Origin of the sequence: Streptomyces durocortorensis (assembly GCF_016901035.1) — a bacterium.
Classification (GTDB): domain Bacteria; phylum Actinomycetota; class Actinomycetes; order Streptomycetales; family Streptomycetaceae; genus Streptomyces; species Streptomyces durocortorensis.
The window spans coordinates 55,289-108,151 of record NZ_JAFEUF010000002.1; the positions used below are offsets into that span (position 1 = coordinate 55,289).

Annotated in this window: 53 protein-coding genes and 5 tRNA genes; 11 read left to right on the forward strand and 47 right to left on the reverse strand. The window is 71.1% G+C overall.

Annotation, left to right across the window (positions count from 1 at the left end; all coding sequences use genetic code 11):
- Positions 1-40: 40 nt before the first annotated feature.
- The 14 genes from JS521_RS00845 to JS521_RS00910 all read right to left on the reverse strand — a co-directional run bounded on the left by JS521_RS00845 (position 41) and on the right by JS521_RS00910 (position 10,001).
- Entirely contained in the window at positions 41-1,663 is a 1,623-nt protein-coding gene (locus JS521_RS00845; protein ID WP_205080783.1) for a YifB family Mg chelatase-like AAA ATPase, read from the reverse strand.
- Positions 1,663-2,022: a YraN family protein gene (locus JS521_RS00850; RefSeq protein ID WP_205080784.1), complete on the reverse strand. Its 360-nt coding sequence runs from the start codon at positions 2,020-2,022 to the stop codon at positions 1,663-1,665. The genes JS521_RS00845 and JS521_RS00850 overlap by 1 nt, the downstream gene beginning before the upstream one ends.
- A gap of 131 nt (positions 2,023-2,153) precedes the next feature.
- Positions 2,154-2,462, reverse strand: a complete 309-nt coding sequence (locus tag JS521_RS00855) for a DUF2469 domain-containing protein (RefSeq protein ID WP_003965949.1) — start codon at positions 2,460-2,462, stop codon at positions 2,154-2,156.
- Between the two features lie 64 nt (positions 2,463-2,526).
- Positions 2,527-3,015, reverse strand: a complete 489-nt coding sequence (locus JS521_RS00860) for an NUDIX hydrolase (RefSeq protein ID WP_205080785.1) — start codon at positions 3,013-3,015, stop codon at positions 2,527-2,529.
- A complete protein-coding gene (lepB, locus tag JS521_RS00865) occupies positions 3,012-3,767 on the reverse strand; it encodes a signal peptidase I (RefSeq protein WP_205080786.1) in 756 nt (251 codons plus the stop codon). The genes JS521_RS00860 and lepB (JS521_RS00865) overlap by 4 nt, the downstream gene beginning before the upstream one ends.
- 50 nt (positions 3,768-3,817) lie before the next feature.
- Entirely contained in the window at positions 3,818-4,714 is an 897-nt protein-coding gene (gene lepB, locus JS521_RS00870) for a signal peptidase I (RefSeq protein ID WP_205080831.1), read from the reverse strand.
- A complete protein-coding gene (lepB, locus tag JS521_RS00875; protein WP_205080787.1) occupies positions 4,617-5,693 on the reverse strand; it encodes a signal peptidase I in 1,077 nt (358 codons plus the stop codon). The genes lepB (JS521_RS00870) and lepB (JS521_RS00875) overlap by 98 nt, the downstream gene beginning before the upstream one ends.
- A complete protein-coding gene (gene lepB / locus JS521_RS00880; RefSeq protein WP_205080788.1) occupies positions 5,686-6,456 on the reverse strand; it encodes a signal peptidase I in 771 nt (256 codons plus the stop codon). Before lepB (JS521_RS00880) ends, lepB (JS521_RS00875) begins: the two co-directional genes overlap by 8 nt.
- Before the next feature lie 66 nt (positions 6,457-6,522).
- Positions 6,523-6,873, reverse strand: coding sequence for a 50S ribosomal protein L19 (rplS, locus tag JS521_RS00885; protein ID WP_010061961.1), 351 nt, complete (start codon positions 6,871-6,873; stop codon positions 6,523-6,525).
- Between the two features lie 131 nt (positions 6,874-7,004).
- Positions 7,005-7,826: a tRNA (guanosine(37)-N1)-methyltransferase TrmD gene (trmD, locus tag JS521_RS00890; RefSeq protein ID WP_118904748.1), complete on the reverse strand. Its 822-nt coding sequence runs from the start codon at positions 7,824-7,826 to the stop codon at positions 7,005-7,007.
- A complete protein-coding gene (gene rimM, locus JS521_RS00895) occupies positions 7,826-8,452 on the reverse strand; it encodes a ribosome maturation factor RimM (protein ID WP_205080789.1) in 627 nt (208 codons plus the stop codon). The genes trmD and rimM overlap by 1 nt, the downstream gene beginning before the upstream one ends.
- 118 nt (positions 8,453-8,570) lie before the next feature.
- Positions 8,571-8,810, reverse strand: coding sequence for an RNA-binding protein (locus JS521_RS00900; protein ID WP_003965959.1), 240 nt, complete (start codon positions 8,808-8,810; stop codon positions 8,571-8,573).
- A gap of 2 nt (positions 8,811-8,812) precedes the next feature.
- On the reverse strand, positions 8,813-9,253 hold the full coding sequence (gene rpsP / locus JS521_RS00905; RefSeq protein ID WP_205080790.1) for a 30S ribosomal protein S16: 441 nt from the start codon (positions 9,251-9,253) through the stop codon (positions 8,813-8,815).
- A 157-nt stretch (positions 9,254-9,410) separates the two neighbouring features.
- A complete protein-coding gene (locus JS521_RS00910; RefSeq protein ID WP_030587823.1) occupies positions 9,411-10,001 on the reverse strand; it encodes a hypothetical protein in 591 nt (196 codons plus the stop codon).
- A gap of 452 nt (positions 10,002-10,453) precedes the next feature.
- Here JS521_RS00910 and JS521_RS00915 point away from each other — a divergent pair, with 452 nt between their 5' ends.
- The gene (locus JS521_RS00915) at positions 10,454-11,341 is read left to right on the forward strand and encodes a methyltransferase domain-containing protein (RefSeq protein WP_205080791.1); all 888 of its coding nucleotides are present in this window, start codon (positions 10,454-10,456) and stop codon (positions 11,339-11,341) included.
- Positions 11,342-11,416: 75 nt separating this feature from the next.
- Here the strand turns inward: JS521_RS00915 and ffh are convergent, their stop codons facing one another.
- From ffh to nsdA, 5 genes are all read right to left on the reverse strand, one after another.
- Positions 11,417-12,964: a signal recognition particle protein gene (ffh, locus tag JS521_RS00920; protein ID WP_205080792.1), complete on the reverse strand. Its 1,548-nt coding sequence runs from the start codon at positions 12,962-12,964 to the stop codon at positions 11,417-11,419.
- A 132-nt stretch (positions 12,965-13,096) separates the two neighbouring features.
- Positions 13,097-15,556 (reverse strand): [protein-PII] uridylyltransferase, encoded by a 2,460-nt coding sequence (locus tag JS521_RS00925; protein WP_205080793.1) that lies wholly within the window; start codon positions 15,554-15,556, stop codon positions 13,097-13,099.
- 29 nt (positions 15,557-15,585) lie between these two features.
- Positions 15,586-15,924 (reverse strand): P-II family nitrogen regulator, encoded by a 339-nt coding sequence (locus JS521_RS00930; protein WP_006127894.1) that lies wholly within the window; start codon positions 15,922-15,924, stop codon positions 15,586-15,588.
- A complete protein-coding gene (locus tag JS521_RS00935) occupies positions 15,921-17,273 on the reverse strand; it encodes an ammonium transporter (RefSeq protein WP_205080794.1) in 1,353 nt (450 codons plus the stop codon). Before JS521_RS00935 ends, JS521_RS00930 begins: the two co-directional genes overlap by 4 nt.
- 369 nt (positions 17,274-17,642) lie before the next feature.
- A complete protein-coding gene (gene nsdA, locus JS521_RS00940) occupies positions 17,643-19,118 on the reverse strand; it encodes a transcriptional repressor NsdA (RefSeq protein ID WP_205080795.1) in 1,476 nt (491 codons plus the stop codon).
- Between the two features lie 428 nt (positions 19,119-19,546).
- Between nsdA and JS521_RS00945 the strand changes: the two genes are divergently transcribed.
- Positions 19,547-20,194 (forward strand): bifunctional DNA primase/polymerase, encoded by a 648-nt coding sequence (locus JS521_RS00945; protein ID WP_205080796.1) that lies wholly within the window; start codon positions 19,547-19,549, stop codon positions 20,192-20,194.
- Positions 20,195-20,316: 122 nt separating this feature from the next.
- On the opposite strand, the gene ftsY is transcribed toward JS521_RS00945, so the two are convergent.
- A complete protein-coding gene (gene ftsY, locus JS521_RS00950; protein ID WP_205080797.1) occupies positions 20,317-21,510 on the reverse strand; it encodes a signal recognition particle-docking protein FtsY in 1,194 nt (397 codons plus the stop codon).
- 180 nt (positions 21,511-21,690) lie between these two features.
- On the opposite strand from ftsY, the gene JS521_RS00955 reads away from it, so the two are divergent.
- Entirely contained in the window at positions 21,691-22,677 is a 987-nt protein-coding gene (locus tag JS521_RS00955) for an LLM class flavin-dependent oxidoreductase (RefSeq protein WP_205080798.1), read from the forward strand.
- Between the two features lie 67 nt (positions 22,678-22,744).
- Here JS521_RS00955 and JS521_RS00960 read toward each other — a convergent pair whose 3' ends face one another.
- The 4 genes from JS521_RS00960 to JS521_RS00975 all read right to left on the reverse strand — a co-directional run bounded on the left by JS521_RS00960 (position 22,745) and on the right by JS521_RS00975 (position 29,534).
- Positions 22,745-24,166, reverse strand: a complete 1,422-nt coding sequence (locus tag JS521_RS00960) for a sugar porter family MFS transporter (protein WP_205080799.1) — start codon at positions 24,164-24,166, stop codon at positions 22,745-22,747.
- Positions 24,167-24,371: 205 nt separating this feature from the next.
- Entirely contained in the window at positions 24,372-28,247 is a 3,876-nt protein-coding gene (locus JS521_RS00965; RefSeq protein WP_205080800.1) for an SMC hinge domain-related protein, read from the reverse strand.
- Positions 28,248-28,601: 354 nt separating this feature from the next.
- Positions 28,602-28,814: a hypothetical protein gene (locus tag JS521_RS00970; RefSeq protein WP_006127885.1), complete on the reverse strand. Its 213-nt coding sequence runs from the start codon at positions 28,812-28,814 to the stop codon at positions 28,602-28,604.
- A 438-nt stretch (positions 28,815-29,252) separates the two neighbouring features.
- Complete coding sequence (locus tag JS521_RS00975; RefSeq protein ID WP_205080801.1) at positions 29,253-29,534, reverse strand: acylphosphatase; 282 nt, start codon at positions 29,532-29,534, stop codon at positions 29,253-29,255.
- Positions 29,535-29,773: 239 nt separating this feature from the next.
- Between JS521_RS00975 and JS521_RS00980 the strand changes: the two genes are divergently transcribed.
- Entirely contained in the window at positions 29,774-30,724 is a 951-nt protein-coding gene (locus JS521_RS00980; RefSeq protein WP_205080802.1) for a CAP domain-containing protein, read from the forward strand.
- A 76-nt stretch (positions 30,725-30,800) separates the two neighbouring features.
- Positions 30,801-31,220 carry a winged helix-turn-helix transcriptional regulator gene (locus JS521_RS00985; RefSeq protein ID WP_205080803.1) on the forward strand — a complete coding sequence of 140 codons (420 nt, stop codon included), beginning with the start codon at positions 30,801-30,803 and terminating at the stop codon, positions 31,218-31,220.
- Here JS521_RS00985 and mutM read toward each other — a convergent pair.
- The 9 genes from mutM to JS521_RS01030 all read right to left on the reverse strand — a co-directional run bounded on the left by mutM (position 31,193) and on the right by JS521_RS01030 (position 40,551).
- Complete coding sequence (mutM, locus tag JS521_RS00990; protein WP_205080804.1) at positions 31,193-32,053, reverse strand: bifunctional DNA-formamidopyrimidine glycosylase/DNA-(apurinic or apyrimidinic site) lyase; 861 nt, start codon at positions 32,051-32,053, stop codon at positions 31,193-31,195. The two genes, JS521_RS00985 and mutM, sit on opposite strands and share 28 nt — an antisense overlap.
- Before the next feature lie 147 nt (positions 32,054-32,200).
- Positions 32,201-33,025, reverse strand: a complete 825-nt coding sequence (rnc, locus tag JS521_RS00995) for a ribonuclease III (RefSeq protein ID WP_030085026.1) — start codon at positions 33,023-33,025, stop codon at positions 32,201-32,203.
- Positions 33,026-33,044: 19 nt separating this feature from the next.
- Complete coding sequence (gene rpmF / locus JS521_RS01000; protein ID WP_003965982.1) at positions 33,045-33,218, reverse strand: 50S ribosomal protein L32; 174 nt, start codon at positions 33,216-33,218, stop codon at positions 33,045-33,047.
- Between the two features lie 2 nt (positions 33,219-33,220).
- Positions 33,221-33,835 (reverse strand): YceD family protein, encoded by a 615-nt coding sequence (locus JS521_RS01005; RefSeq protein WP_205080805.1) that lies wholly within the window; start codon positions 33,833-33,835, stop codon positions 33,221-33,223.
- 222 nt (positions 33,836-34,057) lie between these two features.
- A complete protein-coding gene (locus JS521_RS01010; protein WP_205080806.1) occupies positions 34,058-35,200 on the reverse strand; it encodes a F0F1 ATP synthase subunit B in 1,143 nt (380 codons plus the stop codon).
- Positions 35,201-35,316: 116 nt separating this feature from the next.
- A complete protein-coding gene (gene coaD, locus JS521_RS01015; RefSeq protein ID WP_032787127.1) occupies positions 35,317-35,796 on the reverse strand; it encodes a pantetheine-phosphate adenylyltransferase in 480 nt (159 codons plus the stop codon).
- Positions 35,797-35,822: 26 nt separating this feature from the next.
- Positions 35,823-36,407, reverse strand: coding sequence for a 16S rRNA (guanine(966)-N(2))-methyltransferase RsmD (gene rsmD / locus JS521_RS01020; protein WP_205080807.1), 585 nt, complete (start codon positions 36,405-36,407; stop codon positions 35,823-35,825).
- A 137-nt stretch (positions 36,408-36,544) separates the two neighbouring features.
- On the reverse strand, positions 36,545-38,755 hold the full coding sequence (gene recG, locus JS521_RS01025; protein ID WP_205080808.1) for an ATP-dependent DNA helicase RecG: 2,211 nt from the start codon (positions 38,753-38,755) through the stop codon (positions 36,545-36,547).
- Positions 38,756-38,817: 62 nt separating this feature from the next.
- Positions 38,818-40,551, reverse strand: coding sequence for a DAK2 domain-containing protein (locus tag JS521_RS01030; RefSeq protein ID WP_205080809.1), 1,734 nt, complete (start codon positions 40,549-40,551; stop codon positions 38,818-38,820).
- A gap of 257 nt (positions 40,552-40,808) precedes the next feature.
- Here JS521_RS01030 and rpmB point away from each other — a divergent pair, with 257 nt between their 5' ends.
- On the forward strand, positions 40,809-40,994 hold the full coding sequence (gene rpmB, locus JS521_RS01035; RefSeq protein ID WP_026171429.1) for a 50S ribosomal protein L28: 186 nt from the start codon (positions 40,809-40,811) through the stop codon (positions 40,992-40,994).
- 99 nt (positions 40,995-41,093) lie between these two features.
- Here rpmB and thiD read toward each other — a convergent pair whose 3' ends face one another.
- Both thiD and JS521_RS01045 read right to left on the reverse strand, forming a co-directional pair.
- Entirely contained in the window at positions 41,094-41,903 is an 810-nt protein-coding gene (thiD, locus tag JS521_RS01040; RefSeq protein ID WP_205080810.1) for a bifunctional hydroxymethylpyrimidine kinase/phosphomethylpyrimidine kinase, read from the reverse strand.
- A 17-nt stretch (positions 41,904-41,920) separates the two neighbouring features.
- Entirely contained in the window at positions 41,921-42,901 is a 981-nt protein-coding gene (locus JS521_RS01045) for a thiamine-phosphate kinase (RefSeq protein ID WP_205080811.1), read from the reverse strand.
- Between the two features lie 219 nt (positions 42,902-43,120).
- Between JS521_RS01045 and JS521_RS01050 the strand changes: the two genes are divergently transcribed.
- Positions 43,121-43,354, forward strand: coding sequence for an Lrp/AsnC ligand binding domain-containing protein (locus JS521_RS01050; protein ID WP_003965992.1), 234 nt, complete (start codon positions 43,121-43,123; stop codon positions 43,352-43,354).
- A 20-nt stretch (positions 43,355-43,374) separates the two neighbouring features.
- Complete coding sequence (locus JS521_RS01055) at positions 43,375-43,863, forward strand: DUF3515 domain-containing protein (RefSeq protein WP_205080812.1); 489 nt, start codon at positions 43,375-43,377, stop codon at positions 43,861-43,863.
- A gap of 18 nt (positions 43,864-43,881) precedes the next feature.
- Here the strand turns inward: JS521_RS01055 and JS521_RS01060 are convergent, their stop codons facing one another.
- Genes JS521_RS01060 through JS521_RS01070 form a run of 3 tightly spaced genes read right to left on the reverse strand, consistent with a single transcriptional unit; the run spans position 43,882 to position 46,851 of the window.
- Entirely contained in the window at positions 43,882-45,057 is a 1,176-nt protein-coding gene (locus JS521_RS01060) for a D-alanine--D-alanine ligase family protein (protein WP_205080813.1), read from the reverse strand.
- Between the two features lie 34 nt (positions 45,058-45,091).
- Entirely contained in the window at positions 45,092-46,102 is a 1,011-nt protein-coding gene (locus JS521_RS01065) for an NAD(P)H-dependent glycerol-3-phosphate dehydrogenase (protein WP_205080814.1), read from the reverse strand.
- Positions 46,099-46,851, reverse strand: a complete 753-nt coding sequence (locus JS521_RS01070; protein WP_205080815.1) for a lysophospholipid acyltransferase family protein — start codon at positions 46,849-46,851, stop codon at positions 46,099-46,101. The genes JS521_RS01065 and JS521_RS01070 overlap by 4 nt, the downstream gene beginning before the upstream one ends.
- Positions 46,852-46,998: 147 nt before the next feature.
- Between JS521_RS01070 and cofC the strand changes: the two genes are divergently transcribed.
- A complete protein-coding gene (gene cofC, locus JS521_RS01075; RefSeq protein WP_205080832.1) occupies positions 46,999-47,685 on the forward strand; it encodes a 2-phospho-L-lactate guanylyltransferase in 687 nt (228 codons plus the stop codon).
- Positions 47,686-47,695: 10 nt separating this feature from the next.
- A complete protein-coding gene (locus JS521_RS01080; RefSeq protein WP_010062008.1) occupies positions 47,696-47,899 on the forward strand; it encodes a hypothetical protein in 204 nt (67 codons plus the stop codon).
- Between the two features lie 237 nt (positions 47,900-48,136).
- Here the strand turns inward: JS521_RS01080 and JS521_RS01085 are convergent, their stop codons facing one another.
- The 4 genes from JS521_RS01085 to leuC all read right to left on the reverse strand — a co-directional run bounded on the left by JS521_RS01085 (position 48,137) and on the right by leuC (position 51,303).
- A complete protein-coding gene (locus JS521_RS01085) occupies positions 48,137-48,805 on the reverse strand; it encodes an HU family DNA-binding protein (RefSeq protein ID WP_205080816.1) in 669 nt (222 codons plus the stop codon).
- Between the two features lie 142 nt (positions 48,806-48,947).
- Positions 48,948-49,175 (reverse strand): SCO5555 family protein, encoded by a 228-nt coding sequence (locus tag JS521_RS01090; protein ID WP_032790676.1) that lies wholly within the window; start codon positions 49,173-49,175, stop codon positions 48,948-48,950.
- A gap of 104 nt (positions 49,176-49,279) precedes the next feature.
- Entirely contained in the window at positions 49,280-49,873 is a 594-nt protein-coding gene (gene leuD / locus JS521_RS01095; RefSeq protein ID WP_205080817.1) for a 3-isopropylmalate dehydratase small subunit, read from the reverse strand.
- 2 nt (positions 49,874-49,875) lie between these two features.
- Positions 49,876-51,303 carry a 3-isopropylmalate dehydratase large subunit gene (gene leuC, locus JS521_RS01100; protein ID WP_205080818.1) on the reverse strand — a complete coding sequence of 476 codons (1,428 nt, stop codon included), beginning with the start codon at positions 51,301-51,303 and terminating at the stop codon, positions 49,876-49,878.
- 173 nt (positions 51,304-51,476) lie between these two features.
- Between leuC and ndgR the strand changes: the two genes are divergently transcribed.
- On the forward strand, positions 51,477-52,193 hold the full coding sequence (gene ndgR / locus JS521_RS01105; protein WP_010062013.1) for an IclR family transcriptional regulator NdgR: 717 nt from the start codon (positions 51,477-51,479) through the stop codon (positions 52,191-52,193).
- A 176-nt stretch (positions 52,194-52,369) separates the two neighbouring features.
- Here the strand turns inward: ndgR and JS521_RS01110 are convergent.
- The 5 genes from JS521_RS01110 to JS521_RS01130 all read right to left on the reverse strand — a co-directional run bounded on the left by JS521_RS01110 (position 52,370) and on the right by JS521_RS01130 (position 52,863).
- Positions 52,370-52,442, reverse strand: a tRNA-Glu gene (locus JS521_RS01110).
- 20 nt (positions 52,443-52,462) lie between these two features.
- Positions 52,463-52,534, reverse strand: a tRNA-Gln gene (locus tag JS521_RS01115).
- 12 nt (positions 52,535-52,546) lie between these two features.
- A tRNA-Glu gene (locus JS521_RS01120) sits at positions 52,547-52,619 on the reverse strand.
- Positions 52,620-52,681: 62 nt separating this feature from the next.
- Positions 52,682-52,754: transfer RNA gene (locus JS521_RS01125), tRNA-Glu, on the reverse strand.
- Between the two features lie 38 nt (positions 52,755-52,792).
- Positions 52,793-52,863 (reverse strand) — tRNA-Gln (locus tag JS521_RS01130).

A 52,863-nucleotide genomic window follows, 5' to 3' on the forward strand; every position in this document is an offset into this window, starting at 1 on the left:
CCGTGCTCCCTGTTCCGCCCGCGCTCCCCCGTCAGCCCGGTCACCGCTCCCCCACCCCCATCGGCACCCCGCGCTGAATGCCCGTCCGCAGCTCCAGGGCGACCGCCACGTCCGAGGCGTCCGGGCGATCGGCGCCCCGTAGGTCCGCCACGGTCCACGCGACCCGCAGCACCCGGTCCAGGCCCCGGGCCGTGAGGATTCCGCGTTCCAGGTCCCGCTCCGCCGCCGCCAGCGCCCCCGGGGCCGCGAGCAGCCGGGTCCGTAGTTCATGGCCCGGCACCTCGCTGTTCGTGGCCCACGGGGTGCCGGCCAGCCGTTCCGCCGCCCGGGCCCTGGCGGCCCGCACCCGTGCGGCGACGACGGCCGTCGACTCGCCCCGGCCGCCCTGCCCCAGCAGGTCCGCGCGGTCGACCGGCTGGACCTCGACCCGCAGGTCCACCCGGTCGAGCAGCGGCCCGGACAGGCGCGCCTGGTAGCGGCGGACCACCGAGGGCGGGCACTCGCAGCCCGCGCCGGTGAGGGTGTGGCGCCCGCAGGGGCAGGGATTGGCCGCCAGCACCATCAGGAAACGGGCAGGCAGCCGCACCACCCCCGCCGCCCGGGCGACCACCACGTGTCCGGACTCCAGGGGCTGGCGCAGCGCGTCCAGCGCCTTGCCAGAGAATTCGGGGGCCTCGTCCAGGAAGAGCACCCCCCGGTGGGCCAGGGACACCGCCCCGGGCCTCGGCATCCCGTTGCCTCCGCCCACAAGGGACTGCATGGTCGCCGAGTGGTGCGGGGCGCAGTAGGGCGCCCGGGAGACGAGCGGTTCACCCGGGGGGAGGATGCCCGCCACGGAGTGGACCGCCGTCACTTCGAGGGATTCCTGCCGGGTCAGCGGCGGCAGGACGGCCGACAGCCGTTCGGCCAGCATGGTCTTGCCCGCCCCCGGTGGGCCGGTGAACAGCAGATGGTGTCCGCCGGCCGCGGCCACCTCCAGGGCCTGGCGCGGTCGCGGCTGCCCCGCGACGTCCGCCAGGTCCGGCCGGTGTCCGTCGCCCCGCGCGGCAGCCGGCGCCAGTCCCGTACCGAGGCCGGAGCCGGGGATCATGAGCCCGGCCAGCATGGCGTCGGGCCGCCCCTGGCCGTCGACGGGCTCGTCGGGCACCGGTTCGTCGCACAGGACGGCGATGAGCTGGCGCAGGCTCCGGACGCCGAGAACAGAAACCCCCGGCACCAGGGCCGCCTCCCCGGCCGTCTGCTCGGGGACGACCACCTGTTCGTACCCCGCTTCGGCGGCCGCGAGGACGGCGGGCAGCACGCCCCGCACGGGACGGACCCGGCCGTCCAGGCCCAGCTCGCCGATCATCACAACATCGGCGATCGCGGCGGGGTCGATCCGCTCCGCCGCACCGAGCACCGCGCTGGCCACGGCCAGATCGAAACCCGAACCGCTCTTCGGGACCGAGGCCGGGGAGAGCCCGACCGTGAGCTTCTTCTGCGGCCACTCGGCCCCGGAATTGACGACGGCCGCCCGCACCCGGTCCCGGCTCTCCACCAGGCTCTTGTCCGGCAGCCCGACCAGAGTGAAGGCCGCCACCCCGGGCTCCAGGTCCGCCTGGACCTCCACCACCACACCCTCGACGCCGACCAGCGCCACGGAACACGCGCGTGCGAAGCCCATCAGGACACCCCCCTGGCGTGCTCCGTGACCGGGGCTCCGCGTCGGGGCACGATCACCCCGATCAGGTCGATACGGACCCCGCCGGGCGGTGACCCGCCGTTCCGGTCGAGCCAGATCTCGGCGAGCCGTCGCAGCCGGTCGGCCTTGACCGGGCCGACCGCCGCCATGGGGTGTTCAAAAGCGTCGGATCTGCGCGTCTTCACTTCGCAGAAGACCAAGGCGTCGCCGTCCCTGGCCACGATGTCGATCTCTCCGGCGCGACAGCGCCAGTTGCGCTCGACCACCGTCATCCCGGCTTCGCCCAGCAGCCGCGCCGCCAGATCCTCGCCGTACCGCCCGAGTGCCCCCCGTGCGTTCATATCGGCACCACCTCCGGCACCGACTGTGACCCGGCCCGCCGAAAGATGTGGATCTTGGTGGACAACTCCGCGGATGTGGAAAACCCGGCCACCCACACGGGTGACCGGGCTGCTCACTGCAACGCGCGGGGTCAGCCCCCCGGAAGTTCCAGATCGCTCTTGTTGAGCTCTTCGATGTTGACGTCCTTGAAGGTCAGCACGCGGACCTGCTTGACGAACCTCGCAGGCCGGTACATGTCCCAGACCCAGGCGTCCGCCATGGACACCTCGAAGAAAACCTCACCCTGGACGGAGTGCACCTGCATCTCGTAGTCGTTGGTGAGGTAGAAGCGCCGTTCGGTCTCGATCACATATTTGAACAGACCGACGACATCGCGGTACTCCCGGTAGAGCTTCAGCTCCATCTCGGTCTCGTACTTCTCGAGGTCCTCGGCGCTCATGGCATGTTTCCCCTTCAGCCGTGCGTGCCCCCATTGTGCGTCAGCCTCCGGCGCCCCTGAACGATTAGACGATTTCGGGGGCCAGAACCAGCGGATCACGCGGGGGGCCCTCGTCGAGGAGCGTGCGCAGCAGCTCGGCGAGTCTGGTCGGGTACACCGTCTCACGCGTCGCGAGCAGTTCGGCGGAAGTCCACCACCTCAGACCGGCGACGCTGCGCAGTTCCAGGTCGGTGAGGCCCTGCGGGGCCGTCGCGGTCCGCGTCGTACGGGCCAGGTAGTACCACTCGTCCTGGTCCCAGCGGCGTCCGTCGAAGGGGAAGGAACACATCCGGGTCCAGAGCAGCGGGCCCAGCTCGATCTCCGTGATCCCGGTCTCCTCGGCGAGCTCGCGGCGGGCCGCCTGCTCCCGGGTCTCGTCGCCCTCCAGGCCGCCGCCCGGGGTGAACCACCAGGTGTCGGCGGGGTCGTCCGGCTCATGGCCGTGCAGGAGCAGTACGCGGTCGTCGGGGTCCAGGAGGACCACGCGGGCGACCTTGCGGGCCACGGCGGTCACCGGGCCGCTCCGGTCGTCGTCCCGCGACGGCCCAGGCGCGCCGCCACGGGCCCGTACACCGCCCCGAAGAGGATCAGCGCCACCCCCACCAGGATCGCTCCCAGCTGGAGCGGAAGGGGGCCTGCGGCGGACACCCCGCCGGGCAGCGCGGCGAACGAGGCCGGGCGGCCGATCATGCCGTCCATCGGCCAGGCCACCGCGTCCACCCGGGCCTGCACGGCGCTCAGCGGTACGGAGCCCTCGCCGGCGTCCTGGAGGTGGACCCGGGAGTCCAGGGAGGTGGCCCGTTCGTCGCCGAGCAGGAAGATCTGGCCCCGGGGCACGGTGGCGGAGAAGTCCTGGGGCGAGGCGGACGCCTTCCCGCCCGCGGCGGCCGAGCCGCGGTCGAGGTACGGCTCGTCGACGGGGGTTCCGTTGACGGTGAGCCGGCCCTCCCGGTCGCAACAGGCGACCTTGTCGCCGCCGACCCCGACGACCCGCTTCACCATCGGTGTGGCGCCCCAGACCTGGTCGGTGAAGACCACCACGTCACCGCGCCGGACGTCGGCGCCGTCTATCCGCTCGGCGAGCACCCGGTCGCCGGGGCTCACCGTGGGTGACATGGAGTCGGTCGGGATCGTGTACGGCTGGTAGACCACCGCCGCCCAGGCGAAACCGCCGAGGAAGAGCACACAGCCGACGGCCACGGCGAGGCCCGACACCATGGCGCCGAGCCGGCCGCGGCCGTCTTCCCTGCTTCCTGTACCGCTCATCCCAGCGCTCCCCCGTCGGAGATCGACAATCGCTGATCCGAGTCGGCACCCTACCCGGCGGTACGCCCGGCGGTCAGCCTCCGGCGGCGCCACAACACGAGGGGCACCGCTCCGGCTACGCCCAGTGCCGCCGGCGCCATCGCGGCGGCCGCGTTCAGACCGGGCTGGTCGAAGGTGTCGGGGACCGGAAGGGTCGCCCAGCGGCCCAGCGGCCAGGCGACGACGATCGCGCGGCCGACGACCTCGTCGTTGGAGACCGTGCCCTGCCCCGGGAGCTCCTGGTGGTAGCGCGAGTCCAGGGAGTTCTGCCGGTGGTCGCCCATGACGAAGATCCGGCCCTCGGGCACCTTGATCGGGCCGAAGGGCTTGTCGTTGCACGGGGTGTTCCCGGGGAAGATGAACGACTTCTCGTCCAGGCTCTTCCCGTTGACCGTGACCGGCCCGTTCTCCTTGCACTCCACGGTGTCGCCGCCGACCGCGATGACCCGCTTGATCAGGTCCTTCTCCTCGGAGGACGGCATCAGGCCGATGAAGCTCAGGAACTTCTGCACCGCGTTGGGCTCCGGCGTCACGGTGTCCTCCAGCCAGCCGCCCGGGTCGTGGAAGACCACGACCTCGCCGCGCTCCGGCTCCGAACCGAACCACGGGGTCAGCTTGTCGACCAGCACCCGGTCGCCCCGCTGCAGGGTGTTCTGCATGGAGTCCGAGGGGATCGAGAACGCCTGGACCAGGAACGTCTTGATCAGCAGCGCCAGGATCAGGGCGATACCGACGAGCAGCGGCAGCTCCACCCAGAAAGATCGCTGCTTCTTGCCCTTCGGGGGCGTGCCACCGCCCGCGGCGTCGCCCTCATTCTCCGGCGGGACCGCCGCCCCGCCCGCGGGAGACTCGTCGCGCTCCGGCCGGTCCTCGGGTTCGTCGTGTCCGGATCGTGCGCCGACCGCCAAATCCCCCACATCCACTCCTCAGTACGTGCCACTGCCCACGCCCCATCAGACGCAGGCCCACCACTCCCATAACGAGCGGGAGTTCCGCAGGGGTCGGGAGCCGGACCATTCCATCGCGATCCGGAGGTGCCACACTATTCGACGGGGCCGGAGCAGCTGCGTCCGATGTGCGCGAGTCCGGGACGGCGGTGAAGGCGTCCCGCTCCTCCAGGGTGCTCCAGTGGCCGAACGGCCAGGCGATCACGACGGCCCGCCCCACGACCTCCTCCTCGGAGACCGTGCCCCGGTCGGGTTCGTCGAGGTGGAAGCGGGAGTCGGCGGAGTCGGACCGGTGGTCCCCCATCACGAAGAGCCGCCCCTCGGGGACCTTCACCTCGAACGAGATGGTCGAGGGCCGGTCGTCGGGGTGGAGGTACGTCTCGGCGAGCGGTACGCCGTTGACGGTGACCCGGCCGTCCTCGCCGCAGCACTTCACGGTGTCGCCGCCCACCGCGATGACCCGCTTGATCAGGTCCTGCTCGTCGTCGGACGGCAGCAGCCCGATGAAGGTCAGCAGCTCGGTCGCCTGTTTCACCCCGACCGGTGGGTCCTTCTTCTGCCCGGGGCTCTCCTGCTGGAGCCAGCCGCCGGGGTCCTTGAAGACCACGACGTCGCCGCGCTCGGGCTTCGATCCGAACCACGGGGTCAGCTTGTCGACCAGCACCCGGTCGCCGATCCGGATGGTCTGTTCCATCGACCCGGACGGGATGACGAACGCCTGGACCAGGAACGTCTTCAGCACGAGCGCGATCAGCAGCGCCACGACGACGAGGACGGGTATCTCCTTCACCGCGGACCTGCGGCGCTTGCGCCGGACCTTCTTGGCGAGCTTGCGACGCTCCGCCCGGGTGGGCAGCGAGCGCGGCGCGGTCGGCCTGGTCCCGGTCGGCAGGGACGCGCGGGGGTCGGACGCGCCGCGCGGGCGTCCGCGGTTACCCATGCGCAGCGCCAGGCGCCCGTACGTCACCGAAGGCGCCGGTCCCGGTCAGCGAGCCGACCCGGGCGGGCGGCCAGCCCAGCCAGTCCACCCGGCCGGTCACCCGCTCGACGGGGACCATCCCGCCGCCGGGCGATCCGAGGTGGTCCCGGGAGTCGCTGGAGCGGCTGCGGTGGTCGCCCATCATCCACAGGGCGTCGGCGGACACCACGATGTCGAAGGGCACCCGGGAAGCGGTGTCACCGGGGTGGAGATACGGCTCGTCCACCACGGTCCCGTTGACCGCGAGCCTCCCCCGCGCGTCGCAGCAGACCACGCGGTCGCCGCCCACACCGACCACCCGCTTCACGAAGTCGGTGTCGGCGGGCTCCGCGAGCCCCAGGGAGGCCGCCGCCCCGCGCACCAGCCCGGCCAGGGGGTTCGCGTCGAGGTCCTCCCGTACGAATGATCCCGTGCCGTCGAAGACCACCACGTCGCCGCGCTCGGGCTCGGCGCCGAAACGGTACGCCAGCTTGTTCACCAGCACCCGGTCACCGACCTGCAGCGTGGGCTCCATCGAGCGGCTGGGGATCAGGAAGGGCTGGACCACGTAGGAGCTGAACAGCAGCAGCGCGACCGTGGCCAGGACCGCCCCGGTCAGCACCCGCCGCCAGGTCAGCACGGAGGCGACGCGGTCCCGCGTACGCGAAAAGCGCGACCCCTCCCCGGACCCCGCGTCGGGTTCCGAGGAGCGGTCGCGCTCCGAGTGCTGTGCTTGCGTGTCCATCGCGGCCGAAGCTTATCCGGCCACGCTGTGGACGGGTCACCCGCAGGGGGATGACCGGGCGACAGCTCAGTTGTCGCGCTTCTCCTTGATCTTCGCGGCCTTGCCGCGCAGCTCACGGAGGAAGTACAGCTTGGCGCGACGGACGTCACCGCGGGTGACGAGCTCGATCTTCTCGAAGATCGGGCTGTGCACCGGGAAGGTGCGCTCGACGCCGACGGAGAACGAGACCTTGCGGACCGTGAAGGTCTCGCTGACGCCCGCGCCCTGGCGGCGGATGACAACACCCTTGAACTGCTGGATACGGGAGCGGTTGCCCTCGATCACTCGCACGTGGACGTTGACGGTGTCACCGGGGCGGAACGCCGGGACGTCCGAACGGAGGGTGGCGGCATTGACGCCATCGAGCAGGGAAGCCATGGTTTCTGCTTTCTTCGCCGATGCCACAGGTCATCGACGGGAATGTCGTTGAAGAGTTCGGAGTGCTGATCGCGTCGGGCGGACGTCTTTCCCCCTGTGGCAGGGGCGCACACCGGACGTACAGCAGCGGCCTATTCTTCCACGGCGGTGGGCCTGCGCCAAAATCGGCCGCCGGGCTCCGGTGCGAAGCCGAGGATGGAGAGGATCTCGCGGTCCTTCTTGTCGAAGGCGCCCGCCTCGCACCGCTCGATCAGATCGGGCCGGTTGAGGGCGGTACGGGCGAAGGCCTGGTCCCGCCGCCAGCGCGCGATCTTCCCGTGGTGGCCGCTGAGCAGGACGTCCGGGATGGACCGGCCGCGCCACTCCGGCGGCTTGGTGTAGACGGGGCCCTCCAGGAGGTTGGCCATCGCGCCCGGGGCGAAGGAGTCGTCCCGGTGGGATTCGGCGTTGCCGAGGACACCGGGCAGCAGCCGGGCCACCGCCTCCGTGATCACCAGGACGGCCGCTTCCCCGCCGGCCAGTACGTAGTCCCCGATGGAGACCTCGACGACCCGCAGCCGGGTGGCGTACTCGTCGATCACCCGGCGGTCGATGCCCTCGTAGCGGGCCGGAGTGAAGAGCAGCCAGGGCTCGGCGGAGAGTTCGACGGCCAGTTCCTGCGTGAACGGCCGGCCGCTCGGCGTGGGCACGACGAGGACCGGGGAGTGCGCTCCGGCCTCGTAGCCGTCGGCGAGGGACTCGTCCAGGGCGTCGCCCCAGGGCTCGGTCTTCATGACCATGCCGGGTCCGCCGCCGTAGGGGGTGTCGTCGACCGTGTTGTGCCGGTCGTACGTCCACTCCCGCAGGTCGTGGACATGGACGTCCAGCACGCCGCGGGCGCGGGCCTTCCCGACGAGGGAGACGTTCAGCGGTTCCAGGTACTCCGGGAAGATCGTGACGACGTCGAGCCGCATCAGGCGTCGCCCTTCGGCGCCTCGGCCGCATCACCGGAGGCCGCATCGCCGGAGGCCGCATCGCCAGAGGCCGTCTCGCCGGTCTCCTCGTCGCGGGAGGAGGCGATCACGGCCTCGCTCTCGTCGATCAGGCCGGGCGGCGGGGTGATGACCGCGCGCTGCTCCTCCAGGTCAATCTCGGTGACGATCTCCTCGACGAAGGGGATCATCACCTCGCTGCCGTCGGGGCGCTCCACGATGAACAGGTCCTGGGAGGGCAGGTGGGAGATCTCGGTGATCCGGCCGATCTCGGTGCCGTCGGCGAGCACCACGTCGAGGTCGATCAGCTGGTGGTCGTAGAACTCGTCCTCCTCCTCGGGCAGTTCCTCCGGGTCCACCTCGGCGATCAGCAGAGTGTTCCGCAGGGCCTCGGCGGCGGTGCGATCGCGTACGCCCTCGAAGCGCAGCAGGAGCCTGCCGCTGTGGACCCGGCCCGTCTCGATCGTCAGCGGACCCGTCTCCGCCGGTTCGGTGGCCAGGACGGCGCCGGGTCCGAGCCGCAGTTCGGGCTCGTCCGTTCGTACCTCGACGGTGACCTCGCCCTTGATGCCGTGGGCACGGCCGATCCGCGCGACTACCAACTGCACGCTGTTCTCCGATTGATGGGGTGCGGGCGGGGAGGGGGAGACGTCCGGGTGGCCGACGACAAAGGCCGGGGACGGCCCGAAGGCCCTCCCCGGCCCTGGCCGGTGTTCAACTCGCTGATCAGCGAACCTGGTCCACATCGACGAGGTCGACACGGATACCGCGGCCGCCGATGGCACCCACGACCGTACGCAGAGCGCGAGCGGTGCGGCCGTTACGGCCGATCACCTTGCCGAGGTCGTCGGGGTGGACCCGGACCTCCAGCACGCGCCCGCGACGCAGGGTGCGCTCGGCAACCTGCACGTCGTCGGGGTTGTCGACGATGCCCTTCACGAGGTGCTCGAGAGCCTCCTCGAGCATGCTCAGGCCTCGGTCGACTCGGTGGACGCGGCAGCGTCAGCCGCCTCGTCCGCCTTCTTGTCGGACTTCTTGGCCTTGGGGGTGATGGCCTCACCCTTGGCCTCGTCGCCGTCCGAGGACAGCGCCTCGAACAGCGCGCGCTTGTCAGCCTTGGGCTCCGGCTGCAGCAGCGGCGCGGGGGCCGGGAGGCCCTTGTGGGCCTGCCAGTCACCGGTGAGCTTCAGGATCGCGAGGACCGGCTCGGTCGGCTGGGCGCCGACGGACAGCCAGTACTGCGCACGCTCCGAGTTGACCTCGATGCGCGAGGGGTTCTGCACCGGGTGGTACAGGCCGATCTCCTCGATGGCCCGGCCGTCACGGCGGGTACGGGAGTCGGCGACGACGATGCGGTAGTGAGGCGAACGGATCTTGCCCAGACGCTTCAGCTTGATCTTGACTGCCACGGAAGTGGTGTCTCCTGGTCTCTGACGTGGTTGGGCACAACTAGATGCCACGTGGGGTTGCGGTACTCGGAGTGCCCGATGGACGCGTCAGCCGGAGGAGAGAGGGGTCCTGTGCGACTGTCGAGTACAGCTAGCCATTGTGCCACACGCCATCGGCTCACCCCACCGCGACCGCTTCCGGGATCCGGAACGGCTTGCCGCAGCCGCCGCAGACGATCGGCGCCTGCGCCAGGACCGACGGGACGACGCGGACGTTGCGTCCGCAGTCGCAGACGGCCTTGACCCGCACGCCGCCTCCGGAGGAACCGTGCCGGGCGGCAGGTCCGCGGAAGGAGCGCTTGGTGTCGGCGGCGGTGGCGACGGTGTGCGCCTTGAGGGCGCGCTGCAGCCGTTCGGTGGTCGGACGGTACCGGCGCTTGGCTTCCGGATTCAGCGTGACCAGCGAGAATCCGCTGCTGGGGTGGGGTTCCTCGGCATGATCGAGGCCCAGCTCCTCGGCGATCGCGAGGAAGCGTCGGTTGTGGTAGCGGCCGGCACGGGAGGTGTCTCGGACTCCTCTCGCGGCGGCGATGCCGTGGACTGCCTCGTGGAGCAGTCGCTCGAAGGAGAGCTCGGCGCCACAGGCGGACGAGGACTCTCCGATCAGGGACTCGGGCGCGGCAAGATCGGGCAGCTCGGGGTGGTACCGCTGAATGTCGGCCCACGCCTGTGCCAGCTCTGCGGCAAGTACAGGTGGTGTCGTGCTCACGTCGTGACAACGAGCCCGAGTGCTCCGGTGTTCCTATTCCGGGGCATCCCAAATAATTTGCACGTACCAGTCAGTTGCCCTTGATGCGTCCGGACGAGGGCGGGTACGCAGAACTGCGGAGAAGGCGCACAGCTCGCACCAAGGTGGTGCACAGCGTGCGGTACGCCCGGCGGCCGCCGATGTGAGGAGCGCGGGCGGCCCGTGGCCCTGACGAATCCGCCGGGAAGACTACCCTCCCCTCCGCTCGACGTGCCCGGCGCGGGGTGTCGGGTAAGACTGGTCGGAGAGCAGACGTGGGACGGGGCGCACGACCGGGGCACGCAAGCACTGTTCCACAACCCCTGGACGGAACGGCGGATGCGCAGTTCTCTGGCTACGGGGTGCGGAACACTCGCACACGGGGGACGTCCACTCGGGAACGACCGACCTCTTGGCGGATTGGGGCACTTTCCATGACACCAACGCTCGTCCGGAACCAGCTGGGCGCGGACGCCTCCGCGCCGGCGGACGCCGGTACCCTCGCACGCGACTGGGCCGAGATCCAGGAACGCATGCTCGCGCCGCTCTACGAGGCGGTGTACGACCGGATGGAAGTGGGGGCCGCCACCCGGATGCTGTCCCTCGGCTGCGGTTCGGGCCTCGCGATGCTCGTCGCGGCGGCCCGGGGGGCGCATGTCACGGGTGTGGACTCCGACCGGGAGCGCCTGGCCCTGGCCCGGGCGCGGCTGCTGCCCGACGCCGGCTGGGACGACACGCCCGCGCACTCCCCGCACCCTGCCCGCCGTCGGGCCCGGCTGCTGGAGGACGGGCGGCCCGCGCCCGCCGGCGCGGACGGCGCTCCGTACAACCTGATCACGGTCTTCGAGCCGATCGGCTGCGCGGCCGGGGACTCCGAGGGGCTGGTACCGGCGCTGCGATCGGCCGTGCCGCTGGCCGTGCGGGGCGCCTCGGTGGTGCTGACGAGCTGGGGTCCGCCGGAGCGGTGCGCCACGGCCGCGGTGCTGCGGGTGGCCGCGCGGCTCGCGGAGTCCGCGCGTCCGCCGCGTACGGAACAACAGGGCAGGTGGAGGCCGACGCTCCGGGACGACCTGGAGGACGTGGCGGCGCGGGCCGGGCTGAAGCCGGACGGTTCGGGGCGGGTGTCCTGCCCGTTCGGTTACGCGGACGTGGGCAGCGCGGTGCGCGGGCTGCTGTCCACCGGCCTCTTCGACGCCGCCGTACGGGCCACGGACCGCTCCCAGGTGGAGAAGGAGGTCGCGGAGGCCCTGCATCCGTATCAGCGGGAGGACGGCACGGTGTGGATGCCGAACGTCTTCCGCTATCTGGTCTGCGTCACCTGAGCGGGCCTTCCTCAGGACATGCGTAAGGGGCGCCCCTTCTCAAGGGCGCCCCTTACGCGTACTGACCGGGTCTCGTTACATGAACTTCTTGAACTCGTCCGGCAGCTCGAAGTTCTTGTCGTCCTGGGCGGGCAGGCCGAACGCGCCGCCCTGGGCCGCCTGCTCGCGGCGCTCCGCGGCGGCTGCCTCCTCGGCCTTGCGCTTCATGGGGTTGCCGCTCTTGCGCTTGCCCTTGGCCTGCTTGACCTGCTTCTTCTGACGGCCGGGGCCGCCGCCCATCCCGGGCATCCCCGGCATCCCGGGCATGCCGCCGCCCTGGGCCATCTTCGACATCATCTTGCGGGCCTCGAAGAAGCGCTCCACCAGGCTCTTGACCGCGGAGACCTCGACGCCCGAACCCTTGGCGATACGGGCCCGGCGCGAGCCGTTGATGAGCGTCGGCTCGGCGCGCTCCTTGGGGGTCATCGACTTGATGATCGCGGCGGTGCGGTCGATGTCGCGCTCGTCGATGTTGTTGATCTGGTCCTTGATCTGCCCCATGCCGGGCAGCATCCCGAGCAGCTTGGAGATGGAGCCCATCTTGCGGACCTGCTCCATCTGGGCCAGGAAGTCGTCGAGGGTGAAGTCCTTCCCGCCCTTGCTCGACTGGAGCTTCGAGGCCATTTTGGCGGCCTCTTCCTGGCTGAACGTCTTCTCCGCCTGCTCGATCAGGGTGAGCAGGTCACCCATGTCGAGGATGCGGGAGGCCATCCGGTCCGGGTGGAACGCGTCGAAGTCCTCCAGCTTCTCGCCGTTCGACGCGAACATGACCTGCTTGCCCGTGACGTGGGCGATCGACAGGGCCGCGCCACCGCGGGCGTCGCCGTCGAGCTTGGAGAGGACCACGCCGTCGAAGCCGACGCCGTCGCGGAAGGCCTCGGCGGTGTTGACCGCGTCCTGACCGATCATCGCGTCGACGACGAAGAGGATCTCGTCGGGGCTGACGGCGTCGCGGATGTCCGCGGCCTGCTGCATCAGCTCCTGGTCGATGCCGAGGCGTCCCGCGGTGTCGACGATGACGATGTCGTGGACCTTGGCCTTGGCGAACTCGATGGAGTCCTTGGCGACCTGGACCGGGTCGCCGACGCCGTTGCCCGGCTCGGGGGCGTACACCGCGACGCCGGCGCGCTCGGCGACGACGCTCAGCTGGTTGACGGCGTTGGGGCGCTGGAGGTCACAGGCGACGAGCAGCGGGGAGTGGCCCTGGCCCTTGAGCCAGAGGCCGAGCTTGCCGGCGAGCGTCGTCTTACCGGCGCCCTGGAGGCCGGCGAGCATGATCACGGTGGGGGCGGTCTTGGCGAACCGCAGCCGCCGGGTCTCGCCGCCGAGGATGGAGACGAGCTCCTCGTTGACGATCTTGACGACCTGCTGGGCGGGGTTCAGCGCCTGGGAGACCTCGACGCCGCGCGCCCGCTCCTTGACGTTGGCGATGAAGGCCCGGACCACGGGCAGGGCGACGTCGGCTTCCAGCAGGGCGATACGGATCTCGCGTGCCGTGGCGTCGATGTCCGCCTCGGACAAGCGGCCCTTGCCCCTGAGGTTCTTGAAAGTCGCGCTAAGGCGGTCGGAGAGAGTATCGAACACGGCGCTCGTCGGTCCTCAGGGTCGGGGTCGGGGGCTGGTCAATCGCCCTCCAGGGTATCGGTCCCCCGGAGAACACCAAGCCCTCGCCCGGATACGGAGCCGGGCGAGGGCTGGACAAAAGCGTCGTACGTGTCAGCCGAGGGCCTTCTCGACCTCCCGGGCGACCTCGGCGGCCCGGCCCGGGGACAGCGGTTCGCCGTCGGTTCCGGTGACGTAGAAGGCGTCCACGGCGTTGGCGCCGAGGGTGGAGACATGGGCGCTCCGCACCCGTACGGCACTGCCTTCCAGGGCGTTTCCGATCCGGTGCAGCAGGCCCGGGGCGTCCTGGGCGCGGACCTCGATGACGGTGGCGCGGCGGGAGCCGGCTGCGGCGACGGTGACCCGGGGCGGCGGGGCCTTCACGCCTCGCCTGCGCGGATAGGCGGCCTCGCGCTCGGCGAGACGGGCCCGGATGTCCAGGGAACCGTCCAGGGCGCGTACGAGGTCGGCGCGGAGGCGGGCGGCCTGCGGGAGAGAGCCGTACTCGGCGGCGACCCGCCAGCTGAGCAGCAGCAGGTCCGCCTTCTCCCCCAGCTCGTTGGGCAGCTCCACCGCGCGCAGGTCGGCGGCGCGCACGGTGAGGCGGTGCAGGGCGAGGACTCCGGCGGCGGCGGGCAGGACGCCGGGGCGGTCGGGCAGGGCGATGAGGAGTTCGACGCCGACGGGTTCCACCTCGCCGTCCCCGGCGGGCTCCTCGGGCTGGGTGTGCAGGGCGAGGACGGGTTCGCCGGTGCGCAGGGCCTCGATGGTGAGGCGTTCGTGCTCGGCGCTGGGCGCTTCTTCCTCGGGTTCATCGGGGAACTCCCCGGCGAGGACGGCTCCGACCCGTTTGACCAGGTCGGCGACGAGGGAGGCGCGCCAGGCGGACCAGGCTGCGGGCCCGGTGGCGAGGGCGTCGGCCTCGGTGAGGGCGTGCAGCAGCTCCAGCGTGGAGGCGGTGGAGACGGCTGCGGCGACGGACTGCACGGTGGCGGGGTCGTCGAGGTCGCGCCGGGTGGCGGTGTCGACGAGCAGGAGATGGTGGCGTACGAGGGTGGCGATGACGCCCACGTCGTGCTTGTCGAAGCCGATCCGGGTGGCCATGTCCCGGGCGATGACCTCACCGGCCACCGAGTGGTCGCCGGGCCAGCCCTTGCCGATGTCGTGCAGGAGGGCCGCGACCAGGAGGAGGTCGGGGCGGTGGACGCGGCGGGTGAGGGAGGCGGCACGGACGGCGGTCTCCACGAGGTGCCGGTCGACGGTCCAGGTGTGGACGGGGTTGCGCTGGGGGCGGCAGTGGACGCGTTCCCAGTCGGGCAGCAGCCGGGTGACGATCCCTTCCGCTTCGAGCGCCTCCCAGACGCCGACGGTGGCCTCCCCCGCGCCGAGCAGGGTGACGAGTTCCTCGCGGGCCTCGGGGGGCCACGGGAGCGGCAGCGGCCGGGCGGTGGTCGCCAGGTGGCGTACGAGGTGGCGGGAGAGCGGGAGTCCGGCCTCGGCGGCGTCCTCGACGGCGCGCAGGGTGAGGATCGGGTCGCGTTCGGGGCGGGCGGCGCGGGCGAGGACCACTTCGCCGTCCGCGTCCACCACGCCGTCGGCGAGCGGGGTGCGCTCGGGGGTGGGTTTGGTGCCGAGGCCGCCGCTGAGCAGGGCGCGGAGCTTCGGGCGGGCCGAGCGGGCGCGGAGCACCCGGTTGACCTCGCGCCAGGTGACGTCGGTGGCGTACGAGACCGTCCGCGCGGCCTCGTAGACCTGGCGCAGCAGGGTGTCGGCGTCGAGGAGGCCGAGGGCCTGGGCGACCTGGTCCTGTTCCTGGAGGGCGAGGCGGTCGGTGGCGCGCCCGGTGGTGAGGTGGAGGGCGTCGCGGGCGTCGAGGAGGGTGCGGCGGGCCCGGTCGAGCCCTTCGCGGGGGGCGTCGGCGACCCAGGAGGCGGCCACCGCGCGCAGGGCGGTGGCGTCGCGGAGACCGCCGCGGGCCTCCTTGAGGTCGGGTTCCAGGAGGAACTGGAGCTCGCCCATCCGCTCCGCGCGTTCCTGGCACAGCTCGTGGAGGGCGGGGAGGCGTTTCGGGGCCTGGTTGCGCCAGTCGGCGAGGATCGCGGTGCGCAGCGAGGCGACGAGGCCGAGGTCGCCTGCGACCGGGCGGGCGTCCAGCAGGCCGAGCTGGACCTTGAGGTCCTCGCCGGCCGTCTTCCGGGCTTCGCCGGGGGTGCGTACGGAGTGGTCGAGGGCCAGGCCCAGGTCCCAGACGGGGTACCAGATGGCGTCGGCGAGGGCGGCGAGGGCCGCCGCGTCGGCGCTGCCGTCGTGGAGGAGGAGCAGATCGAGGTCGCTGCGCGGGGAGAGCTCGCCGCGACCGTAGCCGCCGACGGCGACGAGGGCGGCGCCGCGTACCCCGGTACGGGTGGTGGCGGCGGTGAACAGGCCGGTGAGCCAGTCGTCGGTGAGGCGGGCGAGGGCCGCACGGCGCGGGGGGGGGGGCCGCGCCTCCTGCTGGAGGAGGCGCAGCCGGGCCGCCGCGTAGCCGCTGGGTTCCGAGCCTTCGGTTTCGGTGGTCACTTCGGTAGTCGTCACCCAGATGCCTTCCGTTCGTGGGCCGTCGGTCAGAGGGCGTCCGGGCCGCGTTCGCCGGTCCGTACCCGGACGGCGGTGTCGACCGGAACACTCCAGACCTTGCCGTCTCCGATCTTGCCGGTACGGGCGGCCTTGACGACGACCTCGATGAGCTGTTCGGCGTCCTCGTCCTCGACGAGGACCTCGATACGGATCTTGGGGACCAGGTCGACGGTGTACTCGGCGCCCCGGTAGACCTCGGTGTGGCCGCGCTGCCGCCCGTAACCGCTGGCCTCGGTGACGGTGAGCCCCTGGACGCCGAAGGCCTGGAGGGCCTCCTTGATCTCGTCCAGCCGGTGGGGCTTCACGACCGCGGTGATGAGCTTCATGCGTCCACCTTCTTTGCCTTCGGTGCTGCCGTCGTGTCGGGGGCGGGGGCGGTGGTGCGGGAGACCGAGCCGCCGCCGGTGCCGCTGAAGTCGTACGCCGTCTCGGCGTGTTCGACCTGGTCGATGCCGGAGACCTCGTCGTCCTCGGAGACCCGCATCCCGATCGTCTTGTGGATCGCCAGGGCGATGACCGCGGAGACGACGAGAGAGTACGCGAGGACCGCGACGACGCCGACGACCTGCTTGCCGAGCTGTTCCACACCGCCGCCGTAGAAGAGGCCTGCGGCGTCGGACTGGACGCCTCCGGTGGCGAAGAAGCCGACCAGGATGGAGCCGATGATGCCGCCGACGAGGTGGACGCCGACGACGTCCAGGGAGTCGTCGTAGCCGAACTTGTACTTCAGGCCGACCGCCATGGCGCACAGGACACCGGCGATGGCGCCGATCGCGATCGCGCCGAGCGGGGAGACGGAGCCGCCCGCCGGGGTGATGGCGACGAGGCCGGCGACCGCGCCGGAGGCGGCGCCCAGGGTGGTGAAGGAGCCGTGGCGCAGCTTCTCGTAGACGAGCCAGCCGAGGACCGCGGCGGCGGTGGCGACCTGGGTGTTCAGGAACATGACCGCGCCGACGCCGTCGTCGTTGCCGAGCCAGGATCCGGCGTTGAAGCCGAACCAGCCGAACCACAGGAGGGCCGCGCCGAGCATGACGAGCGGCAGGCTGTGCGGCCGCATCGGGTCCTTCTTGAAGCCGATGCGCTTGCCGATCACCAGGATGACGCCGAGGGCGGCGGCACCGGCGTTGATGTGGACGGCCGTACCGCCGGCGAAGTCGATGACGCCCATCTCGAAGAGCCAGCCGCCGGAGCCCCAGACCCAGTGGGCGACGGGGAAGTAGACGACGGTGACCCACAGGACGATGAACAGCGCCCACGCGGTGAACTTCACGCGGTCGGCGAGCGCTCCGCTGATCAGGGCCGGGGTGAGGACGGCGAACATCAGCTGGAAGGCGGCGAAGACGTACACCGGGATGGTGTAGCCGTCCCAGAGTTCGGTGACGCCGATTCCGCTGAGGCCGACGTACTCGGAGCTCCAGCCGATGACCGAGCCGACGTCGGAGCCGAAGGCCAGGCTGAATCCGTAGAGCACCCACAGGACCGTGACGATCCCGAGGCTGATGAAGCTCATCATCAGCATGTTGAGGGTGCTCTTGACGCGGACCATGCCTCCGTAGAAGAAGGCCAGGCCGGGGGTCATGAGCATCACCAGGGCCGAGCAGATCAGCATGAACCCGGTGTTGGCGGCAGACAGCTCAGGGGCGTCTGCGGCAAGCGTCGTGATGCCTGGGGGCATCGGCGTCTCCTCGTCGTCGGTGCGGCCGCGGCGTGCGGGGGAATGCTGCGGGACCACTGGGAACAGGTGCGGGCCGGTTATGAGCCACGAGGTTGACGGAGGGCCGTTTCATGGGATGCCGCACGATGTTTCGCGAGCGTGACGAAGAGGGATCGCGTGTTACGGCCGAATGAATCCGGGGTGGCGCGTCCGGTGCGCTGCCTACCATGCAGCGCACGCCGCATACGGTGCGGTTGAAACGCCCGAGGGGCCGTTCCTGGGCCCGGAAAGCACGAAACCGGCCACGGCGACCCTCCGTGTGACCAGGCGATGGGGGAGCCGAGTCGGGGTGTACGGAAGGGGCGCCGCGGCCGGGGCCTCGGGTGCCGGTCAGACCGCTTCGGCGGTCTCCGGCAGCTGTTCGTGGAGCAGCTCGGTGAGCCGGGCGACGTCGGCGACATCGCCGAAGTCCCTGGCTGCGGTGTCGACGGTCTTGCGCAGGCGGGTGTTGACCCGCTCGGAGCGGACCTTCTTGGCGATCTTCAGGGCCTGCCCGGCGAGCACGGTGGACTGCTCCGGCTCGCGCTGGAGGAGATGGACGGTGGCCATGCCGATGAGGTTGAGCGCGTAGGAGCGCTGGTGCTCGTCGTCCTCGCCGAACAGCTCGACGGCCTTCTCCATGACGGGCTCGCTGAGCGAGGCGTAGGTGGGGCTGCGGCCGGCGACATAGGCCAGGTCGCGGTAGGAGTGGGCGTTCTCGCCGTTCAGCTCGGCCTCGGAGAAGAAGCGGATCCAGTCGGGCTCGGGCTCGCCGTCGAGTCCGGCGTCCAGGAAGGTGTCCTCGGCCATCCGGACGGCCCGCTTGCACTTGCTGGGCTGGCCCATGTTGGCGTAGGCGCGGGCCTCCATCGCATACAGCATGGCCTGGGTCCGCGAGGTGGCGCAGTCGCGGCTGCCGTACTGCGCGAGGTGGATCAGCTCCAGGGCGTCGTCGGGGCGGCCCAGGTGGATCATCTGGCGGCTCATGCTGGAGAGGATGTAGCTGCCGAGCGGCTTGTCCCCGGCCTCCTTGGCGGCGTGCAGGGCGAGCACGAAGTATTTCTGGGCGGTGGGCTGGAGGCCGACGTCGTAGCTCATCCAGCCCGCCAGCTCGGCAAGCTCAGCGGCGCAGCGGAAGAGCCGCTGGGCGGTGGGGCCGGGCTGGGGCTCCTGGAGCAGGTCGGTGACCTCGTGCAGCTGTCCGACGACGGCCTTGCGGCGCAGCCCGCCGCCGCACTGGGCGTCCCACTGCCGGAACATCGCAGTGGTCGACTCCAGCAGGTCCAGCTCGGGCCGCGAGAGTTTGGAGGGGCGGTGGTCGGCGGCCGGGGCCTCCGGTTCGCCGGTCCCCTGTACGGGCACGGGCACCAGCCAGCGCTGCATCGGCTCGATGAGCGCGGGCCCCGCGGCCAGCGCCAGCGAGCTGCCGAGGAAGCCGCGCCGGGCGAGCATCAGGTCACTGCGGGAGAACTCGCTGAGCAGGGCGACGGTCTGCGGTCCGGCCCAGGGCAGGTCGACCCCGGCCACCGAGGGTGACTGGTGAGCGGTGCGCAGCCCGAGCTGTTCGACGGCGACGACGGCTCCGAAGCGCTCCGAGAACAGCTCGGAGAGGATGCGGGGAATCGGCTCCCGCGGCTGCTCGCCGTCGAGCCAGCGCCGCACCCGGGAGGTGTCGGTGCTGATGTGGTGGGCGCCCATCTGCCGCGCCCGTCGGTTCACCTGGCGCGCCAGCTCGCCCTTGGACCAGCCACTACGCACGAACCACGACCCCAACTGCCCGTTGGGACGCTTGCCCGCATCCGTGTCGCCTGCGCCGCTGCCACTCACTGGAACGCCCCCATCCCGCTGAAACCTCATCGCGCGAACCATTATCAGAATGCCGTGCATCGGTGCTGTCCGTACGGGAGTTGGACACCCTCGAACAGGAAATCGGGTTGCCTGCGGCATACCCGTGGGTGCACATACTCCCAGGGTTCGTGTACCGACGGTAATCCTACGATCACCCCTCCCGCGAGGGGAATTGAAGAAACGCCACCATTCGCCACCCCTTCGAATGAACCCGACTGCCGCTGCACGCGCTTGACTTGAGGGATCAGGGCCGAGGGCGAGCGGACGGAAGCACTCGGGGGCGCGTACACCGTATTGCACTCCCTTTCGCACTACCGCGCACGCCACTCGATCGAGTTGCAGCGACGGAGGGTTACCCGAGCGACGCGGGTCGTAACCACCGGCGAGCCGGACCCGTTGGAGGGGGCATGGGCTTCACGATCGGCGGCATCCGGGAGATGCGATCCGGTGCGCGGCGACGCCACCGCGGCACCGAGGGCACGGCGGTGGCCGAGTACACAGGACTGTGGGGCTGGGCGGTGACGCCCGGAGCACGGGCCGAGGCCGGCGCCTGCTCGTGCGGCGACCCGGTGTGCCCCTCCCCCGGCGCCCACCCCTTGGGTTTCGCCGGGGAGGTCCCGGCGGGCACCGGCCTGGACCGCGCGGCGGACGCCTGGGCGCAGACGCCGGGCGCCGCGATGCTGCTGCCGGTGGGCCGTTCCTTCGACGTCCTGGACGTCGCGGAGCAGGCCGGGCGGCGGGCGCTGGTGCGGATGGAGCGGATGGGGCTGCCGCTGGGCCCGGTCACGGTGACGCCGACCGGGCGGGCGCAGTTCTTCGTCGCCCCCGGGGCCGCCGCCGAGCTGCCCGAGCTGCTCTACCGGATGGGCTGGGACGACGCGGGCCTCGACCTGCGCGCCCTGGGCCCGGGGACGCACATCACCGCCCCGCCGTCCGACCTCGGCGGCCTCGGCCCGGTCCGCTGGCTGCGGCCCCCGGTGCTGGACACGGCGGCCGCTCCCCCGCAGGCGCGGCTGCTGCTGGGGACATTGGCGTACGTCTGCCACCGCTCGTAGCCCCCTGACCTGCCACCGCTCGTACCCCTGAGCGGAAACGGGGGGGGGGGGGGGGGGGGGGCGGGGGGGCCCCCCCCCCCCCCCCCCCCCCCCCCCCCCCCCCGTACCGGATGCGGGCCGTTTCAGTCGCCGATCAGTGCGTCCACGAAGGCGCCCGGCTCGAACGGGGCAAGGTCGTCCGCCCCTTCACCGAGGCCGATCAGCTTCACCGGTACGCCCAGCTCGCGCTGGACCGCGATGACGATGCCGCCCTTGGCGGTGCCGTCGAGCTTGGTGAGGACGATGCCGGTGATGTCCACGACCTCCGCGAACACCCGGGCCTGGACGAGACCGTTCTGTCCGGTGGTGGCGTCGAGGACGAGCAGGACCTCGTCCAGCGGGCCGTGCTTCTCCACGACGCGCTTGACCTTGCCCAGCTCGTCCATGAGACCGGTCTTGGTGTGCAGTCGGCCCGCGGTGTCGATGAGGACGACGTCCGCGCCCTCGGCGATGCCCTCCTTGACCGCGTCGTAGGCGATCGACGCCGGGTCGCCGCCCTCGGGGCCCCGGACCGTACGGGCTCCGACGCGCTCGCCCCAGGTCTGGAGCTGGTCGGCGGCGGCGGCGCGGAAGGTGTCGGCCGCGCCGAGCACCACACTGCGGCCGTCGGCGACGAGCACCCGGGCCAGCTTGCCGGTGGTGGTGGTCTTGCCGGTGCCGTTGACGCCGACGACCATGACGACGCCGGGGGTCTCCGCCCCACCCTCGGTCTTGACCTCGCGGTCGAAGTCCGGGCCGAGCAGGGTGATCAGCTCCTCACGGAGCAGGGTGCGCAGGTCGTCCGGGGTGCGGGTGCCGAGCACCCGGACGCGCTCGCGGAGCCGCTCGACCAGTTCCTGGGTGGGGGCGACGCCGACATCGGCGGTGAGGAGGGTGTCCTCGATCTCCTCCCAGGTGTCCTCGTCGAGGTTGTCCCGGGAGAGCAGGGTGAGGAGCCCCTTGCCCAGGGAGTTCTGCGAGCGGGCGAGCCGGGCCCGCAGGCGGACGAGCCGGCCGGCGGTGGGCTCGGGGACCTCCAGTGCGGGGGCCTCGGCGACCGGGGCCTCCTCCACGGGCGCGGTGGCGTCCGGGAGGCCGACTTCGTCGATGGTGCGCCGCGCTTCGTCGCGCGGCGCCTCGGCCTCCTCGCCGACCTGCGGTTCGGCGGGAGGGGTGATGGTCGGCGTGGACGGCGGCGGGGGCGGCAGCTGCTTCTTCTTGCGGCTGCCGACCACGAGCCCGCCGACCAGGCCGACAGCGACCAGGGCGATGACTACAGCGAGGATGACGATTTCCATAACCCGTCCAGTATCGGCCACGGCCGCGCCGCGGGCGCGGTCCCGGCTGACCCCCCGGCGATCCGGCCGATCCCTATGCACCTTTTGGCCGCAATACGGACACCGCCCCCTACTCTTCTGATACTTCGTCAGGTACGGTGCGGCCGCCTGCCCTGCCCGCCCGGCGAAGGGACGCCCCTGATGGCCTTCACAGTGGTCCGGTTCAATCTCGTCGAACCCGACGCCACCCCCGTATCGCTCTCGGCCCGCTACCGCACCGCCCTGGAGATGGCGGCGTACGCGGACGAGCACGGTGTCGACACGGTGCAGACCGAGGAGCACCACGGGGTGGCGAACTCCTGGCTGCCCTCCCCGTTCACCTTCGCCGGAGCCGTCCTGGGCGCCACCCGCCGGATCGCGGTGACCGTCTCGGCGATCATCGGGCCGCTGCACGATCCGCTGCGGCTGGCGGAGGACATCGCGGTCCTGGACCTGCTGAGCGCGGGCCGGCTGGTGACGGTCGCGGGCATCGGCTACCGCCCGGAGGAGTACGAACGGGCCGGGGTCGAGTGGGGCCGGCGCGGCAGGCTCCAGGACGAGCTGCTGGAGACGCTGCTGGCGGCGTGGACCGGGGAGCCGTTCCCGTACCGGGGCCGTACGGTACGCGTCACCCCGCGCCCGTACACGCGCCCGCACCCGATGCTGCTGGTCGGCGGCAGCTCACGGGCCGCGGCGCGGCGGGCGGCCCGGCTGGGGCTGCCGCTGTTCCCAAGCGCGCACCTGCCGGAGCTGGAGGCGTACTACCGCGAGCAGTGCGCGGCCCACGGGACGGAGGGTTTCTGCATGATGCCCGCGGCCGAGACGCCGCTGCTGCACGTGTCCGAGGATCCGGACCGTACGTGGGCGGAGTACGGCGAGCACTTCCTGCACGAGGCGCGGACGTACGCCTCCTGGCAGTCCAAGGACATCCGCTCGGCGGTGCGCTCGGCGGCGACGACGGTGGCGGAGCTGCGCGAGGAAGGGGTGTACCGGATCATCACGCCGGACGAGCTGGCGGGTCTGGAGGCGGATTCGCTGGTGCTGCATCCGCTGTGCGGCGGGATGCCGGTGGAGGAGGGGTGGCGGAGTCTGCGGCTGTTCTGCGGGGCCCTGGCCCGGGAAAGGCCGGCGGCCCCGGCTCAAGGGTGAGCCGGGGCCGCCGGTGAAGAGGAGAGGGGCAGCGGGGGGTGGCCCGTCTCCTCCAGCCAGGGGGGGGTCAGCCCATCTCCTCCAGCGTCTTGCCCTTCGTCTCCTTCACGAACTTGAGCACGAAGGGGATCGAGAGCACGGCGAAGCAGGCGTAGATGATGTACGTCCCCGAGAGGTTCCAGTCGGAGAGGCTCGGGAAGCTGGCGGTGATCGCCCAGTTGGCGATCCACTGCGCGAACACGGCGACGCCGAGGGCGGCGGCGCGCAGGCGGTTCGGGAACATCTCGCCCAGGAAGACCCAGACGACGACGCCCCACGACAGCGCGAAGAAGAGCACGAACACATGGGCGGCGATGAGGGCGACGGCGCCCTGGGTCTCGGGCAGCTTGCCGTCGACCAGGTCGGCGGAGAAGGCCCAGGCCTCGACGGCGAGCGCGACCGCCATGCCGATGGAGCCGACGAGGGCGAGCGGCCTGCGGCCGACCCGGTCCACCAGCACCATCGCGATCACCGTGCCGATGATGTTGATGATCGAGGTGGTGAAGGAGTAGAAGAACGAGTCGGTCGGGTCGATGCCGACGGACTGCCACAGCGTCGCCGAGTAGTAGAACGCGACGTTGATGCCCACGAGCTGCTGGAACATCGAGAGGCCGATGCCGACCCAGACGATGGGCAGGAAGAAGAAGCGGTTGCCGAGCAGGTCCTTGAAGGAGGACTTGTGCTCGCTGTGCATGGCGGTCTCGATCTCGGTCACGCGTGCGTCGAGGTCGATCTTGTCGCCCTCGACCTCTTCGAGGATCTTGCGGGCCTCGGCCTTCCGGCCGACCGAGATGAGGAAGCGCGGGGACTCGGGGATGGCGAAGGACAGCAGCCCGTACAGGATGGCCGGGACGACCATCACGCCGAGCATCCACTGCCAGGCCTCCAGGCCGAGAATCTCGCCGCGCTGGTCGCCGTCGGCGATCTGCAGGACGGCGTAGTTGACCAGCTGGGAGATGGCGATGCCGATGACGATCGCGGCCTGCTGGAAGGAGCCGAGCCGGCCGCGGTAGGCGGGCGGGGAGACCTCGGCGATGTAGGCCGGGCCGATCACGGAGGCCATGCCGATGGCGAAGCCGCCGATGATGCGCCACATCGCCAGGTCCCAGAGTGCGAACGGCAGTGCGGAGCCGATCGCGCTGGCCGTGAAGAGCACCGAGGCGATCTGCATGCAGCGGATGCGGCCGATCCGGTCCGCGATCCGGCCGGCGGTGGCGGCGCCGATCGCACAGCCGATCAGCGCGATGGCGATGACCTGGGCGAGCGTTCCGGAGCCGATGTCGTACCGGTCGCGGATCGCCTCGACGGCGCCGTTGATGACGGAGCTGTCGTATCCGAAGAGGAAGCCGCCCATCGCCGCGGCCGCGGTGATGAAGATGACATGGCCGAGGTGGTCCGGGTGGGCCGCCCTCGCCCCGGACTCGGGTCCGTTCGCTGTGCTGCTGGTCACGTGAACTCCTGATGCCTGGCCGGGGGTCAGACGTGGGGTGTGAGCCTTCCCAGTGGCGCACACGATCCGGCCCGCCACCACTTGAAGGCGAAATCAACTTCGCAGAGGGTATGCCTTCAAGAATCGAAGTCAAACAGTGGGTCCTCGCCCGTCTACCCAGGAGTGCGCGACACGTGCCTTGAACTTCTGATGATTCGGTAAAGAGTCAGCGCAGCCGCTGGCTGATGACCTTCGATACCCCGTCGCCCTGCATGGACACCCCGTACAGCGCGTCGGCGACCTCCATCGTCCGCTTCTGGTGCGTGATCACGATCAGCTGGGAGCTCTCCTGGAGCTCCTCCATGATCCGGATCAGCCGCTGGAGGTTGGTGTCGTCGAGCGCGGCCTCGACCTCGTCCATCACGTAGAACGGACTGGGCCGGGCCTTGAAGATCGAGACCAGCAACGCCACCGCCGTCAGGGACCGCTCGCCGCCCGACAGCAGGGAGAGCCGCTTCACCTTCTTGCCCGGCGGGCGGGCCTCGACGTCCACGCCGGTGGTCAGCATGTTGTCCGGGTCGGTGAGGATGAGCCGGCCCTCGCCGCCGGGGAAGAGCCGCGAGAAGACGCCCTCGAACTGCCGGGCGGTGTCGTGGTAGGCCTCGGTGAAGACCTGCTCGACCCGTTCGTCGACCTCCTTGATCACCTGGAGCAGATCGGCCCGGGTCTTCTTCAGGTCTTCAAGCTGCTCGGACAGGAACTTGTGCCGCTCCTCCAGCGCGGAGAACTCCTCCAGCGCGAGCGGATTCACCTTCCCGAGTTGCTGGTACGCCCGTTCGGCCGACCGCAGCCGCTTCTCCTGCTCGGGCCGCCGGTACGGCTTCGGCTGGTTGCGCGGGTCCTCCGGATCCTCCGGCAGCTCCTCGCCCTCGGCAGGCGGCGACGGCGGTACGAGCTGGTCGGGCCCGTACTCGGAGACCAGCCCCGCGGGCTCCACGCCCAGCTCCTCCAGAGCCTTCGTCTCCAGCTGCTCGATCCGCAGCCGCTTCTCGGCCCCCAGCACCTCGCCCCGGTGGACCGAGTCGGTGAGCTTGTCCAGCTCGCCTTTCAGTTCCCGGCCCCGGTCGCGTTCGACGGCCAGCTCACGCTCCCGCTCGCCCTTCGCCGCCTCGGCCGACGTCCGCTCCTCGTCGGCCCGTACGAGGGACACCTCCACGTGCGCCAGCAGCTGACGGGCGCCCGAGGCGACGGCGGAGGCGACCTCGGCCTCGTACCGCAGCCGGGCCCGGCGCTGTTCGGCACGGGCGCGGGCCTCCCGTTCGGTCCGGGCGGCCCGGTCCAGCGAGTCGGCCCGCCCGGCCAGCGCCTTGACCCGCTCCTCGTGCGTACGTGCCTGGAGCCGGGCCTCCATCTCGGTCTGGCGCGCGTTGGCACCGTCAGCGGCGAGCCGGTCCCGCACGGAGGTGTCGGGCTCCTCCTCGGCCGGCGTCTCCTCGGCGACCAGCAGCCGTTCGGCCAGCTCCTCGGCCTCCTCGGTCGCCCGCTCCAGGGCTTCCTGGGCGCGGGCGGCGGAGGCGGTCATCCGCTCTGCCTCGCCCGCCGCGCTCCGGGCCGTCCCGGCGAGCCGCCCGAGCTGCTGGGCGAAGCCGGACCTCTCCCGGTCGGCCGCCCGGCGGCGCTCCCCCAACTCCTCGACGAGCGCGGCCTGCTCCGTGCGCCGCTCCCCCGCCAGGCGCTGGGCCCCGGCCAGCTCCTCGCACCGTACGGCCAGCTCGGCCAGCTCGGCGGCGGCCTCGTCGACGGAGGCCTGGACCTCCAGCAGACTGGGCGCCCCGGCCGACCCGCCGTGCGCGAAGTGGGCGGAGAGTACGTCCCCCTCCCCGGTCACCGCGGTCAGCCCGGGGTGCGCGGCAACCAGTTCCTCGGCCTCCTCCAGCGTCCCGACGACCACCATGTCCGGTACGAGACGGCGTACGGCCCCGAGCAGGGCGGCGGGCCCGCGCACGAGGTCGGCGACGGCGGGCGGGGTGAGGACGGTGGCCTGCTCTGCCGCGCGACCGTGCGGGAGGGGGACGACGGCAGCCGGGCCGACGGGCGAAGACGCGGACACGGAACCGCCGGGGTCGCCGCCCTGTCCGGGCAACACGGCCGGGGCGGGACGAGGAGCCTCTTCCCGTACGGGCACCGGCTCACCGGACCGCTCCCGTACCGGTACCGGCTCACCGGACCGCCCCTGTACGGACACCGGCTCACCGGACTGCTCCGGTACGTGACCGGGCCGCGCCTCCGCGGCGGCCGGGGCGGGCGCGGAGGCCGCGGCCGGCCCGGAGACTGCGGTGGGCCCGGCGGGCGCGGCGGGCGCGGCGGGCGCGGCGGGCGCCGGCTCCCCTCCCAGCAGCACCGCCGCCCGCCCCGCGTCCCGCACGCGGAGCAGCCGGATCGCGTCGGCGGCCGTGGCCGGGTCCGTGACGGCCACGGCGTTCGCCGCCGACCCGAGGGCGGCCGCCACCGGGATCTCGTACCCGGGCTCGACCGTGAGCAGTTCGGCGGCCGGCCCGAGGATGCCGGCGAGCCGGTCCCGGGCCCCGAGCAGCGCCCCCGTACCGTCCTTGCGGCGCAGCCCCAGGGCCAGCGCCTCGTGCCGGGCCGCGACCGCCGCCCGCCTGCGCTCGGCGGCGGTGGCCTCGTCGCGGGCCGTGCTGTGGGCGGCCTGCGCCTCGGCGAGGGCCTGCTTGGCCTCCTCGTGGCGGGCGGTCAGCTCCTCGTCGACCCCGTCCAGCCCTTCGACCTCCGCCTTGAGCTGCTCGTACTCCTCCTGGGCGGCGACCGCGCGCTCCTGCGCCTCGTCGCGGGAGGCTGCCAGCCGGTCGATCTCGGCCTGGGCCGAACCGGCCCGGCTGCGGGCAGCGTTGACCTGGCCGTTCAGCCGGGCGAGCCCTTCGCGCCGGTCGGCGATGGCCCGGGCCGCGTCCTTGAGCCGGCGCTCCTCGACGGCCAGCTCGCGTTCCAGGTCGGCGCGGTGGGCGACGGTGTCCTCCAGCGCGTTCTCGGCCGCTTCCAGGGCCGCCGTCAGCTCCGCCTCCTGCTCGCGGATCCGGGCGGCCTCGCGCTCCAGGTCCTCGGGGTCGCGGCCCCGGCGCTCCTCGCTGGGCGCCTGAGACGCGCTGCGGACCCGGGCGTCGGCCAGGGAGATGGTGCCGCGGACCCGTTCGGCCAGTTGTGACAGCTCGTACCAGGTCTGCTGGGCACGCTGGAGCCGGGGCGCGAGCCGGCGGACCTCGCCCTCCAGCTCGGCCTCGCGGAAGAGGGCCGTCTTCAGCTCGGCCTCGGCCGCGTCCTTGCGCTTCTTCAACTCCGCCTCGTCGGCGATCTCGTCGCGCAGCGCGTCCCGCAGGGTGACCAGGTCGTCCGCGAGGAGCCGGAGCCGGGCATCGCGCAGGTCGGCCTGGATGACGGCGGCCCGGCGGGCGACGGCGGCCTGCCGGCCGAGCGGCTTGAGCTGGCGGCGCAGTTCGTCGGTGAGGTCCTGGACCCGGGCCAGGTTGGCGCCCATCGCGTCCAGCTTCCGCAGCGCCTTCTCTTTCCGCTTGCGGTGCTTGAGCACGCCCGCGGCCTCCTCGATGAAGGCCCGGCGGCCCATCGGGTCGGCGTGCAGGACGGAATCCAACTGCCCCTGCCCGACGATGACGTGCATCTCGCGGCCGATGCCGGAGTCGGAGAGGAGTTCCTGGATGTCGAGCAGCCGACAGGTGTCGCCGTTGAGCTGGTATTCGCTGCCGCCATTGCGGAACATGATCCGAGTGATCGTCACTTCGGCGTACTCGATGGGCAATGCGCCGTCGGAATTGTCGATGGTCAGCGACACTTCCGCGCGGCCGAGCGGTGGCCGCCCGGTCGTCCCGGCGAAGATCACGTCTTCCATCTTGCCGCCGCGCAGGGATTTGGCCCCTTGTTCCCCCATGACCCAGGAGAGCGCGTCCACCACATTGGATTTGCCGGATCCATTCGGTCCGACGACGCAGGTGATCCCCGGTTCGAACCGCAGGGTGGTGGCGGACGCGAACGATTTGAAACCACGCAGGGTCAGGGCCTTGAGGTGCACGCCGCCGGACTCTACCTTTCGCTCTCGGTTTCGCTGATGAAGGTGCAGGGCACATCAGACGGTAAGCGAAGGCCGGTAGGTCCGGGGTGGGGGTCGGGCAAAGAAAAAGGGACGCCGAAGCGTCCCTGTGAATCTTGCCGGCAACTGTGCATCCGGACATCCAGCGTCCGGATGACTCTGTGAATCCAGCTGTCGGTCCCGCGCGGTGCATCGCAGAACGACCGGACAACGGCGTCCCCGGCGATGCGGGAACCCCGGCGTTCGGGGACGGCGATCCGTGACGCAGGACGGATCAGAGATGTTCCGAGGCTACTGAGCGCGCCCGGCCCGACCGGCCCGAGAGGGCCGTGATGGTCAGGTCAGTGCAGGCTCGCCCTGGGGTACGTCGATGTCGATGCTGTCGAGCAGCGACTCCTGGTGCTGGGCGGCGGCGTTGAGCGCGTCGTTCTCGTCCTGGATCCGGGTGAGCTCGGATTCCAGGTCCTGGACGCGCTGCTGGAGCCGTCGCATCTCGGCGAGGAGTCGCGGGTCGGAACCGCCGACGTAACCGAGAAGCGCCTTTGCCATGATGGATGGTCCTCCACAATGAGTGACCGACCGATGCGGTGTGGGTCGTCAGGGGATCGCACCCGCGGTGCTCGGCAGGGCTCTGTCACCACTGCGGTTCTGCTGCTAATCAGCTCTACCGAACAGCTAAGGTGCGCGGGGTTTTCAGCGTCTCACCAAAAAGTTTGACGGTCAACACGATCACACCCTGTGTACCCGGGCGTCCCGGGGTCGCGCGGCCGGACGATCATGCGGCGCGACTCTCCTGCAGGACCCCGAGGGGTGTGCGGATCTTCGTCAATGCCGCAGCCTTGCACGACATCCCGCATCTGGCAACCATCGGCCGCCACCGCGTCCCGTCGCAGGTCATTTCGGGTGCGGGGCCCGAGCGGGCGGTCCCGTGACCGTTCGACGCACCGCGTTCACGGAGCGGATCCGGAGGGGTCGCGCGGGAGGGGGTCAGCGGATGGCGAATCCGTCGTACCCACCGCGCGGGGTGTCCCAGATCTCAGTGACTCCGTCCACGCGCCCGGGTGTGTCGTCGGACCGCAGCCAGTCCAGCAGACGGTGGCAATTGTCACGCCGTCCTTCGGCCACGATCTGCACCCGGCCGTCGTCGAGATTGAGGGCGAACCCGATGAGCCCGCCGATCTCCAAAGCGTTTGCCCTGGTGAACCAGCGGAAGCCTACTTGCTGTACTCGGCCGCGTACCCAGACGACGAGGCGTGCTTCTTCGTTCATGCCCGAACGCTAACCGGCCAATTGCTCTCGAAGCACGTCGCCCCCTTTCGCCCATGGGCTACAGTCCCGTCGCAACAGCCTCACTCGATCGGGTGAGAATCGGACGCGCATCGACGGAAAGTCGATCAAGCGGCATTCGCTCGCTCCGCGTGCGACCGAATTCGATCAACGAGCAATCGAGCAACGGGGCAGTCGAGTGACGTCGCCACGACGTCCGGAGTATCAGGAAGGCACAGCGCATGGGACGCCACCGACGATCCGCCGCAGGCCCCGCCGCTGAAGAACCTGCGGCCGGGGCCGCTTCCCGGCACCGGGGCACGCGCCGCAAGAAGTCCGGCGTGCCGATCCGGACCGGGCTCCTCGGCGTCTCGGCGGCCGTGGCCGTCGGCGCGGTGGCCGTCGCCTCGGGTCTGATCCCCGGCGGCGACACCTACACCTCGGGCAACACCACCGCCGCCGACCAGGTGCGCACGGGCGGCGCGCCGGACCTGCTGACGCAGGGCGGCAGCTCCACCGCGCCGGCCGACCGGTCCTCCTCCCCCACCAGCCGGGGCAGCGAGCGCCCGGAGGCTCCGAGCAAGACTCCGTCGAAGACGCCGTCCAAGACCCCGTCGCCCTCGAAGACCTCCAAGGCGCCGTCGAAGTCGGCCGCGCCCTCCACGTCGAAGAAGCCGGCCGCCCCCCCGTCGAAGAAGTCGAAGGCGCCCACCGCGGCCCCGGAGAAGAGCAGCGCCCCGGCGAGCAGGGCCCCGGCGCCGCCGAACACCTCCGCGGCCCCGCCGCCCAGCAAGAAGCCGAGCCCTTCCCCGACCGACGCCTCCGCACGCAGCGAGGTGCTGGCCCTGGTGAACCAGGAGCGCGCCAAGGTCGGCTGCTCCCCGCTGTCCACCAGCGCCCCGCTGACCTCGCTCGCGCAGAACTTCAGCGAGGACATGGCGGCCCGCGGCTTCTTCGACCACACCGACCCGGACGGCGACACCCCCTGGGACCGTGCCGCGCAGGCCGGCGTGCAGGGGCTCGGCGCGGAGAACATCGCCCGCGGCCAGGCGGACGCCCAGGCCGTGATGGAGGCCTGGATGAACAGCGAAGGCCACCGCGAGAACATTCTCAACTGCGACTACAAGACCATCGGCATCGGCGTCCACGAGGGCTCCGGCGGCCCGTGGTGGGTCCAGAACTTCGGCTTCTGACCGGCCCCCGCCAGGTCCCCTTACTCCCGTACAGCGCTCCCTCGGGGTGAGCACTGTGCGGGAGTAGGCTTTTGGTATGGCCAGCGATGCACATACGTATACGGATACAGACACGGACGGCTTCGACGGCCTCGCGTTCGACGTCTTCTCCCGCGCGTGCCCCTCACGCTCGACGCTGGAACACGTCACCGGGCGCTGGGGCGGTCTGACGATCGGCGCACTGTACGAGGAGAGCCTCCGCTTCAACGAGCTGCGCCGCCGGGTCGACGGGGTCAGCGAGAAGATGCTCTCCCAGACCCTGCACGCCCTGGAGCGGGACGGGCTCGTCCTGCGGGAGGCTCAGCCGGTCAATCCGCCCCGGGTCGACTACGAGCTCACCCCGTTCGGCCGCGAGGTCGCGGAGAAGCTCCTCGGGCTCATCCACTGCGTCGAAGGGCGGATGGACGAGGTCCTGGCCTCCCGGGCGCGTTACGACGAGGCGCGCGGCGGGCGCTGACAGCGCGGGCAGTAGTAGCTGGAGCGGTTCATCCAGGCGCGGCGGCGCATCGGGGTGGAGCACCGGTTGCAGGGCTCGCCCTCCCGGCCGTACGCGTCGAGCGACCGGTCGAAGTAGCCGGACTCGCCGTTCACGTTGACGTACAGGCTGTCGAAGCTGGTGCCGCCCTGGGCGAGGGCCGCGTTCATGACGTCGCGGGCGTGGCCGAGCAGTTCGGCGGACTTGGGGCGGGTCAGGGTCGCGGTCGGCCGGTCGTAGTGCAGCTTGGCGCGCCAGAGCGCCTCGTCGGCGTAGATGTTGCCGACGCCGCTGATCAGCGACTGGTCCAGGAGCGCCCGCTTGACCGTCGTACGGCGCAGGCGCAGCGCGGTGTGGAACGCGGCCTCGTCGAAGAGCGGGTCGAGGGGATCCCGGGCGATGTGCGCGATGGTGTCCGGCAGGCCGTCGGGGGTGTTGTCGTGCAGCGAGAGCCCGCCGAAGGTCCGCTGGTCGACGAAGCGCAGCTCGGTGCCGAGCGCGTCGTCGAACCGCATCCGGATCCGCAGGTGCTTCTCGTCGGGCGCGTCCGCGGGCTGCACCAGCAGCTGTCCGCTCATGCCGAGGTGGCCCAGCAGCGAGGAGGCCGCCTCCTCGACCGGCACCCAGAGGTACTTGCCGCGGCGCATCGCCGTCCCGAAGCGGGCCCCGCGCAGCCGGGCGGCGAAGTCGACGCCGCCCGCGAGGTGCCGGCGGACCGAGCGCGGGTGCAGGACCTCGACCTCGGTGACGGTGCGGCCGCTGACCCAGCGCTCCAGGCCTCGGCGGACCACTTCGACCTCGGGCAGCTCGGGCACGGTGCACCACTCCAGACACATCGACGGTAGTACGGGGGCGGGGCGGGCGGAAACGCGAAGACCGCGGGAGCCGCAGTGACCGCGGGGCCGCCCTCCGGACAGGGAAAACCCCTCGGTGCTCATGGCACCGAGGGGTTCCGTTGTGCTTCAGGCCGGAGCGGCGTCCGTGTTCGGCGACGGGTCGGCAGGGGTGTCGGCGGCCCCTCCGTCGGCCGCGGACTTCTCCGCGGCCTGCCGTGCCTCTGCGGCGGCGCTGATCTCGCGCCAGGCGGACTCGGCCGCCTGCTGCTCCGCTTCCTTCTTGCTACGGCCGGTGCCGGTGCCGTACGAGACACCACCGACGCGAGCGGCAGCAGTGAAGGTCTTCTCGTGATCCGGGCCGGTCTCCGTGACGAGGTACTCGGGGACTCCGAGGCTCTCGCTCGCGGTGAGTTCCTGGAGACTGGTCTTCCAGTCCAGGCCGGCGCCGAGGTTCGAGGACCTGTCGATCAGCGGGTCGAAGAGCCGGTGGACCAGCTCCGAGGCCGCGCCGAGGCCCTGGTCGAGATAGACCGCGCCGATCACTGCTTCCAGTGTGTCGGCGAGGATGGAAGCCTTGTCCCGGCCGCCCGTGCCCTCTTCACCGCGGCCGAGCCGGATGAAGGAGCCGAGTTCGAGGCCGCGGCCCACTTCCGCAAGCGCACGCGAGTTGACCACCGCGGCCCGCAACTTGGCCAGCTGGCCTTCGGGCAGGTCGGGGTGGGTGCGGTACAGCGTGTCCGTGACCACCAGGCCGAGCACCGAATCCCCGAGGAATTCGAGCCGCTCGTTGGTGGGCAGGCCGCCGTTCTCGTATGCGTACGAGCGGTGGGTCAGCGCACGCACCAGAAGGGCGGACTCGAGGTGATACCCGAGCCGCCCTTCCAGAAGCGTGTGGGACGAGGCTGTGTTGACGTTGTCTGCCTGCTTCTTGGCGCTGGACAACTCAGACATCGGGCCTCTCACCAGCCGCTCAGACCTCGAGGACCTGGCGCTTGTTGTAGGTGCCGCAGCTCGGGCACGCAATGTGCTGGAGCTTGGGCTCCTGGCAACGCTCGCACGAAACCAGGGTGGGGACCGCAGCCTTCCACTGCGACCGGCGGTGGCGCGTGTTGCTGCGCGACATCTTCCGCTTCGGAACAGCCACGGCTACTTCTCCTGCTTCTCGTCGACGCCCGGTTCGGCGCCGCCCATGTTGTCCTTCTCGCCGTCCTGAACGGTCTCGGCGAGTCCTTGCAGTGCCGCCCAACGAATGTCGACGGCGTCGTGGTGGTGGCCCGGATTCTCGTCCAGCCTGATTCCGCATTCGGAACACAGACCGGCGCAGGTCTCCTTGCACACCGGCTGCATGGGCAGTGCGAGCACTACCGCGTCACGCAGCATTGACTCGAGGTCGAACAAGCCGTCCTCGAGAAAGAACCTGTCCTCGTCGTCCTCGGCGTCGTCGGCCGGTTCCGCAGCAGTGCTGCGACCCCGGTCATCGGCGTCAGGGTACGAGAACATCTCCTGGAAGTCCGCGTCGACCTCTACGGTCAGCGGCTCCAGACACCTTACGCACTCCCCCTCGGCGGTCGCACGGGCGGTGCCTGTGACAAGCACCCCTTCCATGACCGATTCGAGGCGGAGGTCCAGCTCCACGGGTGCGCCTTCCGGCACGCCGATGACGCCGTCGATGCCCAGGACCGGTGAACCGGGTGCTTCCACCGAGCGGGACAGCCGCTTCATGGCACCGGGACGCCGGCCCAGCTCGTGCGTATCGAACACGAGAGGGTTGCGGTGGTCGAGGTGGCCGTTCAGGGCTTTTCCTGCTTTCGAATCATGGGTGTCGCGCTGCGAAGGGAAGGTCGGTCGTCGGTGGCCCGGGGACCGACCGCCTTCGTTTCTGAGGCGAAACGGGCAGCCGGGATCGCGGACCTATGTGCGACCGAGGATTCAGGATACTGGACGGACCGCTCAGCACCCAATCGGGGCAACCCCGACCGGGGGTCAGCGGCCCTGCTCGTACCGGCGGAGCTGCTCCAGGTCGATCATGCTGGTGTCGAAGAGGCTGGTCTCCTCCAGCGCGCCGCCGCCCTGCTGGTCGGACGTCCGGCCCTGCCCCTGTGCGTGCCCCTGCTCGTGCTGCTGGGGCTGCTGGGGCTGCTGCTGCCAGCCGTAGTCGGGCTGGCCGGTGGGCTGGGGCGGGTAACCGTTCGGGTCGTAGCCCCCCTGCTGCTGGTACGCCGCGTACGGGTCGGGCTGCTGCTGATAGCCGTACGCGTCCTGGCCGCCCTGCTGGAGCGGCTGCTCCTGGTAGCCGTAGGCCGCCTGCGCGTAGCTCGGCTCGGCCTGCGGCTGCTGCGCCGGGTAGGCGGGCTGCGGGGGCTGCTGGGGCGCCTGTTGCGGCTGCGGGGTGGCGAGCTCGGCGAGACCGGCCAGATAGTCGGCGTCACTGGTGTGGCCCTGGCCGGCCGCGGCGTCCTGGGCGGCGATGTGCGCGCCGAGGTCATCGGTGGCGACCCGGCCGTGCAGCTTCTGCCGGCCGCGGCCGACCGCCTCCAGGGTCTTGGCGAGGACGGCCTCGAAGGCGCCGAACTTGGCGTCCACGTAGGCGTCGGCCCGCTGCTTCAGCGTCTCCGGGTCGGCGCTGCGCTCGGGAGCTTCGGTGAAGTCGGGGTCCTCGTAGCCCTGCTCGTCCAGGCCCTGGCCCCGGCCGAGGAGCTTCTCGCGGCCCCGGTCCACGGAGCCGATGGTCTTGGTGAGGACGACCTCGAAGTTGGCGAGCTTGCTGTCGACGTAGTCGTCGGCCTCGGCCCGGACCTCCTCGGCCTCGCGGCGGGCCTCGGACAGGATCCGGTCGGCCTCGGCCTGCGACTGGCGGGCGATCTCGGTGTCGGAGATCAGCGAGGCGCGCTGGGCGTGGGCGGACTCGACGATCCGCTCGGCCTCCTGGCGGGCCTGCTCGGCGAACTGCTCGTGGCCGCCGATCAGCTCCTGGGCCTGGGCGAGGGAGCCGGGCAGGGCCTGGCGCACCTCTTCGAGCATGGCGAGCAGCTCGGCGCGGTTGACCACGCACGAGGCCGACATGGGCATGGATCGGGCGCTCCCGACCGCTTCGACGATCTCGTCGAGCTTCTTCTGCACGTCCACCGTGTGCTCGCCACTCTCTGCTGCTCTGTTGAAGCTGCTGCTCCGTTGGAGACGGACGGGACGACTGTAAGGCCAGTCGGCCGCCGCCCGACACCTGGTGACGGCCCGTCAGTGCCTCAGCGTTCGCCGAGCCGCTTCACGAGCGCCTCGTGGACGGCCGGCGGCAGCAGGTGGGAGACGTCGCCTCCCCAGGTCGCCACCTCCTTGACCAGCGAGGACGACAGGAAGCTGTACGTCGGGTTGGTCGGCACGAAGAGCGTCTCGACGCCGGAGAGGCCGTTGTTCATCTGGGCCATCTGCAGCTCGTAGTCGAAGTCGCTGACGGCCCGCAGGCCCTTCACGATCGCCGGGATCTCCCGCTGCTTGCAGAAGTCGACCAGCAGGCCGTGGAAGGACTCCACCTCGACGTTGCCGAAGTCGGCGGTGACCTCGCGGATCAGCTCGATCCGCTCGTCGACGGTGAACAGCCCCTTCTTGGACTGGTTGATCATCACCGCCACGTGCACCACGTCGTACAGCTTCGAGGCTCGTCCGATGATGTCGAGATGTCCGTTGGTGATGGGGTCGAACGACCCCGGACAGACGGCGCGGCGCACTGTGATTCCCTCGCTCTCCGGTCCGGTCATCGTGCGTCTTCGCACGTAGCGGCGGCGCGACCGTACCAAAGCGTTCCCTCGCCGTAGCGACGGGACCGCAGTGGCTCGAATCCGGCGGGCCAGCCGAATTCTCCGCCCCGGGTGCTGCGTTCCACGGTGACGAGCGCTTCGGCGGTGAGCCACCCCTGGGCACGGAGTGTGAGCAGGATCTCGCGAAGATCGTCATCGGTGACGACGTACGGCGGGTCCAGGAAGACGATGTCGTACGGGTCGGCGGGCGCCGGGCCCGTCACGATCTGTTCGGCTTTGCCGGTACGGACCTCGGCGCCCGGGAGGCCGAGGGTGCGGACGTTGTCGCGGACGGTGCGGACCGCCTTCGGGTCGGCCTCCACGAGCAGGGCGTGGACCGCGCCCCGGGAGAGCGCTTCGAGGCCGACAGCCCCGGATCCGGCATACAGATCGGCGACGCGGCTGCCTTCGAGGGTGCCGAGCAACGCCTGCCAGGTGGAGAAGAGGCCCTCGCGCGCACGGTCGGAGGTGGGGCGGGTGCCGGTGCCGGGCGGGACGGCCAGGCGGCGTCCGCCGGCCGAGCCGGCGATCACGCGGGTCATGGGTGTCGGGTCCTCGGGGTCGGGGGCGTGCGGAGGGGCTCGCGTACGGGCGCGTGCCGTGCGTCCACGATATGGCGTACGGCCCGCACCGGCAGGACGGCCCGGGGCTCGTGCACCGGCAGGACGCCCCCGTGTGCTCACCCCTTGTCGAGATACTCCTCCCGGTCCTTGTCCAGCAGGGCGGCCAGCACGGTGCGCAGCTCCGGCAGGTGCTCCAGCTCCGGGTCGGCGGCGACGATCGCGACGGCCTCCTCGCGGGCGGCGGCGATGACCTCCTCGTCGTCGATGACGGTGAGCATCCGCAGCGAGGAGCGCACCCCGGACTGGGCCTGGCCCAGCACGTCGCCCTCGCGGCGCTGCTCCAGGTCGATCCGGGAGAGCTCGAAGCCGTCGAGGGTGGCGGCGACGGCGGAGAGCCGGGCGCGGGCGGGGCTCGCCTCGTGGGCCTCGCTGACCAGCAGGCAGAGCCCGGGGGCCGAGCCACGGCCGACGCGGCCGCGCAGCTGGTGCAGCTGGGAGACGCCGAAGCGGTCGGCGTCCATGATCACCATGGCGGTGGCGTTGGGGACGTTGACCCCGACCTCGATGACGGTGGTGGCGACCAGGACGTCGACGTCCCCGGCGGCGAACCGGCGCATGACGTCGTCCTTCTCGTCGGGGTGCATCCGTCCGTGCAGCACCTCGACGCTCAGCCCGGCGAGTGCGCCCTTGCGCAGCTCGTCGGCGATCTCCAGGACGGCGAGCGGCGGCCGCTTCTCGGGGTCCTCCTCGGCGGCCTTCTTCTTGGCCTTGCCCTGCTTCCCCTCCTCCTCCGCGTCGTCGCCGATGCGGGGGCAGACCACGTACGCCTGGTGGCCGTTCTCGACCTCCTCGCGGACGCGTTCCCAGGCGCGGGCGAGGAAGTGGGGCTTGTCCTTGGCGGGGACGACATGGCTGGCGATCGGGGAGCGGCCGGCCGGGAGCTGGTCCAGGACGGAGGTCTCCAGGTCGCCGAAGACCGTCATCGCGACCGTACGAGGGATGGGGGTGGCGGTCATGACGAGGAGGTGGGGCGGCTGCTTCCCCTTGGACCGGAGGGCGTCGCGCTGTTCCACGCCGAAGCGGTGCTGCTCGTCCACGACGACCAGGCCCAGGTCGTGGAACTGGACCTTGTCCTCGATGAGGGCGTGGGTGCCGATGACGATCCCGGCCTCGCCGGTGACCAGGTCGAGCAGGGCCTGTCGGCGGGCGGCCGTGCCCATGGAACCGGTGAGCAGGACGACCTTGGTGCCCCGGTCCGAGCCGCCGAGCATGCCGCCCTCGGCCAGCTCGCCCATCATCTCGGTGATCGAGCGGTGGTGCTGCTGGGCGAGCACCTCGGTGGGAGCAAGCATCGCGGCCTGGCCGCCAGCGTCGACCACGGTGAGCATGGCGCGCAGGGCCACCATCGTCTTTCCGCTGCCCACCTCGCCCTGGAGGAGCCGGTGCATCGGGTGCTCGGTGGCGAGGTCGTCGAAGATCTCCTTGCTGACCTTCTCCTGGCCCTCGGTGAGGGTGAAGGGCAGCTTGGCGTCGAACGCGTCCAGCAGGCCGTCCGCGACGGGGCGGCGGGCGACGGCGGGGAGCTGGGTGTCGGCGTAGCGACGGCGGGCCAGGGCGACCTGGAGGACGAACGCCTCGTCCCACTTGAGCCGGGCCTTCGCGTCCTCGATGTCCGCCTTCGTCTGCGGCCGGTGCACCTTGAGCAGGGCCTCGGGCAGCGGGGTGAAGCCGCGCCCCTCGCGCAGGGCGGCGGGCAGCGGGTCCACCACGTCCTGGGCGCTGGGCAGCACGGCGTCCACGGCCTTCGCGATCCGCCAGGAGTCGAGCTGCTTGCAGGCCGGGTAGATCGGCAGCAGCCGTCCGGCGAAGGCGTCCACGGCCTCGGTGGCCTCGTCGGCGTCGGAGGCGTCGAGCAGCTGGTACGTGGGGTGGGCCAGCTGCATCTTGCGGTTGAAGACGGAGACCTTGCCCGCGAACATCGCCTGGCGGCCCGGCAGCAGCTCCTTGTGCGGCTTGTGGACGCCGTGGCCGAAGAAGACCAGCTGGAGGCGGCCGCTGCCATCGGTGAGGGTGACCTCCAGGCGTTTGCCCCGGCCGTTGTTGAACATCAGGATCCGGGCGTCGGCGACCTGGGCGACGACCGTGACGTGCTCGTCCAGCGGGAGGTCGGCCAGCGCGGTCAGCTTGCCGCGCTCCTCGTACCGCCGCGGGTAGTGGTGCAGCAGATCACCGACCGTGTGCAGGTCGAGGTGTTCGGCCATCACCTTCGCGGTGGCTCCGCCGAGCAGCTTCTTGAGAGGTTCATCGAACGAGGACACGCGATCCATTGCACACCACGGCACTGACAGCTGTCCGCCGGGCACGCACGGCCCGGCGATACCACTCGCCGCTACTCGACGCCGATCAGCAGCGGTGCGCGCTGGTGGCCGCCCCGGTAGACCACCGTGTCCACGGCGAGATGCCCCTCCCGTACGTGCTCCTCCAGCGCGTCGGCCAGCGAGTCGGGCACGTCCTCACCGAGGACGAGGGTGACCAGTTCGCCGCCCGCCGCCAGCATCCGGTCGAGCACGGTGCGGGCGGTGTGCGGGACGTCGGCGCCGATCACGGCCACGTCGCCGTCGATCAGTCCGAGGATGTCCCCGGCCTGGCAGATGCCCGCCATGGTCCACGACTGGCGTTCCGCGACGGCCAGTTCGGCGTAGCGGGTGGCCCCGGCGGCGGCGGTCATGGCGACCACGTCCTCGTCGAAGCCCCGGTCCGGCTCGTGGACGGCGAGCGCGGCGATGCCCTGGACGGCGGCGCGGGTGGGGACGAGCGCGACCCGGACCCCCTCGGTCCTTGCCTGTTCGGCGGCGGCGGCCGCGGTGTGGCGCAGGGCCGCGTCGTTGGGCAGCAGGACCACCTCGCGGGCGTGGGCGCGGCGGATGGCGTCGACCAGTTCGCCACTGGCGGGCGGTTCGCCGGGGCGGGCGATGACGGTGGTGGCGCCGGCCTCGGTGCAGAGCCCCGCGAGTCCGTCGCCGGGGACCACGACGACGACGGCGCGCTGGGCGGGTTCGGCCTGGACGCGGACGTCGTGGCCGCTCTCGGTGGCGAAGTGGGTGATCCGGATCCGGTACGGCCGCCCGGCCTCGACGCCCGCCTCCACGGCGGCCCCGGCGTCGTCGACATGGACGTGGACGTGCCAGAGCCCGTCGCCGCCCACCACGACCAGGGAGTCGCCCAGCGCGTCGAGCCGGGTGCGCAGCCGGGCCACCTGCTCGTCCCCGGCCTCCAGGAGGTAGATCACCTCGAACGCGGGCCCCGTATCGCCGTCCTCGGGGCAGTCGAGCGGGCCCTCCACGGGAAGGCCCCCCGCCGCGAAGCCCCCCTCCGTCACGCCCTCCACCGGGGTGCCGCCCACCGGCAGCCCCACCACGGACCCCCCGTCCACGGTCACGGGGGCCTTCGCGGCGTTCCCGGAAGCGGTACGGGGTCCTCGTACCGGAGCCTGCCCGGTCACGGTCTCGACCAGCGCGCCCAGGACCGCGACCAGCCCCCGGCCCCCCGCGTCGACCACGCCGGCCCGGCCGAGGACGGCGAGCTGTTCCGGGGTCCGGGCGAGGGCGGCGAGCGCCCCCTCGTAGGCGGCGCCCACCACCGCGCGCAACTCCCGCTCATCGCCCTGCGCGGCCTCGGCGGCCGCTGCGGCGACGGTGAGCACGGTGCCCTCGACGGGGTGGGCGACGGCCTGGCGGGCGGCGTCGGCGGCGCTGGTGAGGGCGAGGCGCAGATGGGCCGCGTCGCCGGCGTCGGCCAGCACCCCGGCCATACCGCGCAGCAGCTGGGCCAGGATCGTGCCGGAGTTCCCGCGGGCGCCGATCAGGGCGCCGTGCGCCATGGCGCGTACGGCGTCGGCGGTGGCGGGTGTGCTCGTGCCGGTCTCATGGGCGGCGAAGACCGCTTCGACGGCGGCCGCGGCGGACTCGACGGTCAGGTAGAGGTTGGTGCCGGTGTCGCCGTCCGCGATGGGGTAGACGTTGATCGCGTCGATCTCCGCGCGTTCCCGGCCCAGGGCCTCCAGGGCCAGTGAGCACCATGTGCGTACCGCGACGGCGTCCAGGTCGTCGGGGAGCTGCGGCACCGATGGTCCTCCTTGAAGCGGCCGTGGCAACGGGCTGCACCGCAGGTTAGCCCGCTCGGCGGAGCCCCGGCCCGGACAGGGGGGCGGGAGGACGGAGGGCTGACCCGTGGTAGTTTCGTATCTCCGAAGCAGGCGTTGTATGCTGCTCCGGTTGCCCGATGAGAGTCGGGCCATTCCTCCGGTACCGCCACTTCAGTCAAATGATTCCGGCGCGCCGGAATTCACTGTAAGTGCATCTGAAGTCTTTGGAGTGACCCGTGGCTGCCAACTGCGACGTTTGCGGCAAGGGGCCGAGCTTCGGCAACAACATTTCGCACTCGCACCGCCGTACGTCCCGTCGCTGGAATCCCAACATCCAGCGCGTGCGTGCCGTGGTCGGTCGGACGCCGAAGCGGCTCAACGTCTGCACCTCGTGCATCAAGGCCGGCAAGGTCGCGCGCTGACGTCCCCGTCGTAGCGCAGCCTTCCGGTTGCCCAAAAAAGCCGGTCCACCTCGGTGGACCGGCTTTTTGCTGTGCCCGGCGGCCGGGCGGGCCGGCCGGTCAGACGGACGGGCGGGCCAGCCAGCCGTGGTCGACCGGGCCGATGCCGCCGCCGAGCGGGAAGCCTGCCTCGATCGCGCCGGTGACGTAGGTCTTCGCGCCCCGTACCGCCGTGGGCACGTCCTGACCGAGCGCGAGCCCGGAGGCGATGGCGGACGCCAGGGTGCAGCCGGTGCCGTGGGTGTGGCGGTTGTCGTGCCGGGGGGCGCGCAGCCAGTGTTCCGCGCTCCCGTCGGTGAGCAGGTCCACCGCCTCGCCGGGCAGGTGGCCGCCCTTGATCACGACCCAGCGCGGTCCGAAGCCGAGGACCTCCTCGGCGGCCCGGCGCATTCCGCTCTCGTCGGTGACCCGGACGCCGGTGAGCTGGGCCACTTCGTCGAGGTTCGGGGTGGCGACCGTGGCGACGGGCAGCAGCTTCGTCCGTACGGAGTCGAGGGCCTCGGCGGCGAGCAGCGGGTCGCCGTGCTTGGAGACGCCGACCGGGTCGACGACGACGGGGACGTCGGTGGCGGCGAGGAGTTCGGCGACGGTCTCCACGAGGACGGCGGAGGCGAGCATTCCGGTCTTCACGGCCTGGACGCCGATGTCGTCGACGACGCTGCGGTACTGGGCGCGTACGGCGTCCACCGGAAGCTCCCACGCGCCCTGGACGCCGAGGGAGTTCTGTGCGGTGACGGCGGTGAGCACGCTCATGCCGTGCACACCGAGAGCGAGCATGGTCTTCAGATCGGCCTGGATCCCCGCACCGCCGCCGGAGTCGGATCCGGCGACGGTGAGCACACGGGGCAAGGCAGCGGTACGTATGGGCATACGCAGCAATCTAATGCTCAGGCGCGCGGCGGAGTGTCCTCGATGGCGCCGAAGTGGTCCCAGCCGCCCCTGCTGGTCCAGGGCGCGCCGTCGACGGTGACCTGGGGCAGCGCGGAGGGGTTGAGGACCTCGCCGATCACCTTCCAGCGGGCGGGCAGTTTCACGTCGGGCGGGAAGGTCGCCACGATCGCGTGGTCCTCTCCCCCGGTCAGCACCCACTGGAGCGGGTCGACGCCGACGGCCTGGCCGATGTCGGACATCTGCGAGGGGATGTCGATGAGCCCGGAGCGCAGGTCGATACGGCACTTGCTGGCCTCCGCGATGTGGCCGAGGTCCGCGACGAGGCCGTCGCTGACGTCGGTCATCGCGGTGGCGCCGAGCCCGGCGGCCGCGGGGCCCGCGTGGTACGGCGGTTCGGGGCGGCGGTGCGCCTCGACGAAGGCGCGGGGCGAGCGGAAACCGCGGGAGAGCACGGCGTAACCGGCCGCCGACCAGCCGAGCCAGCCGGTGACCGCGACGACGTCGCCGGGGCGGGCGCCGGCGCGGGTGACCGGTTCGTGGTTGCGCAGGTCGCCGAGTGCGGTGATGGCCACGGTGATCGTGTCGCCGCCGACCACATCACCGCCGACCACGGCCGCGCCCGCCACCTGGCATTCGTCGCGGAGCCCGTCCATCAGCTCGGCGGCCCAGGTGACGGGGAGGTCGGCGGGGACGACGAGGCCGAGGAGCAGCGCGGTGGGCACGGCGCCCATCGCCGCGATGTCGGCGAGGTTCTGGGCGGCGGCCTTGCGGCCGACGTCGTACGCCGTCGACCAGTCGCGGCGGAAGTGCCGCCCTTCCAGCAGGATGTCCGTACTGGCCACGACCCTGCGGTCGGGGGCGGCCACGACCGCGGCGTCGTCGCCGGGCCCCAGCCGTACCGCCGGAGTGGTGGTGAGCCGGGACGTGAGCTCTCTGATGAGCCCGAACTCCCCCAACTCGCCCACGGTTCCCTTCACCGAGTCTCACCTCTCCTTTATCGCCCCGGACACCCGTCCGGGCCCCCGGTCGCGAGCCGTCTGTGCTGTCGGTACCGTCAAGAGATACGTCAACTTCTGCGCCCTGTACGCCACGCTGTCGACGTCATCCGGCCCGTAGGTCTCCCCGCGGCCCGCGGCAACGCGATAACGTGGCGTCCCTTTCCCCCACATGATCCTCGTGGCCGCCCTGGAGGTTCCGTGGTACAGGCGTACATCCTCATCCAGACCGAGGTGGGCAAGGCGTCGATCGTCGCCGACACCATCTCCAAGATTCCGGGAGTGATCCAGGCAGAGGACGTCACCGGTCCGTACGACGTGATCGTGCGGGCCCAGGCAGACACGGTCGACGAGCTCGGCCGCATGGTGGTCGCCAAAGTGCAGCAGGTGGACGGCATCACACGGACCCTGACCTGTCCGGTCGTCCACCTCTGACCCCCGTTTAGGCTGGGCCGGTGACGTCATCCGCCCGCCGTTCTCCCCGCTCGATATTCCTCGGTCTGTCCGCTGCCGTGCTCGTCCTGGCCGCGGCGGGCTGTTCCCTCAGCGACGCGCAGCCCTCGATCACGGTTCCCACACCGTCGGCGGAGGCCGCCGCGTACTGCGAGGCCCTGCACGAGGAACTGCCGAAGACCGTCCTCGAACTGGAACGCAGCGACCCCTCCCCGGATTCGGAGCTGACCGCCGGCTGGGGGGACGGGGCGATCGTACTGCGCTGCGGGGTTCCCCGGCCCGCGAAGATGGACGACCCTCAGTCGGAGGGCGTCGAGGCGGACGGGGTGCAGTGGATGCTGGAGGAGCGCGATGGCTCCGGTCCGCGGTTCACCACCACGTACCGCAAGGCGTACGTCGAGGTCACGCTGGATTCGACGTACGCCCACGACATCACGCCGCTGGCCTCGTTCGCCGGCCCCGTCTCGAAGACGGTCCCCGGAAAATTCTGAGTGCCGCTCGCGGCTTCGTCAGCGCAGTCCGGTGGAACGGGTCAACGCGGCCTGGATCAGCCGGTCGACCAGCTCCGGGTAGCTCACACCGCTCTCCTGCCACATGCGCGGGTACATGGAGATCGGGGTGAAGCCCGGCAGGGTGTTGATCTCGTTGATGACGAAGGTGCCGTCCTCGGTGAGGAAGAAGTCGGCGCGCACCAGGCCCTCGCAGGAGACGGCGTCGAAGGCGGCGACAGCGAGCCGCTGCACCTCTGCGGTCTCCTCCTCGGTGAGCGGTGCGGGAACCAGACCCGTGGCCGAGTCGATGTACTTCGCCTCGAAGTCGTAGAAGTCGTGCGCGGTGACCGGCGGGATCTCGGCGGGCACGCTGGCGCGCGGGCCGTCCTCGAACTCCAGCACCCCGCACTCGATCTCCCGGCCGCGCAGCAGCGACTCGACGAGGAACTTCGGGTCGTGGCGGCGGGCCTCCTCGATCGCCTCGTCGAGGCCCTCGACGCCGTCGACCTTGGTGATGCCCATCGAGGAGCCGCCCCGGGCGGGCTTGATGAACAGCGGCCAGCCGTGCTCGCCGGCGAAGTCCACGATCCGCTTGCGGGCGGCGGCGGGGTTGCTGTCCCACTCCCGGGGGCGGACGACCTCGTACGGTCCGACGGGCAGGCCGAAGGAGAGGAAGACGCGCTTCATGTACTCCTTGTCCTGGCCGACGGCGGAGGCGAGGACGCCCGCGCCGACGTAGGGCACACCGGAGAGTTCGAGGAGCCCCTGGAGGGTGCCGTCCTCGCCGTACGGGCCGTGCAGCACGGGGAAGACGACGTCGACCTCGCCCAGCGCCTTGGGCACCGAACCGGGCTCGGTGTAGACGACCTCGCGGCTGCCCGGGTCCACGGAGAGCACGACGCTGCCCTCGGCGGACTCGGCGAGCCGGTCCACGTCGGGGACCTTGCGGTCGGCGATGGCCATGCGTTCGGGCTCGTCGGCGGTGAGCGCCCAGCGGCCGTCCGTCGTGATGCCGATCGGCAGGACGTCGTACTTCGTCCGGTCGATGGCCTTCATGACGGCGCCGGCCGTGACGACCGAGATGCCGTGTTCGGAGCTGCGGCCGCCGAACACGACAGCCACACGGGGCTTGCGGCGCTGCGCCTGCGGGCTGTCGGCGCGCTCAGGGCTCTGGGGGAGGTTCTCGCTGCTCATATCGCGATGAGCGTACCTGCTGGTAAGAGAGACGTCAGCGTCGCTCGGCCTTGGCGCTGCGCGACATCAGCTCCTTGACGGCGACGACCGGGGACTTGCCCTCGTGGACGATCGAGACGACGGTCTCGGTGATGGGCATGTCGACCCCGTGCCTGCGTGCCAGGTCGAGGACCGATTCGCAGGACTTGACGCCCTCGGCGGTCTGCTTGGTGACGGCGATCGTCTCCTGGAGCGTCATGCCGCGGCCGAGGTTGGTGCCGAAGGTGTGGTTGCGCGAGAGCGGCGAGGAGCAGGTGGCCACCAGGTCGCCCAGGCCCGCGAGTCCGGAGAACGTCAGCGGGTCCGCGCCCATGGCCAGGCCCAGTCGGGTGGTCTCGGCGAGGCCGCGGGTGATGAGGGAGCCCTTGGTGTTGTCGCCGAGACCCATGCCGTCCGCGATGCCGACGGCGAGGCCGATGACGTTCTTCACCGCGCCGCCGAGCTCGCAGCCGACCACGTCGGTGTTGGTGTACGGGCGGAAGTACGGGGTGTGGCAGGCGGCCTGGAGGCGCTGGGCGACGGACTCGTCGGCGCAGGCGACGACGGCGGCGGCGGGGCGGCGCTCGGCGATCTCCTTGGCCAGGTTGGGCCCCGAGACGACGGCGATGCGGTCGGCGGAGACCTTGGTGACGTCGGCGATCACCTCGCTCATCAGCTCGGCGGTGCCCAGTTCGACGCCCTTCATCAGGGAGACCAGGACGGTGTGCGGCTCCAGGTGCGGGGCCCAGTCGGCGAGGTTGGCGCGCAGCGTCTGGGAGGGCACGACCAGGAAGGCGAACTCCGCCCCGCGCAGGGCCTCGGCGGCGTCGGTGGTGGCGTGGATGGAGTCGGGGAGCGCGATGCCCGGGAGGTAGTCCGGGTTGGTGCGGGTGGTGTTGATGGTCTCGGCGACCTCGGCGCGGCGGCCCCAGAGGGTGACCTCACAGCCGGCGTCGGCGAGGATCACGGCGAACGCCGTACCCCATGAGCCGGTTCCGAAGACGGCTGCTTTTACGGGGTGCGTCACGTAGATCCCTTTCCCTGGGCCCTGCGCCGTTGCTCAGCACGGGCTTTGCGGTGGTCGTAGAGCTCTGCGGGGGCCTTCTCCCCGCGCAGGTCCTCCAGCTCGCGGGTGATCGCGGCCATGATGACCTCGGTCGCCTGGCGCAGCACGTCGGGCGTCGGCTCGACATCGTAGAAGCGGCTGAGGTCGACGGGCGGACCGGCCTGCACCGCCAGCGTCTTGCGGGGGAACAGCCGCAGCTTGTTGTCCTTGGCGTACGGCGGCATCGCAAGGTTGGCGCCCCACTGGGCGACCGGGATGACCGGGGCCCGGGTCATCAGGGCGACCCGGGCGGCCCCGGTCTTCCCGGCCATCGGCCACATGTCGGGATCCCGGGTGAGAGTGCCCTCGGGGTAGAAGGCGACGCACTCACCGCGCTCGATGGCGTCGACGGCGGCGCGGAACGCGTCCAGGGCGTCGGTCGTCTCACGGTAGACGGGGATCTGGCCGGTGCCTCGCAGCATCATCCCGACGAAGGGGGTGCGGAAGAGACCGGCCTTCGCCAGGAGGCGCGGCACGCGTCCGGTGTTGTACTGGAAGTGCGCGTAGGAGAGCGGGTCCAGATAGGAGTTGTGGTTGACGGCGGTGATGAAACCGCCGTCGGCCGGAATGTGTTCCGTCCCCCGCCAGTCGCGCTTGAACAGAACCACCAATGGCGGCTTGGCGATGACCGCCGCCAGGCGGTACCAAAAGCCGATTCTGCGGCGGGACACTTGGATACCTTCCTTAAGGATTTCAACCTGCTGCCTGGTTACTGACGGTCAAGTCTCGCCCCAGACCCCTGCGCTGTCGAGAACACCGTACGCCTCACGGTCGGTAGCGGGCCTCCGGGTTGTCGTACCGGCAGGCGAGAATAAGTCCTGACGCGTACGGAGGGGGAGATCGCCACGAACACCGATCCGGCCGGGCCCTGGTCCCTGGTCGTTCCGCTGAAGCCGCTCGCCCGGGCCAAGAGCCGCCTGGGGCCGGCGGCGGGTGAGGAGGCGCGGCCCCGGCTGGCCCTGGCCTTCGCCCAGGACACGGTGGCCGCGGCGCTGGCCTGTCCCCGGGTGCGGGATGTGGTGGTCGTCACGGACGACGTCGTGGCCGCGGCGGCTCTTTCCGCGCTCGGCGCGCGGATCGTGCCGGACGCTCCGGGGGCCGGGCTCAACGCGGCGCTGGCACACGGGGCGCGCTCCGTGCGGGCCCTGCGGCCCGCCGCCGCGGTCGCCGCGCTCAACGCGGATCTGCCGGCACTGCGACCCGGCGAATTGGCGCGGGTGCTCGATTTTGCCTCCGCTTTTCCCAGCGCATTTCTCCGGGACGCGGCGGGAATCGGAACGACATTTCTCACCGCTGCGGGGGGTGCGGAATTCCGTCCGGTTTTCGGTGGTCCGTCCGGGGCCCGGCACCTGGCGTCGGGTGCGGTGGAAATAGCGCTGCCCGGTGTCGACTCGGTGCGCCGGGACGTGGATACGGGCGAGGACCTGCGGGTCGCCCTGGCCCTGGGGGTGGGGCCGCACACGGCGCGGATCGCGGCCGTGTGCGCCCCGGTCCGTGACCGATAGGCTGCCGCCCATGCAGGCGACCTCGTACACGTACGACCCCGAGACCCGTGGCGGCAGTGTGCTGCTGGACGACGGCACCCCGGTGGAGTTCGACGCCGCGGCCTTCGACGCGGGCGGCCTGCTGCTGCTGCGTCCGGGGCAGCGGGTGCGGATCGAGGGCGAGGGCGAGGGGGCGGCTCTGCGGATCACGCTGGTGACGCTGCAGACGTTCTAGAAGTGGTTCGCTAGGGCCTGTCCGACCATTCCCGTCGTCGCCCGCAGGGGGGCCGCGCGGCGTCTGGTGCGTGCGATCGGCGTGCTGGCCCCAGGCCCTCGTACTGGACGTACTTGGGCCTGGGGCCAGTGCGGCGAGAGTGCGTGCACGGCGTCGTGAGGCAGACGGGAATGGTCGGACAGGCCCTAGGCCGAACGGGGCCCGGCGCGTTGTGAGGGGCGAGCGGGTCGCCCGGTCTCACTTCTTGCGTGCGGTGGCCTTCTTGGCCGTGGTCTTGCGCGCCGTGGTCTTCTTCGCGGGCGCCTTCTTCGCCGTGGTCTTCTTGGCGGGCGCGGTCTTGCTGGCGACCGTCTTCTTGGCGGTCGTGGCCGTCTTCTTGGCCGGGGTCGCCTTCTTCGCGGCCGCGGACGCCTTCTTCGCCGTCGCGGTCGTCTTCTTGGCGGTGGCCTTCTTGGCGGCGGCGGTCTTCGCCGGGGTCGCCTTCTTGGCGGTGGTCTTCTTCGCGGTGGCCTTCTTGGCGGCCGACTTCTTGGCGGCGGCGGCCTTCACCGTCGTACGGGCGGCGGAAGATCCGCCCGAGAGGCTGCCCTTGGGGGCCTTCTTGACGGCCACGTCGTTCTTGGGGAGCTTCTTGGAGCCGCTCACCAGGTCCTTGAACCCCTGGCCCGCGCGGAAGCGGGGCACCGAGGTCTTCTTGACCCGGACGCGCTCACCCGTCTGCGGGTTGCGGGCGTACCGGGCGGGGCGGTCGACCTTCTCGAACGAACCGAAGCCGGTGACCGAGACACGGTCCCCGGCGACAACGGCACGGACGATCGCGTCGAGTACCGCGTCGACAGCGTCTGCGGCCTGCTGGCGGCCGCCGACCTTGTCGGCAATCGCTTCTACGAGCTGCGCCTTGTTCACGTCTTCCCCTTCGGAGACATTGCCAGAACGAAAGTGTTCAAGCTTTTTCGCACGTTAGGCAGATATATACCGCAAATCAAACACGAAACGGGCTAATCACCCTAGTGCCGCAACGAAGTCGACCGATGCGCAGTTCCACGTGTCAGTCACCTTCGGGGAATCGGCCCTCATCGAGGTCCTTCATCAACCGGTCCAGACGCCTTGCCGCGTCCGGGAGATCGTGCTTCGCCGCGGCCGTGACGACCAGCAGCTTCCGGGTCAGCGCCATCCGTACGCTCTCCGGGACTTGCAGTGCACGCACCTTCGCGTGCGCTTCCTTCAATCGGTCGGCGACTTGGCCATAGAGCTTGAGTTGGCTGTCGCGTTCCATGCACCGATTGTGCCATCTGGGGCGAGTTGTCGCCCGACGGGGTCTCAACAAGCGACTGCGCCCCCAGCCGGGAGGCAGGGGGCGCAGTCCTGGAAAAGCGCTGCTCAGGCGGCAATGGTACGCGGCTTGAAGGCGGGCCTGGACGCCTCGTACGCGGCGATGTCCGCTTCGTTCTGAAGGGTGAGGCTGATGTCGTCGAGGCCGTTGAGCAACCGCCAGCGGGCGTTCTCGTCGAGCTCGAAGTCGGCCGTGATGCCCTCGGCGCGGACCTGGCGGGCCTCCAGATCGACGGTCACCTCGGCGGTCGGGTCGGCCTCCGTCAGCTCCCAGAGGGCGTCGACCACCTTCTGCTCCAGAACCACCGTGAGCAGGCCGTTCTTCAGCGAGTTGCCGCGGAAGATGTCGGCGAAGCGGGAGGAGACGACGGCCTTGAAGCCGAAGTTCTGCAGGGCCCAGACCGCGTGTTCGCGGGAGGAGCCCGTACCGAAGTCGGGACCGGCGACCAGGACCGAGGCGCCCTGGCGCTCGGGGCGGTTGAGGACGAAGTTCTCGTCCTTGCGCCAGGCTTCGAAGAGCCCGTCCTCGAACCCGTCGCGGGTGACCTTCTTCAGCCAGTGCGCGGGGATGATCTGGTCGGTGTCGACGTTGCTGCGGCGCAGCGGAACGGCTCGGCCGGTGTGCGTGGTGAAGGCTTCCATGGCTATCGGACTCCGGCGGGGGTACGGGCGTCGGACAGGTCGGCGGGCGAGGCCAGATGGCCCAGCACCGCGGTGGCGGCGGCGACCTGGGGCGAGACCAGGTGGGTGCGGCCGCCCTTGCCCTGCCTGCCCTCGAAGTTGCGGTTCGAGGTGGAGGCGGAGCGCTCGCCGGGGGCCAGCTGGTCGGGGTTCATACCGAGGCACATCGAGCAACCCGCGTGCCGCCATTCGGCGCCGGCCTCGGTGAAGACCTTGTCCAGGCCCTCGGAGACGGCCTGGAGCGCGACCCGGACGGAGCCGGGGACGACCAGCATCCGTACGCCGTCGGCGACTTTGCGGCCGTCCAGGATCGAGGCCGCGTTGCGCAGGTCCTCGATGCGGCCGTTGGTGCACGAACCTACGAAGACGGTGTCGACGCTGATGTCGCGCAGCGCCTGCCCGGCGGTCAACCCCATGTACTCCAGGGCCTTTTCGGCGGCGTGGCGCTCCGAGGCGTCCTCGTACGAAGCGGGGTCGGGGACGTTGGCCGACAGGGGCGCGCCCTGACCGGGGTTGGTGCCCCAGGTGACGAACGGCGCCAGTTCGGCGGCGTCGATGACGACCTCGGCGTCGAACACGGCGTCGTCGTCGGAGCGCAGGGTGTTCCAGTACGCGACGGCGGCGTCCCAGTCCTCGCCCTCGGGGGCGTGGTCGCGGCCCTTGAGGTAGTCGAAGGTGGTGGCGTCCGGGGCGATCATGCCCGCGCGGGCGCCGGCCTCGATCGACATGTTGCAGATGGTCATCCGGGCCTCCATCGAGAGCTTCTCGATGGCGGAGCCGCGGTATTCGAGGATGTAGCCCTGGCCGCCGCCGGTGCCGATCCGGGCGATGATCGCCAGGATCAGGTCCTTCGCGGTGACCTCGTCGGGCAGTTCGCCCTCGACCGTGATGGCCATGGTCTTCGGGCGGGCCAGCGGCAGCGTCTGGGTGGCCAGGACGTGCTCCACCTGGCTGGTGCCGATGCCGAACGCCAGCGCGCCGAACGCGCCGTGCGTGGAGGTGTGGGAGTCGCCGCAGACCACGGTGGTGCCCGGCTGGGTCAGCCCCAGCTGCGGTCCCACCACGTGGACGACGCCCTGCTCGACGTCGCCGAGCGGGTGCAGCCGGACGCCGAAGTCCGCGCAGTTCTTGCGCAGGGTCTCCAGCTGGGCGCGCGAGACGGGGTCCGCGATCGGCTTGTCGATGTCGAGGGTCGGGGTGTTGTGGTCCTCGGTGGCGATGGTGAGGTCGAGGCGCCGCACCGGGCGTCCGGCCTGCCGCAGTCCGTCGAAGGCCTGCGGGCTGGTCACCTCGTGCAGCAGGTGCAGATCGATGAAGAGAAGGTCGGGCTCGCCCTCAGCGCGCCGGACGACATGGTCGTCCCAGACCTTCTCCGCGAGTGTCCTACCCATCGCTTTCCCTCCGGCCGGCGTCTTCGCCGGCCCAACTAGAGATCGGTGCGCCTCCGTCCGGACCCCCGTGCGGGGCGGTGGCTACGAGCCGTTGTGCGGCCGCCCCTACAGGTTCGCAACTTCCGCCGGAAATTGAACTTGCGTTTCACAGAGTGAGACGGGAGTATCGTCGTATGGACAACTCTAGCGGCGTCGGCGTTCTCGACAAGGCAGCTCTGGTATTGAGCGCCCTGGAGTCCGGTCCGGCCACCCTCGCCGGGCTGGTCGCGGCGACCGGGCTCGCACGGCCCACGGCCCACCGACTGGCCGTGGCACTGGAACACCACCGGATGGTGGCGAGGGATATGCAGGGCCGGTTCATTCTCGGCCCCCGGCTGTCGGAACTGGCAGCCGCGGCGGGCGAGGACCGCCTGCTGGCCACGGCCGGACCGGTGCTCACCCACCTGCGCGACATCACCGGCGAGAGCGCGCAGCTCTACCGCCGGCAGGGCGACATGCGCATCTGCGTGGCAGCGGCGGAACGGCTGTCCGGACTCCGGGACACGGTGCCGGTCGGCTCGACCCTCACGATGAAGGCGGGTTCCTCCGCGCAGATCCTGATGGCCTGGGAGGAGCCGGAGCGCCTGCACCGGGGCCTCCAGGGCGCCCGGTTCACGGCGACGGCGCTCTCCGGCGTACGGCGGCGGGGCTGGGCCCAGTCGATCGGCGAGCGGGAGCCGGGCGTCGCCTCGGTCTCGGCTCCGGTGCGCGGCCCGTCGAACCGGGTGGTCGCCGCGGTCTCGATCTCCGGGCCCATCGAACGGCTGACCCGCCACCCGGGCCGGATGCACGCCCAGGCGGTCATCGACTCGGCCGCACGGCTGAGCGAGGCCCTGCGCCGCTCGGGCTGACGGATCGCCCCAACCCCTTTGCCCCTCTGTTCCGGAAGGCCGCCCCAGCGCCGTGGCGGCCCTTTTTCTTCTCCGCCCCCACTCGAACTGCCGTGGGGCGTAGGGGTGTTGCCTGCTCCGAGGCAACGAAGAAGGCCCTTCACCGAGGTGAAGGGCCTTTCCGTACTGCTCTGTTGTACCCCCGACCGGATTCGAACCGGCGCTACTGCCGTGAGAGGGCAGCGTGCTAGGCCGCTACACAACGGGGGCGTGGTTACTGCTGACTTGCGCTGGGCTACCAGGACTCGAACCTAGAATGACGGTACCAGAAACCGTAGTGTTGCCAATTACACCATAGCCCATGGTGTGACAAGTACCCCCGACCGGATTCGAACCGGCGCTACTGCCGTGAGAGGGCAGCGTGCTAGGCCGCTACACAACGGGGGCCCTAGCGATCCTGCATCGAGAGCGATGGGTGCGACCCATGATGTTCTCGCGGGAAGGATCTGTACCCCCGACCGGATTCGAACCGGCGCTACTGCCGTGAGAGGGCAGCGTGCTAGGCCGCTACACAACGGGGGCTTGTCCTGCTGGTCTTGCTCGTACTGCTGGATCTTGCGCTGGGCTACCAGGACTCGAACCTAGAATGACGGTACCAGAAACCGTAGTGTTGCCAATTACACCATAGCCC

Excerpts from the sequence above, each read along its gene's own strand:
- JS521_RS01080 (WP_010062008.1), top strand. The coding sequence starts at position 47,696 with ATGCAGGCGACCTCGTACACGTACGACCCCGAGACCCGTGGCGGCAGT.
- JS521_RS00955 (WP_205080798.1), top strand. The coding sequence starts at position 21,691 with ATGGCCTTCACAGTGGTCCGGTTCAATCTCGTCGAACCCGACGCCACC.
- leuD (WP_205080817.1), bottom strand. The coding sequence starts at position 49,873 with ATGGAAGCCTTCACCACGCACACCGGCCGAGCCGTTCCGCTGCGCCGC.
- lepB (WP_205080787.1), bottom strand. The coding sequence starts at position 5,693 with ATGGGTAACCGCGGACGCCCGCGCGGCGCGTCCGACCCCCGCGCGTCC.
- JS521_RS00930 (WP_006127894.1), bottom strand. The coding sequence starts at position 15,924 with ATGAAGCTCATCACCGCGGTCGTGAAGCCCCACCGGCTGGACGAGATC.
- leuC (WP_205080818.1), bottom strand. The coding sequence starts at position 51,303 with ATGGGTAGGACACTCGCGGAGAAGGTCTGGGACGACCATGTCGTCCGG.
- JS521_RS00915 (WP_205080791.1), top strand. The coding sequence starts at position 10,454 with ATGACACCAACGCTCGTCCGGAACCAGCTGGGCGCGGACGCCTCCGCG.
- rsmD (WP_205080807.1), bottom strand. The coding sequence starts at position 36,407 with ATGACCCGCGTGATCGCCGGCTCGGCCGGCGGACGCCGCCTGGCCGTC.
- recG (WP_205080808.1), bottom strand. The coding sequence starts at position 38,755 with ATGGATCGCGTGTCCTCGTTCGATGAACCTCTCAAGAAGCTGCTCGGC.
- JS521_RS00935 (WP_205080794.1), bottom strand. The coding sequence starts at position 17,273 with ATGCCCCCAGGCATCACGACGCTTGCCGCAGACGCCCCTGAGCTGTCT.
- JS521_RS00945 (WP_205080796.1), top strand. The coding sequence starts at position 19,547 with ATGGGCTTCACGATCGGCGGCATCCGGGAGATGCGATCCGGTGCGCGG.
- ftsY (WP_205080797.1), bottom strand. The coding sequence starts at position 21,510 with ATGGAAATCGTCATCCTCGCTGTAGTCATCGCCCTGGTCGCTGTCGGC.
- trmD (WP_118904748.1), bottom strand. The coding sequence starts at position 7,826 with ATGCGGCTCGACGTCGTCACGATCTTCCCGGAGTACCTGGAACCGCTG.
- JS521_RS00985 (WP_205080803.1), top strand. The coding sequence starts at position 30,801 with ATGGCCAGCGATGCACATACGTATACGGATACAGACACGGACGGCTTC.
- ndgR (WP_010062013.1), top strand. The coding sequence starts at position 51,477 with ATGGACAACTCTAGCGGCGTCGGCGTTCTCGACAAGGCAGCTCTGGTA.
- JS521_RS00850 (WP_205080784.1), bottom strand. The coding sequence starts at position 2,022 with ATGAACGCACGGGGGGCACTCGGGCGGTACGGCGAGGATCTGGCGGCG.
- lepB (WP_205080788.1), bottom strand. The coding sequence starts at position 6,456 with ATGGACACGCAAGCACAGCACTCGGAGCGCGACCGCTCCTCGGAACCC.
- JS521_RS00900 (WP_003965959.1), bottom strand. The coding sequence starts at position 8,810 with ATGCTCGAGGAGGCTCTCGAGCACCTCGTGAAGGGCATCGTCGACAAC.
- rnc (WP_030085026.1), bottom strand. The coding sequence starts at position 33,025 with ATGTCTGAGTTGTCCAGCGCCAAGAAGCAGGCAGACAACGTCAACACA.
- JS521_RS01090 (WP_032790676.1), bottom strand. The coding sequence starts at position 49,175 with ATGGAACGCGACAGCCAACTCAAGCTCTATGGCCAAGTCGCCGACCGA.
- JS521_RS00855 (WP_003965949.1), bottom strand. The coding sequence starts at position 2,462 with ATGAGCGCCGAGGACCTCGAGAAGTACGAGACCGAGATGGAGCTGAAG.
- thiD (WP_205080810.1), bottom strand. The coding sequence starts at position 41,903 with ATGCCCATACGTACCGCTGCCTTGCCCCGTGTGCTCACCGTCGCCGGA.
- JS521_RS00970 (WP_006127885.1), bottom strand. The coding sequence starts at position 28,814 with ATGGCAAAGGCGCTTCTCGGTTACGTCGGCGGTTCCGACCCGCGACTC.
- rplS (WP_010061961.1), bottom strand. The coding sequence starts at position 6,873 with ATGGCTTCCCTGCTCGATGGCGTCAATGCCGCCACCCTCCGTTCGGAC.
- lepB (WP_205080786.1), bottom strand. The coding sequence starts at position 3,767 with ATGAGCGGTACAGGAAGCAGGGAAGACGGCCGCGGCCGGCTCGGCGCC.
- JS521_RS00980 (WP_205080802.1), top strand. The coding sequence starts at position 29,774 with ATGGGACGCCACCGACGATCCGCCGCAGGCCCCGCCGCTGAAGAACCT.
- JS521_RS00845 (WP_205080783.1), bottom strand. The coding sequence starts at position 1,663 with ATGGGCTTCGCACGCGCGTGTTCCGTGGCGCTGGTCGGCGTCGAGGGT.
- JS521_RS01060 (WP_205080813.1), bottom strand. The coding sequence starts at position 45,057 with ATGAGCAGCGAGAACCTCCCCCAGAGCCCTGAGCGCGCCGACAGCCCG.
- JS521_RS00975 (WP_205080801.1), bottom strand. The coding sequence starts at position 29,534 with ATGAACGAAGAAGCACGCCTCGTCGTCTGGGTACGCGGCCGAGTACAG.